This window comes from Ralstonia sp. R-29, from assembly GCF_049913345.1.
GTDB lineage: Bacteria > Pseudomonadota > Gammaproteobacteria > Burkholderiales > Burkholderiaceae > Ralstonia.
Genome location: NZ_CP184377.1, coordinates 3,353,345 through 3,408,042, shown reverse-complemented (window position 1 = coordinate 3,408,042; position 54,698 = coordinate 3,353,345). Strand labels below are relative to the sequence as shown.

57 protein-coding genes (2 of these 57 running past the window's edge) are annotated in these 54,698 nt (G+C 63.6%); 39 read left to right on the top strand and 18 right to left on the bottom strand.

The genetic code is table 11. The features are described from left to right. Positions 1-775 carry the 5' portion of a DUF2272 domain-containing protein gene (locus ACN9M1_RS16060; protein WP_426395916.1) on the bottom strand. The gene continues 164 nt to the left of window position 1, outside the view, so only the first 775 of its 939 coding nucleotides appear in the window; its start codon is at positions 773-775; its stop codon lies off the left edge, out of view. Positions 776-919: 144 nt separating this feature from the next. Next, entirely contained in the window at positions 920-1,198 is a 279-nt protein-coding gene (locus tag ACN9M1_RS16055) for an HU family DNA-binding protein (protein ID WP_004628548.1), read from the bottom strand. 648 nt (positions 1,199-1,846) lie between these two features. Between ACN9M1_RS16055 and ACN9M1_RS16050 the strand changes: the two genes are divergently transcribed. Continuing rightward, positions 1,847-2,392, top strand: coding sequence for an SET domain-containing protein (locus ACN9M1_RS16050; RefSeq protein ID WP_426395914.1), 546 nt, complete (start codon positions 1,847-1,849; stop codon positions 2,390-2,392). Between the two features lie 17 nt (positions 2,393-2,409). Here the strand turns inward: ACN9M1_RS16050 and ACN9M1_RS16045 are convergent, their stop codons facing one another. Both ACN9M1_RS16045 and ACN9M1_RS16040 read right to left on the bottom strand, forming a co-directional pair. Continuing rightward, positions 2,410-4,062, bottom strand: coding sequence for an ATP-binding protein (locus tag ACN9M1_RS16045; protein ID WP_426395912.1), 1,653 nt, complete (start codon positions 4,060-4,062; stop codon positions 2,410-2,412). Between the two features lie 13 nt (positions 4,063-4,075). Next, a complete protein-coding gene (locus ACN9M1_RS16040) occupies positions 4,076-4,786 on the bottom strand; it encodes a response regulator transcription factor (RefSeq protein WP_426395910.1) in 711 nt (236 codons plus the stop codon). A 67-nt stretch (positions 4,787-4,853) separates the two neighbouring features. Between ACN9M1_RS16040 and ACN9M1_RS16035 the strand changes: the two genes are divergently transcribed. Then, positions 4,854-5,081, top strand: coding sequence for a DUF3717 domain-containing protein (locus ACN9M1_RS16035; RefSeq protein ID WP_426395908.1), 228 nt, complete (start codon positions 4,854-4,856; stop codon positions 5,079-5,081). Positions 5,082-5,099: 18 nt separating this feature from the next. Here the strand turns inward: ACN9M1_RS16035 and ACN9M1_RS16030 are convergent, their stop codons facing one another. Both ACN9M1_RS16030 and phhA read right to left on the bottom strand, forming a co-directional pair. Beyond that, positions 5,100-5,405 (bottom strand): 4a-hydroxytetrahydrobiopterin dehydratase, encoded by a 306-nt coding sequence (locus tag ACN9M1_RS16030; RefSeq protein ID WP_311529918.1) that lies wholly within the window; start codon positions 5,403-5,405, stop codon positions 5,100-5,102. A 47-nt stretch (positions 5,406-5,452) separates the two neighbouring features. Further along, a complete protein-coding gene (gene phhA / locus ACN9M1_RS16025) occupies positions 5,453-6,397 on the bottom strand; it encodes a phenylalanine 4-monooxygenase (RefSeq protein ID WP_426395906.1) in 945 nt (314 codons plus the stop codon). A gap of 139 nt (positions 6,398-6,536) precedes the next feature. Between phhA and ACN9M1_RS16020 the strand changes: the two genes are divergently transcribed. The 4 genes from ACN9M1_RS16020 to ACN9M1_RS16005 all read left to right on the top strand — a co-directional run bounded on the left by ACN9M1_RS16020 (position 6,537) and on the right by ACN9M1_RS16005 (position 9,860). Next, the gene (locus ACN9M1_RS16020; protein WP_426395904.1) at positions 6,537-7,013 is read left to right on the top strand and encodes an Lrp/AsnC family transcriptional regulator; all 477 of its coding nucleotides are present in this window, start codon (positions 6,537-6,539) and stop codon (positions 7,011-7,013) included. A 96-nt stretch (positions 7,014-7,109) separates the two neighbouring features. Then, positions 7,110-7,883, top strand: coding sequence for a lysoplasmalogenase (locus tag ACN9M1_RS16015; protein ID WP_426395902.1), 774 nt, complete (start codon positions 7,110-7,112; stop codon positions 7,881-7,883). 42 nt (positions 7,884-7,925) lie between these two features. Further along, positions 7,926-8,927, top strand: coding sequence for a delta(1)-pyrroline-2-carboxylate reductase family protein (locus tag ACN9M1_RS16010; protein WP_426395901.1), 1,002 nt, complete (start codon positions 7,926-7,928; stop codon positions 8,925-8,927). Between the two features lie 204 nt (positions 8,928-9,131). After that, a complete protein-coding gene (locus ACN9M1_RS16005; protein WP_426395899.1) occupies positions 9,132-9,860 on the top strand; it encodes an OmpW/AlkL family protein in 729 nt (242 codons plus the stop codon). Positions 9,861-9,928: 68 nt separating this feature from the next. On the opposite strand, the gene ACN9M1_RS16000 is transcribed toward ACN9M1_RS16005, so the two are convergent. Then, positions 9,929-10,129 (bottom strand): heavy-metal-associated domain-containing protein, encoded by a 201-nt coding sequence (locus ACN9M1_RS16000; protein ID WP_426395897.1) that lies wholly within the window; start codon positions 10,127-10,129, stop codon positions 9,929-9,931. Between the two features lie 146 nt (positions 10,130-10,275). Between ACN9M1_RS16000 and ACN9M1_RS15995 the strand changes: the two genes are divergently transcribed. The 4 genes from ACN9M1_RS15995 to ACN9M1_RS15980 all read left to right on the top strand — a co-directional run bounded on the left by ACN9M1_RS15995 (position 10,276) and on the right by ACN9M1_RS15980 (position 15,536). Next, positions 10,276-12,480 (top strand): heavy metal translocating P-type ATPase, encoded by a 2,205-nt coding sequence (locus ACN9M1_RS15995; RefSeq protein WP_426395895.1) that lies wholly within the window; start codon positions 10,276-10,278, stop codon positions 12,478-12,480. Next, positions 12,477-12,908 (top strand): Cu(I)-responsive transcriptional regulator, encoded by a 432-nt coding sequence (gene cueR, locus ACN9M1_RS15990; RefSeq protein ID WP_426395893.1) that lies wholly within the window; start codon positions 12,477-12,479, stop codon positions 12,906-12,908. The genes ACN9M1_RS15995 and cueR overlap by 4 nt, the downstream gene beginning before the upstream one ends. A gap of 77 nt (positions 12,909-12,985) precedes the next feature. Further along, positions 12,986-13,855 (top strand): lysophospholipase, encoded by an 870-nt coding sequence (locus ACN9M1_RS15985; RefSeq protein ID WP_426395891.1) that lies wholly within the window; start codon positions 12,986-12,988, stop codon positions 13,853-13,855. A 67-nt stretch (positions 13,856-13,922) separates the two neighbouring features. Then, entirely contained in the window at positions 13,923-15,536 is a 1,614-nt protein-coding gene (locus ACN9M1_RS15980; RefSeq protein ID WP_426395890.1) for a GMC family oxidoreductase, read from the top strand. Between the two features lie 34 nt (positions 15,537-15,570). Here ACN9M1_RS15980 and ACN9M1_RS15975 read toward each other — a convergent pair whose 3' ends face one another. Both ACN9M1_RS15975 and ACN9M1_RS15970 read right to left on the bottom strand, forming a co-directional pair. Continuing rightward, on the bottom strand, positions 15,571-16,563 hold the full coding sequence (locus ACN9M1_RS15975; RefSeq protein WP_426395889.1) for a hypothetical protein: 993 nt from the start codon (positions 16,561-16,563) through the stop codon (positions 15,571-15,573). Beyond that, positions 16,560-19,238, bottom strand: coding sequence for a hypothetical protein (locus ACN9M1_RS15970; protein WP_426395888.1), 2,679 nt, complete (start codon positions 19,236-19,238; stop codon positions 16,560-16,562). Before ACN9M1_RS15970 ends, ACN9M1_RS15975 begins: the two co-directional genes overlap by 4 nt. 443 nt (positions 19,239-19,681) lie before the next feature. Between ACN9M1_RS15970 and ACN9M1_RS15965 the strand changes: the two genes are divergently transcribed. The 5 genes from ACN9M1_RS15965 to ACN9M1_RS15945 all read left to right on the top strand — a co-directional run bounded on the left by ACN9M1_RS15965 (position 19,682) and on the right by ACN9M1_RS15945 (position 24,528). Next, positions 19,682-20,452: an ABC transporter ATP-binding protein gene (locus tag ACN9M1_RS15965; protein ID WP_426395886.1), complete on the top strand. Its 771-nt coding sequence runs from the start codon at positions 19,682-19,684 to the stop codon at positions 20,450-20,452. Positions 20,453-20,536: 84 nt separating this feature from the next. After that, a complete protein-coding gene (locus ACN9M1_RS15960) occupies positions 20,537-21,277 on the top strand; it encodes an ABC transporter ATP-binding protein (RefSeq protein WP_426395884.1) in 741 nt (246 codons plus the stop codon). Between the two features lie 76 nt (positions 21,278-21,353). After that, positions 21,354-22,562 (top strand): ABC transporter substrate-binding protein, encoded by a 1,209-nt coding sequence (locus tag ACN9M1_RS15955; protein ID WP_064805768.1) that lies wholly within the window; start codon positions 21,354-21,356, stop codon positions 22,560-22,562. 80 nt (positions 22,563-22,642) lie between these two features. Continuing rightward, entirely contained in the window at positions 22,643-23,527 is an 885-nt protein-coding gene (locus ACN9M1_RS15950) for a branched-chain amino acid ABC transporter permease (protein ID WP_426395882.1), read from the top strand. Positions 23,528-23,535: 8 nt separating this feature from the next. Beyond that, positions 23,536-24,528: a branched-chain amino acid ABC transporter permease gene (locus tag ACN9M1_RS15945; protein WP_426395880.1), complete on the top strand. Its 993-nt coding sequence runs from the start codon at positions 23,536-23,538 to the stop codon at positions 24,526-24,528. 261 nt (positions 24,529-24,789) lie between these two features. Here ACN9M1_RS15945 and ACN9M1_RS15940 read toward each other — a convergent pair whose 3' ends face one another. Continuing rightward, positions 24,790-25,008: a hypothetical protein gene (locus ACN9M1_RS15940; protein WP_418064876.1), complete on the bottom strand. Its 219-nt coding sequence runs from the start codon at positions 25,006-25,008 to the stop codon at positions 24,790-24,792. Between the two features lie 137 nt (positions 25,009-25,145). Here ACN9M1_RS15940 and ACN9M1_RS15935 point away from each other — a divergent pair, with 137 nt between their 5' ends. Beyond that, a complete protein-coding gene (locus tag ACN9M1_RS15935; protein ID WP_426395878.1) occupies positions 25,146-25,583 on the top strand; it encodes a hypothetical protein in 438 nt (145 codons plus the stop codon). 35 nt (positions 25,584-25,618) lie between these two features. Next, the gene (locus tag ACN9M1_RS15930) at positions 25,619-26,377 is read left to right on the top strand and encodes a sulfite exporter TauE/SafE family protein (RefSeq protein WP_426395876.1); all 759 of its coding nucleotides are present in this window, start codon (positions 25,619-25,621) and stop codon (positions 26,375-26,377) included. Here ACN9M1_RS15930 and ACN9M1_RS15925 read toward each other — a convergent pair. Further along, positions 26,367-26,744 (bottom strand): cupin domain-containing protein, encoded by a 378-nt coding sequence (locus ACN9M1_RS15925; protein ID WP_426395874.1) that lies wholly within the window; start codon positions 26,742-26,744, stop codon positions 26,367-26,369. The two genes, ACN9M1_RS15930 and ACN9M1_RS15925, sit on opposite strands and share 11 nt — an antisense overlap. 170 nt (positions 26,745-26,914) lie before the next feature. Here ACN9M1_RS15925 and ACN9M1_RS15920 point away from each other — a divergent pair, with 170 nt between their 5' ends. Further along, the gene (locus ACN9M1_RS15920; protein ID WP_426395872.1) at positions 26,915-27,466 is read left to right on the top strand and encodes a phosphonate degradation HD-domain oxygenase; all 552 of its coding nucleotides are present in this window, start codon (positions 26,915-26,917) and stop codon (positions 27,464-27,466) included. Here ACN9M1_RS15920 and ACN9M1_RS15915 read toward each other — a convergent pair. Beyond that, entirely contained in the window at positions 27,452-28,408 is a 957-nt protein-coding gene (locus ACN9M1_RS15915; RefSeq protein WP_426395870.1) for an SDR family oxidoreductase, read from the bottom strand. The two genes, ACN9M1_RS15920 and ACN9M1_RS15915, sit on opposite strands and share 15 nt — an antisense overlap. A 103-nt stretch (positions 28,409-28,511) precedes the next feature. On the opposite strand from ACN9M1_RS15915, the gene ACN9M1_RS15910 reads away from it, so the two are divergent. Then, the gene (locus tag ACN9M1_RS15910) at positions 28,512-29,411 is read left to right on the top strand and encodes a LysR family transcriptional regulator (RefSeq protein WP_426395868.1); all 900 of its coding nucleotides are present in this window, start codon (positions 28,512-28,514) and stop codon (positions 29,409-29,411) included. Between the two features lie 12 nt (positions 29,412-29,423). Here the strand turns inward: ACN9M1_RS15910 and ACN9M1_RS15905 are convergent, their stop codons facing one another. Next, positions 29,424-29,639: a DUF3820 family protein gene (locus tag ACN9M1_RS15905; RefSeq protein ID WP_426395866.1), complete on the bottom strand. Its 216-nt coding sequence runs from the start codon at positions 29,637-29,639 to the stop codon at positions 29,424-29,426. Positions 29,640-29,644: 5 nt separating this feature from the next. After that, a complete protein-coding gene (gene crgA / locus ACN9M1_RS15900) occupies positions 29,645-30,553 on the bottom strand; it encodes a LysR family transcriptional regulator CrgA (protein ID WP_426395864.1) in 909 nt (302 codons plus the stop codon). A gap of 107 nt (positions 30,554-30,660) precedes the next feature. Between crgA and ACN9M1_RS15895 the strand changes: the two genes are divergently transcribed. Continuing rightward, positions 30,661-31,266, top strand: coding sequence for a short chain dehydrogenase (locus ACN9M1_RS15895; protein WP_426395862.1), 606 nt, complete (start codon positions 30,661-30,663; stop codon positions 31,264-31,266). Positions 31,267-31,417: 151 nt separating this feature from the next. Beyond that, the gene (locus ACN9M1_RS15890) at positions 31,418-32,566 is read left to right on the top strand and encodes an ABC transporter substrate-binding protein (RefSeq protein ID WP_426395861.1); all 1,149 of its coding nucleotides are present in this window, start codon (positions 31,418-31,420) and stop codon (positions 32,564-32,566) included. Between the two features lie 66 nt (positions 32,567-32,632). Here the strand turns inward: ACN9M1_RS15890 and ACN9M1_RS15885 are convergent, their stop codons facing one another. Then, positions 32,633-33,646 (bottom strand): aldo/keto reductase, encoded by a 1,014-nt coding sequence (locus ACN9M1_RS15885; protein WP_426395859.1) that lies wholly within the window; start codon positions 33,644-33,646, stop codon positions 32,633-32,635. Between the two features lie 85 nt (positions 33,647-33,731). Between ACN9M1_RS15885 and ACN9M1_RS15880 the strand changes: the two genes are divergently transcribed. From ACN9M1_RS15880 to ACN9M1_RS15815, 14 genes are all read left to right on the top strand, one after another. Beyond that, a complete protein-coding gene (locus tag ACN9M1_RS15880) occupies positions 33,732-34,670 on the top strand; it encodes a LysR substrate-binding domain-containing protein (RefSeq protein ID WP_426395857.1) in 939 nt (312 codons plus the stop codon). Between the two features lie 172 nt (positions 34,671-34,842). After that, on the top strand, positions 34,843-36,792 hold the full coding sequence (mnmG, locus tag ACN9M1_RS15875) for a tRNA uridine-5-carboxymethylaminomethyl(34) synthesis enzyme MnmG (protein WP_426395855.1): 1,950 nt from the start codon (positions 34,843-34,845) through the stop codon (positions 36,790-36,792). Further along, positions 36,792-37,460, top strand: a complete 669-nt coding sequence (gene rsmG / locus ACN9M1_RS15870) for a 16S rRNA (guanine(527)-N(7))-methyltransferase RsmG (protein ID WP_426395853.1) — start codon at positions 36,792-36,794, stop codon at positions 37,458-37,460. Before mnmG ends, rsmG begins: the two co-directional genes overlap by 1 nt. Before the next feature lie 37 nt (positions 37,461-37,497). Further along, positions 37,498-38,283: a ParA family protein gene (locus ACN9M1_RS15865; RefSeq protein WP_426395851.1), complete on the top strand. Its 786-nt coding sequence runs from the start codon at positions 37,498-37,500 to the stop codon at positions 38,281-38,283. A 17-nt stretch (positions 38,284-38,300) separates the two neighbouring features. Continuing rightward, positions 38,301-39,215 (top strand): ParB/RepB/Spo0J family partition protein, encoded by a 915-nt coding sequence (locus ACN9M1_RS15860; RefSeq protein ID WP_426395849.1) that lies wholly within the window; start codon positions 38,301-38,303, stop codon positions 39,213-39,215. A 334-nt stretch (positions 39,216-39,549) separates the two neighbouring features. Then, positions 39,550-40,134, top strand: coding sequence for an ATP synthase subunit I (locus tag ACN9M1_RS15855; RefSeq protein WP_426395847.1), 585 nt, complete (start codon positions 39,550-39,552; stop codon positions 40,132-40,134). A 235-nt stretch (positions 40,135-40,369) separates the two neighbouring features. After that, positions 40,370-41,251 carry a F0F1 ATP synthase subunit A gene (gene atpB, locus ACN9M1_RS15850; protein ID WP_426395845.1) on the top strand — a complete coding sequence of 294 codons (882 nt, stop codon included), beginning with the start codon at positions 40,370-40,372 and terminating at the stop codon, positions 41,249-41,251. Positions 41,252-41,334: 83 nt separating this feature from the next. Beyond that, positions 41,335-41,601 carry a F0F1 ATP synthase subunit C gene (gene atpE, locus ACN9M1_RS15845; RefSeq protein WP_013204713.1) on the top strand — a complete coding sequence of 89 codons (267 nt, stop codon included), beginning with the start codon at positions 41,335-41,337 and terminating at the stop codon, positions 41,599-41,601. A 107-nt stretch (positions 41,602-41,708) separates the two neighbouring features. Continuing rightward, a complete protein-coding gene (locus tag ACN9M1_RS15840) occupies positions 41,709-42,179 on the top strand; it encodes a F0F1 ATP synthase subunit B (RefSeq protein ID WP_048935665.1) in 471 nt (156 codons plus the stop codon). Between the two features lie 2 nt (positions 42,180-42,181). Beyond that, positions 42,182-42,718, top strand: coding sequence for a F0F1 ATP synthase subunit delta (locus ACN9M1_RS15835; RefSeq protein WP_252683590.1), 537 nt, complete (start codon positions 42,182-42,184; stop codon positions 42,716-42,718). A gap of 72 nt (positions 42,719-42,790) precedes the next feature. Beyond that, complete coding sequence (gene atpA / locus ACN9M1_RS15830) at positions 42,791-44,332, top strand: F0F1 ATP synthase subunit alpha (RefSeq protein ID WP_426395842.1); 1,542 nt, start codon at positions 42,791-42,793, stop codon at positions 44,330-44,332. 64 nt (positions 44,333-44,396) lie between these two features. Continuing rightward, positions 44,397-45,272: a F0F1 ATP synthase subunit gamma gene (atpG, locus tag ACN9M1_RS15825; RefSeq protein WP_426395840.1), complete on the top strand. Its 876-nt coding sequence runs from the start codon at positions 44,397-44,399 to the stop codon at positions 45,270-45,272. Positions 45,273-45,314: 42 nt separating this feature from the next. Then, entirely contained in the window at positions 45,315-46,718 is a 1,404-nt protein-coding gene (gene atpD / locus ACN9M1_RS15820) for a F0F1 ATP synthase subunit beta (protein ID WP_426398882.1), read from the top strand. Positions 46,719-46,807: 89 nt separating this feature from the next. After that, on the top strand, positions 46,808-47,224 hold the full coding sequence (locus ACN9M1_RS15815; RefSeq protein WP_426395838.1) for a F0F1 ATP synthase subunit epsilon: 417 nt from the start codon (positions 46,808-46,810) through the stop codon (positions 47,222-47,224). Positions 47,225-47,324: 100 nt separating this feature from the next. Here ACN9M1_RS15815 and ACN9M1_RS15810 read toward each other — a convergent pair whose 3' ends face one another. Continuing rightward, positions 47,325-49,769, bottom strand: coding sequence for a DUF6600 domain-containing protein (locus ACN9M1_RS15810; RefSeq protein WP_426395836.1), 2,445 nt, complete (start codon positions 49,767-49,769; stop codon positions 47,325-47,327). A 561-nt stretch (positions 49,770-50,330) separates the two neighbouring features. On the opposite strand from ACN9M1_RS15810, the gene ACN9M1_RS15805 reads away from it, so the two are divergent. From ACN9M1_RS15805 to ACN9M1_RS15790, 4 genes are read left to right on the top strand one after another with little or no spacing between them, the layout of a single operon-like run. After that, a complete protein-coding gene (locus ACN9M1_RS15805; protein ID WP_426395834.1) occupies positions 50,331-51,473 on the top strand; it encodes an RsiV family protein in 1,143 nt (380 codons plus the stop codon). A 14-nt stretch (positions 51,474-51,487) separates the two neighbouring features. Next, the gene (locus ACN9M1_RS15800) at positions 51,488-51,955 is read left to right on the top strand and encodes a CoA-binding protein (protein WP_426395832.1); all 468 of its coding nucleotides are present in this window, start codon (positions 51,488-51,490) and stop codon (positions 51,953-51,955) included. Positions 51,956-52,013: 58 nt separating this feature from the next. Continuing rightward, the gene (gene uraH, locus ACN9M1_RS15795) at positions 52,014-52,421 is read left to right on the top strand and encodes a hydroxyisourate hydrolase (RefSeq protein ID WP_426395830.1); all 408 of its coding nucleotides are present in this window, start codon (positions 52,014-52,016) and stop codon (positions 52,419-52,421) included. Positions 52,422-52,470: 49 nt separating this feature from the next. Then, entirely contained in the window at positions 52,471-53,418 is a 948-nt protein-coding gene (locus ACN9M1_RS15790) for an alpha/beta hydrolase (protein ID WP_426395828.1), read from the top strand. Positions 53,419-53,446: 28 nt separating this feature from the next. Here the strand turns inward: ACN9M1_RS15790 and ACN9M1_RS15785 are convergent, their stop codons facing one another. Further along, positions 53,447-53,650: a DUF3562 domain-containing protein gene (locus ACN9M1_RS15785; protein WP_426395826.1), complete on the bottom strand. Its 204-nt coding sequence runs from the start codon at positions 53,648-53,650 to the stop codon at positions 53,447-53,449. 172 nt (positions 53,651-53,822) lie between these two features. After that, positions 53,823-54,698, bottom strand: partial view of a phosphate ABC transporter substrate-binding protein PstS gene (pstS, locus tag ACN9M1_RS15780; RefSeq protein WP_426395824.1) — the 3' portion only. Its footprint extends 186 nt past the window's final position; the window shows 876 of its 1,062 coding nt (coding positions 187-1,062); the start codon falls outside the window, past its right edge; it ends in the stop codon at positions 53,823-53,825.

The window sequence follows — 54,698 nt, the reverse complement described above, 5'->3', positions numbered from 1 at the left end:
CCAGGTCACAGTGCATGGGCGTCATGCCAGAGCGAATCTCGGCGGGGTCGGACATGAAGCGATCCGCGCCGCGTGCGGTGCAGATGAGATCGCCAGGGCGGGGCACAGCGGGGGTGCGCTCGAGCACGAACGCCGGGTGCTTGAGCAGATGGTCACGCGCATCGGTCACGTATTCCGCGTGTGTGGCACCGGTGAGGAACTGGTCGTTCTGCAAACCGGCCTTGCGCATCACCCACGAAATGAACACCGCTGACCACGCCCAACCGCCGGTGGTCAATTGCTGGCAGGTCGGTGTCTTGCCGACGATGCCCCAGTAGCGCTTGGCCAGCCTGCAGCCGCGCGCCGTGGCCTCGCCACCGGTACCGTCGGGATAGCGTAGGCAGGGTGTTGCTGGGGGGGGCGATGCCGCAGGATTGGCTTTGGGCATCGACATGTCGCCGCCGGCTTCTTCATCGGAAGGGGCGGGGGTCGGATCATCGGCCGTCAACCAGCGGCCTTGCGGCTGATCCGGAAAACCACCGCCGGCCACGCAATACGTATCGTCGCGCGCCACGCGCACGGTCTGGCGTCCCCAGCGATCCCATTCGGTCAGTGCGATCTCGATCATCTTCTGGCGCGTCGTGGCGCCGGGCGTGGTCTGTACGACCTCGTTGTCGGGCAACGGCTCGGCCTGAGGGCGCGCAGGGGGCGTTGTACAGCCTGCAAACCAGAAGGCTGGTGCAATCAGAACAATCGGGAGAACCGTGCGCAGAACGCGCTGGAAGGGGCGGGACATGGGGGAAGAGGGGCGGGATGGCCTGACGGGGAGACAGGCCTTCCGACGTGGTACGCCAGCACAGCGGGCTGGTCACGCATGCAATGGCATGCCACGTCGTTGGCGCGGGCCGGGCAATCCGGTCACGCCAGGGTCGTCATCACCTTAGGCGTTGACAGCGTCCTTGAACTTCTGGCCGGCCTTGAACTTGACCGTCTTGGCCGCTTCGACCTTGATTTCTTCGCCGGTGCGCGGGTTGCGGGCCATGCGCTCGGCACGCTCACCTTGGCTGAAGGTACCAAAGCCGATGAGGCTGACCGCATCGCCTTTGCCAACGGATTCCATGATGGCTTGCAGCGTCACGTTCAGTGCCTGCTCGGCCTTGGCCTTGGTCAGACCGTCTACGCCGCTGGCGATGGCGTCGATCAGTTCGGTTTTCGTCATTGCTTGACTCCCTTCAAGAGTAGATAAAACACACAACAGAGCGTCCGGGGGATGGCTCCAAGGGCGACATGATACCGGCATGCGAACAGCGCCGGCGTGTGAGCTTTGTAACCGCGCATCGCGTGCGAGTTCCGCAAAGCCGCACGCAGCCTGGGGGGCGCGATGGCCGCATCACATCGATAGGGCATTTCTGGAGGGTGGCTTGGGTATGGCTGGTTCGCTCGTCGATAGGAACGACGCAAGTCGATCGATGGGTTTACCTTTTTCTTTATGTATACAGATAGTAGTAGTAGATAACGGTGGATATCTTCTGTGGATAACCACAAAAAGCGCTTTGGATTCAATGGTTTGCCGAAAGCAAAACCGATAGCACAGTGTGTGTCCCGACGTGGATAGCTTGCCGGTTTCGTTCCATCGTCTGTCGACCCTCGCCGCACTTGTGCCCACACCGTCGACAGGGCAGCCACAGACAGCCAACAGGCTTTGCTGGGGGTTATCCACAGCGGCAGGTCGAGTTATCCACAGAAACTATCCACAAAGGCTATCCACAGGCAGGGCGGAGGGCGTGCCGCACGTGTCGAGATGCCATGCTTTTGGTGTAGGCTCTCGGCTTCGCTGATCGACGTTCCTGTTTTGTTGCCGCCGCCCATGACACGCTTGCCTTCCGACGCCCAACCCGTTCAGGCCGACTTGTCGCCAATAAAGCAAGAGGCGCCGGCCAAACTGCGCCGCCGTGATCGTATCGAGGTGCGTGAGTCGGGCGTCCACGGGCGCGGTGTATATGCGGTGGCGCGCATTGCCAAGGGCAAGAAGATCATCGAATACAAGGGCGAGCACATCTCGTGGAAAGAGGCGCTGCGTCGCCATCCGCACGATCCGTCCGACCCGAACCACACGTTCTATTTCAGCCTGGAAGACGGCAGCGTGATTGATGCCAAGTTCGGCGGCAACCGCGCCCGCTGGATCAACCACGCCTGCAAGCCGAACTGCGAAGCGCGCGAAGCCGATGGCCGCGTGTTCATCCACGCGCTGCGTGACATCGAACCCGGTGAAGAGCTGTTCTACGACTACGGCCTCGTCATCGAGGGCCGCCAGACCAAGGCGTTGAAGGAACAGTTTGCGTGCCGCTGCGGCGCCAAGAAGTGCCGCGGCACCATGCTGGCGCCGCCGGAAAAGAAGACCAAGAAGAAGTAAGCTCGCCTGAGCCGCGCTTAAGCCGCGGCATCTGCCAGCGGCAGACGTAACACGAAGCGCATCACGCGGCTGCCGTCGCGTGCCTTCGCATCGTCAATGGCAACAGTGCCGCCATGCAGGCGCACGATGTCGTGCACGATAGCCAGGCCCAGGCCGCTGCCTTGTGGTTGGCCAGGCTGATGATCCGCATCCCCACGGAAGAAGCGCTCGAACACCTCGGCACGCCGTTCGGCCGGAATCCCCGGGCCGTTGTCTTCCACACTCACCACGCCCCACCAGCGCGCAGCATCGTCGGCTTCCATGCCGGCACGCAAGGTCACGCGTCCACCCGAGGGGACGTACTTGATGGCGTTGTCGAGCAGGTTGTTGATGGCCTCGCGCAGCAGCAGCGCGTTGGCCAGCACAGGGGCTTGCAAGGCACCCGGTGAGGTGGCACCTTGCGGCCAAGCCTCGAAACCCAGATCCAGTCCGCGTGCCAGTGCGCGTGGTACCCACTCCGCGCCGGTATCGAACGCCAGCGCAACGAGATCCACGCGCATTGGCGGACCGAGTTGATCGAGCGTCATGCCCGGCTCCGCACGGGCCAGCGTCAGCAATTGGTTGGACAGCCGCACGGCACGGTTGGCGCCGGATTGAAGCTCCAGCAGCGCGGGCCGGGCCTCTTCCAATGTGTTGGCTCCGACGGCGCGATCGGCGTGCAGCTTCAGTGCCGTGAGCGGCGTGCGCAGTTGATGCGCAGCATCGGCAATGAAGGTGCGCTGTGCTTCCAGTGCATCGCGCAGACGGGCCAGCAGCGCATTCATGGCGTTGATGAGGGGCTGCAATTCTGCCGGCACACGCTGTGCGGATTCAGCCGGCAATGGCGTCACCGATTGCGCGCTCTGCTTGTTGAGCGTGTCGGCCAGCGTCTGCAGTGGCTGCAGCTCTTCCTTGAGCACCAGCGAGAGAATCAAGCCGCCCACGGCCAGCAGCACGATCAACGGAATCGACACCGATAGAAGCACTTCCTTGGCTGCCAAATCGCGGTGGTCGAGCAGCTCCGCCACTTCCACGACCAGGCCGTCTTCGGGCGGCACGGCATCGGGCAAGGTCGGCGGGTTGACTGCGGGCGCGGTCTGCGCTTGCGTGGGTGCGAGGGCAGGGCGCGCGGTATCGCCCTGGGGCGGCGGCGGCACAGGCTGGCGCGGCGATTGCGGCCGCGGCATTTCGGCACGCATGCCAGGCAAGAGCAGATGCACGGCGCGCACCTGTTTGCCGTCGATCCAGCTATAGAACACGCGCGCCTCGCCAATGCGCACCTGGCCCGAGCCGTAGCCCAGTGGCACATCGCGCCCGATCAGCGTGCCGCTGGGGCCGGCAATGCGCCAATAGATGCGGTCTTCGCCGCTGTTCTGCACCAGCGTCTGCGCGGTGAGGGCAATGTCGTACAGCTTGGCCGCCGGCACGTTGGGGCCGGCCAGGCGTAATTGCTCGGCCAACGTATTGGCCACGCCCACCAGCGCACGGTCGAACACCTGCGCGGTGTAGTGCGCCGCCAGCCAATACGACAGCGCACCCGTACCCAGGATCAGGCCGAACAGCGGCGTGGCCAATGCGCGCAGCAGATGCAGGCGCAGGCTGACGGCGCCGGTGGCGGGCGCGGCGGTGGCGGGTCGGTGGCGCTTGAACATGAGGTAAGGCAGGCTACGCCGCGGCGCGGGCCTGCAGCAGATAACCAAAGCCGCGCACGGTGACGATCTCCGCGTCGGACTGCTCAATCTTGCGGCGCACGCGGTGCACATAGACTTCGATGGCCGTGTCGCCCACCACGTCGTGGCTGGCTTCACCGATGGCGTGGCCGAAACTGGCGAGGTGGTCCTGCAATTGCACCTTGCTGACCACGCGCCCCTGACGCAGCATCAGCAGCTCCAGCACGGCAAATTCGCGAGGCGACAATTCCAGCGGTGCTGCATCTACGAAGATGCGGCGCTCGACACCACTCATGCGCAGCCGGCCGACGAGGACGTCGGGGCGCGCAGCCGGTTCTGCCGAATCACTGCGTCGGCGCAGCAGGGCGCCCACGCGCGCGACGAGCTCCAGCATCTCAAATGGTTTGAGCAGGTAGTCATCGGCGCCGGCGTTCAGGCCGTTCACTTTGTCGAGCAGGCCATCGCGCGCGGTCAAGATCAACACAGGCGTAGCGCGATCACGCGCGCGGAACTGCGACAGCAGCGTCATGCCGTCGATGCCCGGCAAGCCTAGATCCAGGATGACCAGATCGTGCGTTTGCCGCGCCAACTGCTCTGTCGCGAAGACCCCGTCGTGCACGACATGCACGCGGTGTCCGGCCTGGGTGAGCCCGGCGTGGATGCCACTGGCGATGGCGCGGTCGTCTTCAATCAGCAGGATGCGCATGCGATGCGGTCCGGAATGCGGAGCAGAAAGGGGGATCGGTGCAGTTTGGCAGCGCTACAATGCCCCGATGACCGATGCCCTGCTCACCATCACCGACCTGGAGGCCGCCATCAATTACTGGCGCGCCCGTTCGCCTTCGGAAGGCGAGGAGTTGCGGCTGTGTGCCGAGGCGTCGGCGCTGGCCAAGCCGTATGCGCTGATGATTGTACAAGGCGCCACCCGCATCGCTCCTGAGCAACTGAGCGACACCGCGCGGGCGGCGTATGAGGCGTGGCGCGCAGCCGTTGGAGGCTGAGCGCCAGCATTGAGGTGGCTACTTCGCGCCGGTGGTCTTTGCGGCCTGCTCGATGAAGCGCGCGAGATCAGCATCCCGGTGCGTGAGCCCGTTCGCATCATGCGTGGACAAGGTGATGTCCACGCGATTCCACACGTTGAACCACTCGGGGTGGTGATTCATCTGCTCGGCTTTGATCGCCACGCGCGTCATGAAGCCGAACGCGGCGTTGAAATCGGCAAAGGTAAACGTCTTCTGGATGGCGTCGCGGTCGCTCTGCAGCGTCCAGCCGGGCACTTCGGCAAACAGGGCCTTGCGTTGGTCTTCGTTCAGGGTCGGCATCATGGTGTCAGGCAGCGGTTGGGTGTGAATGCGCGCAGTATAGTCAGCGCTCAAATATCCGCCGTATCTGCCCAACCCTCACGGTTGCCGACGTTCAGCACGAGGTCCCCTTCCACCACATCACCGGCACCGAACGTCGGCAACGCGGCGAGTTCTTCATACAGCGGCGTGAAATCCGGACGCGTGGCATCAAACAACTGCTCGAAGCTGTCGATGGTGAAGTAGGTTTTCTGGAAGGTGTCGATGCGATAGCGCGTGCGCATGATGCGGCGCACGTCAAAGCCGATGCGGTTAGGGCTGGCGGAATCCAGCGCGTACACCGATTCACTCTTGCTCGACACGATGCCCGCACCGTAGATGCGCAGACCGGCCGGCGTGCGGATCAATCCAAATTCCACTGTGTACCAGTACAAGCGCGCCAGCATGTCGAGCTGGCCCAGCTTGGCTGCCTTCAGGCCGCCCTTGCCGTAGGCTTCCATGTAGTCGGCAAAGATCGGGTTAATCAGCAGCGGCACGTGGCCGAAGATGTCGTGAAAGCAGTCCGGCTCTTGCAGGTAATCGAGCTGATCCGGGTGGCGCATCCACCAGCTGGCGGGAAAGCGACGATTGGCCAAGTGCTCGAAGAACACCTCATCCGGCACCAAACCCGGCACGGCAACGATCTGCCAGCCGGTCGCGCGCATCAGCGTTTCGTTCAGTTCAGCAAACGAGGGCACGCGGTCTCGGCTCATGCCCAGCGTCGACAGGCCTTGCAGGAATTCATCGCACACGCGGCCCGGCAGCAACGCTTCCTGGCGGTCGTACAGCGTGCGCCAGGTGGCATGGTCGGCTGCGGTGTAGCGGTGCACCGGCTGTTCAATGGTGAAATCCGGGCGCAGCGTCTGGCCATCGAGGCCTTCTGCAAATTGCTCGCGCAGTTTGTCCGTCAGGGTGCCGGTAAAGCCGGCGGGCGCAGCGTTTGCGGGGGCAGCGGGGGCGTTGGTTGCGATGGCCATGGTCAGGTTGGGCTCGAGTGCAATCAGAATCCGCCTAGTGTATGGACGTGCCTCTGCGGATTGGCCGCAAAACCGTCGCCCAATCTACGACGTGTGCGGAATTCATGCAAAATGTTACGGATCAACGCAGGAGTTTTGCATGATTTCCTTGGATACCTTCGATCTGGCCTTGCTGGAGGCGCTACAGCGCGATGGCCGCGCGACCCATCAGCAGCTTTCGGAGCAGGTGCACCTGTCGGCCAGCCAAGTGGGGCGGCGCCTCGCGAGGCTGGAATCGGAGGGGGTGATCGAGGGCTACCGGGTGATGCTCTCGCCGACCGGGTTGGGGCTGGGCGTGACGGTGTTCGCCAGCGTCAAGCTCGCCCACCACGGCGATGCCATCGTCGAGCGCTTTCGCGAAGAGATCCTGCTGCTGGACGCCGTGCAGGAATGTTTTTCCGTGGCAGGTGATGCGGACTACATGCTGCGCGTGGTGGTGCCGGATCTGCCGGCGCTGTCTGAATTCGTCATGCGTAAGCTGATGCGTGTGCCAGGTGTGGACAATGTGCGCTCCAATATCGTCCTTACGGCGCTCAAGCGCGACGGCGCGCTACCGCTATCCCACCTTGGTGGGTAAGCCAGCGCCTTGCGCCAGGGTGCGCGGCGTGTCACGCTGCACACCGATATGACTTTGTTGCACACACCCTCTACCCCTCTTGGGCGGGAGACCACCATGGTTGAAGGACACCCCACGCACCCGGTGCACGCGCCGGCGCATCGTACTGGCGGCTACGGCATGCCGGCACGGGTTCGCGCGTGGTGGGTGGCCGCTGCGGTGGCGGGTGTCACCTACGGCGGCATGCTGACCATGGTGGCCGTGGATGTGCCGCCTGGCACACCGCTGGCTGGGCGCATCGTGGCGCAGCCGCTATGGAAGATGCTGATGGCGCTGTTGCTGGCGCGCGCCGCGTCCTTGCATGAAGTGCCGAGTGAACGCCGCTGGCTGATCGGCGCCATGGTGTTCTCCGCGCTGGGCGATCTGTGGCTGGCGCTGCCGTGGCTGTCGTTCTCGTTCATTGCCGGCCTGGGCTGCTTCCTGCTTGCCCACGTGTGCTACCTGCGAGTGCTGGTGAGCCTGCGTGGCGCGTCGTCGCCCATCCGCATGCTTGGCGTGGGGGCGATGATGGGGGTGTCGATCGGTATGTTGATCTGGTACTGGCCGGGGCTGGGCGAGTTGAAGGGACCCGTCATCGCCTACATGATCGTGCTGTCGTCGATGGTGTGCGCGGCCTTCATGGCGCGCCTGCCGGGGCCGTTGACCGCATGGGGCGCGCTGGCGTTTGCCGCGTCTGACGCCATGATCGGCATCAGCGTGTTCGTCTTTCCGTTTACTGACCACGAGCTGGCCATCTGGTGGAGTTATGCCGCGGCCCAACTGCTCATCAGCGCCGGGCTGCTGACGCGCCGTGTCGCACCGCCGCCGCGCCGCATCGTTTCGGCAGCATAAGCGGCTTCCATCCCCATCTCCCCTTCGCTGCAGGAGCCCCCGATGCTGCAGACCCTCGACGCCGCAAGCACGGCGGCCCGCCTGCCATACGCCGCGCTGGCCGATGCCATTGCCCAGGTGCTGCGTGATGCACGTGCTGGGCGTGCGCAGGCCCCGGCCCGCCTGGTCATGCCCGTGCCAAGCGGAGGCAGTCTGCTACTGATGCCGGCGTCCAATGCCGACATCGCCATCACCAAGATGATTACCGTGCATCCGCATAACCCCGGGCGCGGTCTGCAAGCGATTCACGGTGAAGTCGTGGTGATGGATGCGCACACTGGCGTGCGCAGTCTGCTGCTGGATGGACCGACCGTGACCGCGCACCGCACGGCCGCAGTATCGCTCTTGGCCGCGCGCTTGCTGGCACCGGAGCCCGCCGGGGATCTGTTGCTGATTGGCGCCGGTGCGCAGGCACGGGCGCATCTCGAGGCTTTCCGCGCTGGGCTTGGCACACGGCGTGTGACGATCATCGCGCGCACGGCTGACAGTGCCGAGGGGTTGGCGGCTCACGCCCGCGCGCTGGGCATGGAAGCCACCGCGCTGGCTGGCGGGGATGCAGCTGGCGTTGCGCAAGCGGCCCGTGCAGTCCTGCCGCACGCATCGCTGGTCATTACCGCTACGCCTTCGGCACAACCCGTGTTGCCGGACCACACCGAGCCGGGTCACCCCAGCGGCGAGGTCTGGCGCCCCCATCATTTCGTCGCGGCGGTGGGTGCCTTCCGCCCTGACATGGCGGAACTGCCGGCACGTCTGTGTGTACACGCCGCAACAGCCGATCGGCTCTATGCCGATACCTTGGTCGATCTGGAAGCCGAAGCTGGCGACCTGCTGCAGGCCGGCATTCCGTGGTCACGTGTGCGGCCGTTGCAACAGTGCGTCGATGCGGCGCCCGACACGCTCACGCAGGCGCCACCGGCCTCGCCGGTGGTGTTCAAGAGTGTCGGCAGCGCATTGTGGGATCTGGCTGCATGCGCGCTGGCCCTGTCGAAGCAGCCCGCCGTTTAAAAAACCGCATCGTGCTCAAAACGCGCCTGCTGAGCGCGTTTGTATTGCCGCTTGTAACAGGAAACCTCTAGAAAAGGGGTACTAGCCACAGCAATCACACGGGATAATGGCCATCCCTTCCGCCTGGGAGGAGACTGAGAACGCACCGCAAACGATCCAACCCCGTTTGCTTCGGATGCGTCTGACACAGGAGCACATACACAGATGGCCTATAAGAAAGCACTGGCGGCTGCCGCCGGGATGATCCTCGCCACCGCCGCGCACGCACAGGCTGCCGGCAGCAACGTCGTCAGCCTCGGCTGGTTCCGCGTGATGCCGAACAGCTCGAGCGATCCGCTGTTCGTCAAGAGCATTGGCGGCGCGCCCGTCAATCAATCGGTGCCGAACACCGGCGCGAAGATCCAGGAAGCCGACACCGTTGGCCTGGCCTTCACGCACTTCTTCACCGACAACATCGCCGTGGAACTGGTCGGTGGTATTCCGCCGCGCCACAAGATTGAAGGCACGGGTTCGTTTTCGGGCTACGGCGAGATTGGTTCGGCCAAGCAATGGAGCCCGGCCGTGCTGGCCAAGTGGTACTTCTTCAGCGCAGACACCAAGTTCCGTCCGTATGTGGGTGCTGGTCTGAACTACACCTGGTTCTCCGACGAGAAGATCACCAACAGCGCGTTCCAGAACCAAGTTCTGGGCCGCGGTACGCCGGGCAGCACCAGCAATGTGACCACCGACAGCTCGCTCAACCCGGTGCTGAACGTAGGCGCGACCTACGCCATCACCAAGGATTGGTTCGTTGGCCTGTCGGTGTCCTACCTGCCGCTGAAGACCACTGCCAAGATCGACACCACGCTGATCAACGGCGTGCACATCCAGAGCGAAGCGAAGATCAAGATCAACCCGGTCGTGACCTACCTGAACGTCGGCTATCGTTTCTAAGCCACGTTTGCGCAAACAAAAAGGCGTGCCATTGCGGCACGCCTTTTTTCTTTGGTGCGATTGACGCCCTATGCGACTGCCTTGACCGGGTAGCCAGCCTGTTCGATGGCCGCCTTCACGGTATCGGTCGGGGCGCCAGTCGTGACCGCCACGGTTTGCTTGGACAGATCGACCTGCACATGGGCAGCGGCATCGACCTGCTGCACGGCGCGCGTGACAGCCGATACGCAATGGCCGCAGCTCATGCCTTCAACGGAAAACGTCGTCATGGTGTGCTCCTGAAAGAGGGAAGAGAGAATCACCACAACAGTATGAACCTTCCCACCGTGGGAATCGCAAGCGTAAGATGAGCGCTTGACCTTGCCAAGATGGGAAGGTCTACGCTGATGTCATCTTCTCCAGAGCGAATGCTTTCATGACTGCAGCACCACTTGATCTCGAAATCAGCGGAATGACGTGTGCGGCCTGCGCTGGCCGTGTTGAACGCGCCTTGCGGGCCGTACCCGGCGTGACGGAAGCCAGCGTCAACCTGGCCACGGAGCGCGCGCGCGTGCAGGGCGAGGCAACGGGCGACGTACTGGTCGCTGCCGTGACGGCGGCAGGCTATGAGGCGTATGTCGCTTCCGATGAAACCATGGCGCCTCCCGCCGCGGCCCCCGATTTCTGGGAGGGCCCCGGACCGGTGTGGATTGCCGCCGCGTTGTCCGTGCCGCTGGTGCTACCAATGATCGCCGGTTGGTTGGGTGCCGAATGGATGCTGCCCGCGTGGGTGCAGTGGCTGCTGGCGACGCCAGTGCAGTTCGTGATCGGGGCGCGTTTCTACAAGGCGGGCTGGAAGGCGCTGCGCGCGGGCGCCGGCAATATGGATCTGCTGGTCGCGCTGGGGACGTCGGCGGCGTATGGCCTGTCGTTGTGGCTGTGGTGGCGCGCAGGGGCGGATGGAATGCACCATGCGCCACACCTCTACTTTGAGAGCGCCGCTGTGGTCATCACGCTGGTGCGCTTGGGCAAGTGGCTGGAGGTGCGCGCCAAGCGCCAGACCGCCCAGGCCATTCGCGCGCTGCAGGCGCTGCGTCCCGATACGGCCCGCGTGCGCACCGCCGATGGCACGCTGCGCGATACGCCCATCGCGCGCGTACGGGTGGGCGACGTGGTGTCCGTGCGGGCGGGTGAGCGCATCCCCGTGGATGCACTCGTGCTGGAAGGCGCCAGTCATGTCGATGAATCCATGCTGACTGGCGAGAGCCTGCCCGTGCCCAAGCGAGAAGGTGACCGCGTGACTGCCGGCGCCATCGCCACCGACGGCGTGCTGCTGGTGCGCACCACGGCCATTGGCGCGGACACGATGCTCTCGCGCATCATCCGACTCGTTGAAGACGCCCAGGCCGCCAAGCCGCCGATCCAGCAACTTGTGGATCAGGTGAGCGCGATTTTTGTACCGGCGGTACTGGTGGCGGCACTGCTGACGCTGGTCGGCTGGGCGCTTGCCGGAGCGGAATGGGAAACGGCCATCGTCAACGCCGTGGCGGTGCTGGTGATTGCGTGTCCGTGCGCGCTGGGGCTGGCCACGCCGTCCGCCATCATGGCCGGCACTGGCGCGGGCGCGCGGCGCGGCATTTTGATTGCGGATGCGCAGGCGCTGGAGCGTGCGCAGCAGGTGGATTTCGTCGTGTTCGACAAGACCGGCACGTTGACGGTTGGCCAGCCACGCGTGACGGCGGTGGAGGCTGCGCCCGGTGTCGATGCTGATGCGCTGCTCAATCAACTCGCCGCGCTGCAGGCCGAGAACACGCACCCGCTGGCGCATGCCACGCGCGAATACGCCACCGAGCAGGGCTGCACGGCTTCGCCCGCGCAATCGCCGGAAGTGCTGGCCGGACGCGGCACGCGCGGCATGGTGGATGGCGTATCGCTGCAACTGGGCAATGCGCGTTGGATGGACGAACTGGGGCTGGATCGCCATGCGCTCCAGGCACGCGCCGATGCACTGGAAGCGCAAGGCAACACCGTTTCGTGGCTGGCGCAAAGCGGGGAGGGTGGTGCGCAGTTGCGCGGCCTCATCGCCTTTGGTGATGCGCTCAAGCCCGGCGCCAAGGACGCGGTGGCTGAACTGCGCCGACGCGGTATCCGTACGGCATTGGTCACGGGCGACAACGCGGGCGCCGCGCGCGGCGTGGCCGAAGCCCTTGGCATCGACGAGGTGGCCGCGCAGGTGTTGCCGCAAGACAAGGCCACACGCGTGACAGCCTGGCAGCAGAGCGGCCATGTAGTGGCGATGGTGGGCGATGGCATCAACGATGCGCCTGCGCTGGCTGCGGCCGACGTTGGCATCGCCATGGCTACCGGCACCGATGTCGCCATGCAGGCCGCCGGCATCACCCTCATGCGCGGCGAGCCGCGCTTGGTGAGCGATGCGCTGGATCTCTCGCGCCGCACTGTCGCCAAGATCCGGCAGAACCTGTTCTGGGCGTTTATCTACAACGTGGTGGGCATTCCGCTGGCCGCATTCGGTTTGCTGAACCCGACCTTTGCCGGCGCAGCGATGGCGTTCTCCAGCGTGAGCGTCGTCACCAATGCGCTGATGCTGCGCCGCTGGCGCGCGACTGGAGAGCAAGCATGACGCAAGGCCCGGTCAATATCGGCGAGGCAGCGAAGGCGAGCGGCGTGTCGGCCAAGATGATCCGCTACTACGAGAGCATCGGCCTGCTGCCACCCAGCCCTCGTACGGAAGGCAACTACCGCATGTACGACGCGCGCGCGGTGCATGTGCTGCGCTTTATCCACAGGTCGCGCTCGCTGGGGTTCGCGCTGGAGGAGATCCGCACACTGCTCTCGCTGTGGAATGACCGCGAACGCGCCAGCGCCGATGTGAAAGCCATCACGCTGCGCCATGTGGCTGATCTCGACGCGCGCATCCGCGAACTGCAGGGCATGCGCGACACGCTGATGTCGCTGGCCAATGCGTGCCATGGGGATGACCGGCCCGACTGTCCGATCCTCGAAGGTGTGGCCGGCGAGGGCAGCGACAAGGGTGCCTGCTGTCACTGACGGGACACGCGATTGCCCTGACTTACGGCAGGCGGCGTCTATGCCACAATCTGTGGCAATTCAAGGAGGAGACGCCGATGACGCAAGCCCCCGCCCAGTCCGTACCTGTTCAAGCGCTGGAAACCCGCCAGCGCATGAAAGACGGCACGGAATTGCTGGTCCGCACGTGGTTGCCCGCACCTGATGCCGGGGAGCCACGCGGCAGCGTCATCCTCGTGCATGGCATGGCCGAGCACTGCGGGCGTTATCACCACGTCGCCAACGTGCTCACTGATCTGGGCTTGCGCGTGCGCGCGTTTGACCTGCGCGGCCACGGCAAGAGCGGCGGCCCCCGCATGGCGCTCGACGCGCCAGACAACTACCTCACCGATCTCGCAGAAATTGTCGATGCCGCTGTCGCCGAGTGGCACGAGATGCCGTTCGTGCTGGGGCACAGCATGGGCGGGCTGATCGTCGCGCGGTTCACGACTGCACGCATCCGGCCGGTACGCGGCGTGCTGTTGTCATCGCCCGCGCTGCGCGTGAAGCTGCCGCCGGGGGCGGGGATCGTGCGCGGGATTCTGTCTGCTGTTGCGCCGCGTTTGCCGGTGCCCAATCCTGTGGATCCTTCCAAGCTGTCGCATGACCCGAGCGTTGCGGCAGCGTATCGCTCGGATGCGCTGGTGCAGAGCACGATCAGTGCGTCGGTGCTGGAATTCATGCTCAACGCGATTACGCAGGCGCAGCAGGATGCACCGCGACTGGAAGCGCCCATGCTGCTGATGGCGGGGGGATCCGATTCGATCGTCGACCCTTCAGGCAGCCGCGATTTTTATGCGAACGCGCCGGAAGACCTGCGGACGCTGGCGTGGTTTGAGTCTGGGTATCACGAGATCTTCAATGAAGCCGAACCGCTGCGCAGCGAGGTGTTTGGGAAGATGAGGGAGTGGCTTTCCTCGCGGATTTGATTTGAAGTGAATGGGTTGGACCACAAGAATAAAAACCAATAACACCAAGGCAGAGAAGCACGGAGACATGGAAACCTACGACTACATCATCATCGGCGCAGGCTCCGCCGGGTGCGTCCTGGCGAACCGTCTGACGCAAGACCCCGACGTGTCTGTTCTGCTGCTGGAGGCTGGCGGCAAAGACGACTACCACTGGATCCACATCCCCGTCGGTTATCTGTACTGCATCGGCAACCCGCGCACCGACTGGCTGTATCGCACGCGTGAAGAGCCGGGGCTCAACGGCCGTTCGCTGGGTTACCCGCGCGGCCGCGTGCTGGGTGGCTGCTCGTCCATCAACGGGATGATCTACATGCGCGGCCAGCGTGAGGACTACGACGGCTGGGCCAACATCACCGGCGATGATTCGTGGGGGTGGGATGCCGTGCTGCCGCTCTTCAAGGCCAGTGAGAACCACCACGGCGGCGCGAACGAATGGCACGGCGCGAACGGCGAGTGGCGCGTGGAGCCACAGCGCCTGCACTGGCAAGTGCTGGAAACCTTCATCGAAGCCGCAGTGCAGGCCGGCATCCCGCGCACGAGCGACTTCAACCGTGGGGATAACTTTGGCGTTGGCTACTTCGAGGTCAACCAGAAACGCGGCATCCGCTGGAACACGGCCAAGGGTTTTCTGCGGCCGGCATCGCGGCGGCCGAATCTGACCATCATCACCGGCGCGCAGGTGCGTGCGCTGACCTTTGACGGCAAGCGTTGCGCGGGCGTGACGTATCGCGGGGCAGGGCAGGATTACACCGTGGCGGCGCGCGAAGAGGTGATCCTCTCGGCGGGCGCCATCAATTCACCGCAGTTGCTGGAGCTGGCGGGCATCGGCCAGCCGGAGCGGCTGCAGGCGCTGGGCATTCCCGTGCGCCAGGCGCTGCCGGGCGTGGGCGAGAACCTGCAAGACCATCTGCAACTGCGCAGCGTGGTCAAGGTGAACGGCGTGCCGACACTCAATACGCGCGCGGCAAACTGGTGGGGCAAGGCGCTCATCGGCATGCAGTACGCCTTGAACCAGAGTGGGCCGATGAGCATGGCGCCGTCGCAGCTGGGTGTGTTCGCGCGCTCGAACCCGCAAGTGGCGCGGCCGGATGTGGAGTACCACGTGCAGCCGCTGTCGCTCGACAAGTTTGGCGATCCGCTGCACGCGTTCAATGCGTTTACCGCGAGTGTGTGCAACCTGCGGCCGACCTCGCGCGGCACGGTGCATGCCACGTCGGCCGACCCGTTTGCCGCGCCGACCATCGCTCCGAATTACCTATCGACAGAGGAAGACCGCAAGGTCGCGGCCGATTCGTTGCGCCTCACGCGCCGCATCGTCGCGCAGCCGGCGTTGGCGCAATACAAGCCCGAGGAGTACCTGCCGGGCGCCGCCTTCCAAACCGATGAAGAACTCGCCCGCGCCGCTGGCGAGATCGGCACGACCATCTTCCACCCGGTCGGCACTTGCCGCATGGGGCTGGCGGACGATGCGAACGCTGTAGTCGATGCACAACTGCGTGTGCGCGGCATCGAGGGCCTGCGCGTGGTCGATGCCTCCGTCATGCCGACCATCACGTCGGGCAACACCAACTCGCCGACGATCATGATCGCGGAGAAGGCGAGCGAGATGATTCGGGCGGCGCGCAAAGTGCGGGCGTGACGCGTCTTAGGGTGGCCCTGATTTGACGGGCCAGTCAGGGCGATGAACTCGTTTCATCTGGAGACCTGACACTCGTCTCGTTAATCCACTTTCGTACAACTTGGCCATTACTTTTCAAATAATCTACTTCAAGCCACCCGGTTTGAGATCGGTTTACTACCGTAACGAAATCCCCTCTAATTAGATACATTTTTGTCTTTGCTTTCAGACTCGGGGAGTCGTAAAGCCATGCTCGATTTTGGTTAACCATGAGTCGCGTGCCATTTGCACCAGGTTCCTCTGCATGCGCGGAAAATTTGGATTTGATGTATACGGCTTCAGAAACCATTTTCTTATCTTCAAGCTGCCGCGCAATCGCCAAGTAACTGTGGCGATTGGTATCGCTGGGGGGGTCGCATGCCACCATATTAGATACTCCCATGCTGCTAATGATGACATCTCGGAGATTCAGGCGGACCGTAGAATTGGAAAAATTCCTCCATAAATCATCCGCACTCGGAATGGTTTTTTCTGTCATTTCATTTGTGCGATCGATATTTCCAACCAGCCATTTGTCTTCTTTGGGCGACCATTCTCCGCCGCATATTTCTCCTGTCGGCATGGAGAGAATGCACCCTGTTGTTGTTTCGATCGTCGGGCAATACTCCCTTCCCTCGATGTGTGGTTTTCTTCCTGCTATCTCTAGTATTCCTTGCCGAACTAACGGTAAAACAACATAGCGCCCACTGGGGGACACGCCTCTTTGGTCAAAATTTTCGAATACGATCCCGCCGTTCCTGGTCAATTCTTCATCGGGAAACAACCGAAGTCGGTGACCATCCTTGGCTACAAAAAATGCGCGAGACCAGCCATTCCCAAATTGAGATTTCATATCGCCAGTTAAAGGGTCACTCAATTCGATTGATTGACCACCGGGAAGGGCTGTTTGCGATCCTAGAGCTATGTCGGGTGCGACTGAGAAAAGAAGGCATGACGACGCAAATATAATGGCAGAATTTTTTATTCCTAATAAACAGATGTTTTTCATGACAATTGATTCCTTAGGTGCGCGAATCTAGGATGACGGTCGTTCATGCTCCTGTTTTCCCCATAGAAGGCAAGTATCTCTGACTCGTATGCTGCATGAGATGCCCCCCACAGTGAAGGGTTTCTTGGCACGGATGGATGAGTGTGAAAGAAATTGTCCAATGCTTTCCCGACGTCTCTCACGACATTGTTGGGACGATTAACATGTTGATCGAGTGCGGTCGCATGGCCAAGATCGCTTAAAAAGTACTCTGCAATTGAATGGGTATAGCCAACAGGGATGAGGGTGCGTACCAGCCGCAGACGAACCACAAAGTCCTTCACCTGTTTTTCCTGAAAAGCATTATCCACTATTGCGTTTGCAATAACGGCTAGCGGCTTTTGTCTAACGCTTTGACCAAATGTTGCTGCATTGCAACCCTCCCGCAATTTCGCATGTAACTGGCTACCGGTTATTTTCTCCCCAGAAGTGATTTCTGGATCTTGGTAGTACATTTTTGTACTTCCGTCCGTTTCAACAGTCCAACCACATTGTGCAAAGAGACGTTGGTATGCTTCTTCGTTGCCGGCTCTGAACTGAGCAACTTGAATCGGAAATTCACCTGAACCTGTGGGACTAACGGTCTTTTGACAGGCTCCTGCGGTAAAGATCTCACTGTCGTATGCTTGGACATCATCAATATTCCCTTCGTTTTGAGACATAGCGGAAAGTATGCGATGTTCCCGGTCTGTCATTTGGCCGCTATCAAGGAATCGTTGCATGGCAGGTGAGTTTTTCAATGACAAAGCACCTCTATATAGAGGGCCATAGTGAACTACCTGCCCATTCCAGCGCGTCACCTTGAACTTATTTTCTAAGCAGCACCCGCATTCGCAAACGTGCGTGCTACCTGAATTTTGAAAATTCCCCGCCAGAGCAATCGGGTGAATATGAAACACCTCCGGACTGTTTGGAAACGGCTGCCCTACCTTCGCGCTCACCTCATCCCACCACACAAGCTTCTTGAGCCGCTCAATCTCCGCGTCGTGATACGGCTCCTCGTCAATGCGCTTCAACACCGTCTCGAAGAAGCTTTCATACTCGCGCTGGCTGGCCCATTCACTGCGATGCTTCGGCATCAACCGTGACGCCCGGAACTGCAGCCATTTGTTGGCCTTCAGTGCACGCAGTTCATCCGCGGCCCGTGCTTCGTTGCGCATGGGCGATAGCGCACGGTAGAAGTTGCAGGCCAGCGGCTTGAGATTGTTGATATTGCCCGTCGCCGGTTTGTCCTCATCCAGCGCGTAATCCAGATGACCGTCCACGGTGCGGCATATGGTGGGGTTGCCTCCGTCGTCACCTATGACGGTTTCAAAGTTGATCCAGGCATGCGGAGATTGCCGCATGACACCACCATTGGGTGGCATCTGCCGGTTGCGAACCCAACCGCTGATATCTTCGTGGCGGCTATTGGCGCTGGTCACGTACCACCACGGTTGTCCAGGGCCTGGGCCGTTGTCCTTCGGTCCCTTGTGTTCAGCAGGGAACGCATCGAGCGCGGCTTGGCTGTAGATTTGAACGACGGCTGTTTGCGGAGCGTCGGCGCCTTCTTCGTAAACGGGATGACCTTGAGCGTCCGCCTTCTTGACCTGGAAGAGCTTGACGCCCTTGTCGATGTGCAGGAGAGGGCGTTTGCTTAGATCGATGACGTCCTTGGCAGCCGCGCGAGTCTTGGCGAGGAAGTCAGGCAGATCACTTCCACAGAACACCTCGATATGCACCATCCGGTGTTCCTGCTCGGGGTGAGCTTGCAGCCAGTATTGCCCCAGGTGCCCGATCAGGTCGTTCGCGTTGATGCGGATGGGTGTGGCGGCCACGATGACTTCACCGCTTTGCGCTTGCGAGATGATGGGCTTGAGCAACTGGTGCCCATATTCCTTGCCGAGGAATACCCAACCCTTGTCTGCGCCCTCGGGGACGAGACTTGCTACTTGGGGCGGCAGGATGGTGCCGGATTCGATGGCTTCGATTTTTCCCCAGAGGCCTTTCTTGCGCGTTTCTCCAATACGCACCTGCGCGCCACGGGGCAGGATGCCCAGCATCGTGGGACTTCCCGGTTCGGTGTGGATGTTCAGGCCGATGTGTTCGTCTGGGATAGGGGTGTTTGCGCTGGCTTTGGGCTTGTCCGAGGCATGTTCGGTGACCTCGTAGGCGCGTGCCCAATAGGCCGGAGGTTGCATGCTCTTCTGCTCGTACTCGGCAACGCTTTGCAGGTGCATGTACAGGCTGAAGAATGCCAGCCGATTGCCCGCCGGATATTCCAGCGTGTGCCGTACAAGGGTGAAGGCAGAACTGTAGTGGCCGGTCAGAGTCGTGCCGGGCTGATCGTCTCCCGCTGCGATCTCGCTGATGAGCGGGGCGCGGTTTATGCGGTAAGCGATGATTTCGCCTGCTGCGATGCAGCGTACGCCGTGCACTAGATCAAGATGCCGCCCCGCGCCATCCGCTGAGACATGAATGCCGCCGTGCCACATGCCCGAGCTGCTGACCGCGAAGTTGCCGGTGTTCTCGTCGGCAAGCCACTGATAGAAGATGTGTTCGTCGACAAGGGCTTTGCCATCCTTGGTACGGAAGGGAAAGGCGAAGGTTGGGAGGGGAGGCTCGGGAGCCACTGGAGGATTGGGCGGGTTCGGCATGAAAGCGCTGTCTGAATACTGCGAATTAAACAACACCATTCAGTTAAACGGCGCTTTAAATCATCACCGGAACTCAGCATCGATCGCTGTCAAATTATGTTGATGCCGGATCGTGCCGAAGCATTCACGGGATAACGCGAAAAGGTGCGGATCCCTGTAAGAAAAGGGGGTTTCCCGTGATTTCGGGAGTCACGTAAGGGAGTGTGGTCGAGGCATTGACACCGCCCGACACACCACCCGTGTCATATCGATACGCAATCCGCATCACCCCCATACGTAACTCTACGTAACCCCTTCTTGGTGCGCCGAAAAACCAATACCGGTGCGGGTTTCCGGGCGGTAAGGGCATTGTCATCCTCTCGGTAAAAACCCCGATGTTTTGCAACGCAACAGCCGTTGACAATCATCCGCACCATAAAAAGGGCGGGAGACCAGAGGGAATCATGGCGCAGGACATCATTCTCGAAACGCGCGGACTGACGAAAGCCTTCAAGGGCTTTACCGCCGTGTCCGACGTCAACCTGCGCGTGCAGCGCGGGTCGATCCATGCGCTCATTGGCCCGAACGGCGCCGGCAAGACGACCTGCTTCAACCTGCTGACCAAATTCCTGGTGCCCACGCGCGGCACCATTCTGTTCAACGGCCTCGACATCACCGCGGAAAAGCCGGCGCAGATTGCACGCCGCGGCGTGATCCGCTCGTTCCAGATCTCCGCTGTGTTTCCGCATCTGACGGTGATGGAAAACGTTCGCGTTGGCCTGCAGCGCCAACTCGGCACGGCGTACGCGTTCTGGCAAAGCGAGCAATCGCTCAATGTCTTGAATGACCGCGCGATGGAGCTGCTCGAACAGGTGGGCCTGACACAGTTCGCGCACACCGTGACGGTGGAGCTGCCGTACGGCCGCAAGCGCGCGCTGGAAATTGCCACCACGCTGGCGATGGAGCCCGAGCTGATGCTGCTCGACGAGCCCACGCAGGGCATGGGCCACGAAGATGTAGACCGCGTGACGGAGCTGATCAAGCGCGTCGCGCAGGGCCGCACCATTCTGATGGTCGAACACAACATGAACGTGGTCTCGTCCATCGCCGACAAGATCACGGTGCTGCAGCGCGGCCAGATCCTGGCGGAAGGCCCGTACGAAGAAGTGTCGAAGAACCCGCAGGTGATGGAAGCCTATATGGGCACCGCCGATGCGGCGCTGGAAGGCCACTGATCGACGCTGATCGATCATGCGACGCGGCTGTAAGACGATCAGCCGTGTCACCGAACGCTTGACCCGAACACACGAGAACACTGCATGAGCACGCCCGCGCTCCAGATCACGGACCTGCACGCCTGGTACGGTGAATCGCACATCCTGCATGGTGTCGACCTGACCGTGAACCGCGGCGAGGTCGTCACGCTCCTCGGCCGCAACGGCGCGGGCCGCACCACCACGCTGCGCGCCATCATGGGCCTGGTGGGCTCGCGCAAGGGCTCGATCGTCGTGCATGACACGAGCGGCCAGGGCGTGGAGACCATCGACCTGCCCACGCACAAGATCGCCCACTGCGGCATCGGCTATTGCCCGGAAGAGCGCGGCATCTTCTCGAGCCTGTCGTGCGAAGAGAACCTGATGCTGCCGCCGGTGCTCAAGGGCCAGGTGGCCAAGTCCGGCAATGTCGGCATGAGCATCGACGAGATCTACGAGATGTTTCCCAACCTGAAGGAGCGCCGCCAGAGCCAGGGCACGCGCCTCTCAGGTGGTGAGCAGCAGATGCTGGCGGTCGGGCGCATTCTGCGTACGGGTGCGAACCTGCTGTTGCTCGATGAGATTTCCGAAGGGTTGGCCCCGGTGATCGTGCAGGCGCTGGCCCGCATGATCCTGATGCTCAAGAAGCGCGGCTACACGGTGGTGATGGTGGAGCAGAACTTCCGTTTTGCCGCGCCGCTGGCCGATCGCTTTTATGTGATGGAGCACGGCCGCATCGTCGAGCGTTTCGAGGCGGCGCAGTTGCAGGACAAGATGCCGGTGCTGCACGAACTGCTTGGCGTTTAAGACGATTTCCCCAATCGATTTGCAAGACCCTTGCGCCAGCGCGATCCGCGGCGCGCACGACACAGGAGACAAGACCATGACACTCAAGAAGCTGGCTGGTGCATTGATGGCGGCAGGGCTGGGCGTTGCAGCGTTCGGCGCGCATGCGCAGGTGAGCGGCGACAAGGTGAAGATCGGCTACATCACCGATCTGTCCGGCCTGTATGCCGACATTGACGGGCAGGGCGGCGTCGAGGCCGTGAAGATGGCGATCGAAGATGCGGGTGGCAAGGTGCTCGGCAAGCCGATCGAACTCGTGACGGCCGACCACCAGAACAAGGCTGACATCGCGGCTTCCAAGGCGCGTGAGTGGATGGACCAGCAGGGCATCGACATGCTGCTGGGCGGCACCAACTCCGCCACGTCGCTGGCAATGAGCAAGGTGGCGGCCGAGAAGAAGAAGGTGTTCATCGGCATCGGCGCCGGCACGGCCCGGCTGACCAACGAGGAATGCACGCCGTACACGATCCACTATGCGTATGACACGGTGGCCCTGGCCAAGGGCACCGGCAGCGCGGTGGTCAAGCAGGGCGGCAAGTCGTGGTTCTTCCTGACCGCCGACTACGCATTCGGCCACTCGCTGGAGAACGACACCGCGGCCGTGGTGAAGGCCAACGGCGGCACGGTGGTGGGCTCGGTCAAGCATCCGCTGTCGGCGTCGGACTTCTCGTCGTACCTGCTGCAGGCGCAGTCGTCCAAGGCGCAGATCCTGGGCCTGGCCAACGCCGGTGGCGACACGATCAACTCGATCAAGGCGGCCAAGGAGTTCGGCATCACCAAGTCGATGAAGATTGCGGGCCTGCTGATGTTCATCAACGATGTCCACAGCCTGGGCCTGCAAACCGCCGAAGGTCTGCTGATGACCGACAGCTGGTACTGGGACATGAACGACGCCACGCGCAAGTTCGCCAACCGCTACTTCATGAAGATGAAGAAGATGCCGAGCAGCTTGCAGGCCGCCGACTACTCGGCCGTGTCGAACTACATCAAGGCGGTGGCCGCCGCCGGCACGGATGATCCGGACAAGGTGATTGCGCAGCTCAAGAAGACGAAGATCGACGACTTCTACACCAAGGGCTACATCCGCCAGGACGGCCGTGGCATCCACGACATGTACCTGCTGCAGGTGAAGACGCCGGCGGAATCGAAGAAGCCGTGGGATTACCTGAAGGTGGTTGCGACGATTCCGGGCGAGCAGGCCTTTGCCACGCAGGCGGAATCGAAGTGCGCGCTGTGGAAGAAGTAAGCGTGTAAGCACCGGCGCCGCTGTCCAATGGAAGGCGGCGCCGTCAATCGTGTTGGTGTGGTGTTCTCTTTCTGACCGCGATGGAAATCTTCGGCGTTCCGCTACCGGCCATGCTCAGCCAGCTGCTGCTGGGTCTGGTCAACGGTTCCTTTTATGCGATGTTGAGCCTGGGCCTTGCGGTCATCTTCGGGCTGCTCAATGTCATCAACTTTGCGCACGGTGCGCTGTTCATGCTGGGCGCGGTGCTCACGTGGATGGGCTTCTCGTACCTGGGCGTGCCGTATTGGGCGATGCTGGTGCTCTCGCCGCTGGTGATCGGCCTGCTCGGCGTGGTGATCGAGCGTACGCTGCTGCGCTTCATCTACAAGCTCGACCATCTGTACGGTTTGCTGCTGACCTTGGGCGTGACGCTCGTGATCGAAGGCGTGTTCCGCGCCATTTACGGTGTGTCAGGCCTGCCGTACAACACGCCGGAACTGCTGCAGGGCGCGACCGACCTCGGCTTCATGATGCTGCCCAACTATCGCGCGTGGGTGGTGGTGGCCTCGTTGGCGGTGTGCTTCGCCACGTGGTTCATGATCGAGAAGACCAAGCTGGGCGCGTATCTGCGCGCCGGCACCGAGAACCCGAAGCTCGTCGAAGCCTTTGGCGTGAACGTGCCGTTGATGGTCACGCTCACCTACGGCTTTGGCGTGGCACTGGCGGCGTTTGCTGGCGTGCTGGCCGCACCGGTCATCCAGATCTCGCCGCTGATGGGGCAGAGCATGATCATCACCGTCTTTGCTGTGGTGGTGATCGGCGGGATGGGGTCGATCCTCGGTTCCATCGTCACCGGCCTCGGTCTGGGCGTGATCGAGGGGCTGACCAAGGTGTTTTATCCACAGGGCTCGTCCACGGTGGTGTTCGTGATCATGGTGCTGGTGCTGCTGGTGCGCCCGGCGGGCCTGTTCGGTAAAGAGAAATAAGCGGCACTATGCAAAACACCTCTTCCTCTTCCCTCAAATACGCTCTGTACGGCCTGCTGCTGGTGGCGCTGATTGCCGCGCCGCTGGTGGGCGCGTATCCGGTGTTCGTCGCCAAGCTGCTGTGCTTTGCGCTGTTTGCGTCGGCCTTCAACCTGCTGCTGGGCTATACGGGGCTGCTGTCGTTCGGGCATGCGGCGTTCTTTGGCGGCGCGGGCTACGTGGCCGGCTACATGATGCGCGACCTGAACGTCACGCCGGAGCTCGGCCTGTTGGCGGGCACGGCAGCGGGCGCGTTCATCGGCCTGGTGGTGGGCCTGCTGGCCATCCGCCGCCAGGGCATCTACTTCGCGATGATCACGCTGGCGCTGGCGCAGATGCTGTACTTCTTCTGCCTGCAGGCGCCGTTCACCGGCGGTGAAGATGGCTTGCAAGGTGTGCCGCGCGGCAAGCTGTTCGGCGTGCTCGATCTGTCGTCGGACATGACGCTGTACTACGTGGTGCTGGCGGTGGTGGCGCTGGCCTTCCTGCTGATCGTGCGCACGATCCACTCGCCGTTCGGGCAGATCCTCAAGGCCATCAAGGAGAACGAGCCGCGCGCCATCTCCCTTGGCTACGATACCGACCGCTTCAAACTGCAGGCCTTCGTGCTGTCGGCGGCGCTCACGGGCCTGGCCGGTTCACTCAAGACGCTGGTGCTCGGCTTCGAGACGCTGACGGACGTGCATTGGTCGATGTCCGGCTCGGTGATCCTGATGACGCTGGTGGGCGGTCTGGGGATCCTGTCGGGCCCGTTGCTGGGCGCGGCGCTGGTGATTGCGCTGGAAAACAAGCTCGGTGACATCGGCACCTTCCTGGCGGGCGCAACCGGCATCGACGGCTTCAACGTGCTGGGCGAATCGGTAACCACGGTCACGGGCGCGATCTTCGTGATCTGTGTGCTGACCTTCCGGCGCGGCATCATGGGTGAGATTGCCGCGCGCGTGCCGTGGCTGCGGCGTTGACGCCACAATGGCCGAAGATGCCGGCAAGTTTCGGTCGAACGGCTGATCTTGGTGCTTAATGCACCGTAAGGGTTTGCTCTAGTTGCTGCATTGCGGTGCATCTTTTACAGTCTCGTTACGGTTTTCGCACGAGATAAATGAGGCGGGAGCGAGGAGACGACAGCACACACCGCACGAAACGGTGGAGATGCTAAATAGAACAGAGGCCCTGCTGGGTGATCCCCGGCAGGGCCTTTTTGTTTGTGGCGTTCGCCAGCGCAGTCAGGCGCCAGCCGCCAGCAGGGTCCGGCCGCGGGCGCTGACGGTCACCAAATGTGTATCGGGCGCGCAGTCCACCAGCCCATCAATGCACGCATCTTCCCAGATCGACAAGCGTGGACACGACGTCCGCCACGTCTCCAAGACCTCCGCATAGGGCCTGGGCCGCTCGGCCAGTGACTGCAGCAATTGCAGGGTGAGAGCGCGGGTCGGGTCGGCCATGGCGGGCTCCGTTTTCGGGTTATCCACATATCCACATATTCACAGTCTCGTCGGCGCTGGCCCACAAGAGAAATGCATTCGGAGTCGACGTCTATGCGGCCAGTGCATGACAATGGCGCCTTCGCTTCGAGCCGCCCATGACCCTGTCCACCCGCCTTGCCACGCCGGAAGACCGGCCGCGCCTGTTGGCCGCCATCGCATCGAGCGCCTCGCCGCTGCAATTGGCACATGCCGTCGATACGCTGCTGGCTCACCCGAGCGTGCATCCGTGCTTTCTCGTCGAGGAGGAGGGGGCATTGCTTGGCGTCACGCCGATCACGCTGGTGCCGCACTTGGCGCTCGGTGGGTTGGTGGCGTGGCTGCCGGTCGGTGTGATGCTGTTTTCCGATGACGTAGCCACGCGTGATGCCGCCTTGGCCGCCGTCCATGAGTACGCCCGCGCACATGGCATACTCCACGTCCTGATGCCGCCCGCGGCGCTTGCCGCGTATGACGCCACCGCGCTCGGCTTTGCGCCGGATGCGTCCGGCTGCTGGCGCCGCAGCGCGCGGCCGTCGCCCAAATCGCTGGGCTAGTCCTTCCCGCTCACCCGCCTGTTTCTGTTTCCCTGATGGAATTCGCTTTGCTCGCCGTGGCCGGCTTTCTGGCTGGCCTGATCGATGCCGTGGCCGGTGGCGGCGGCCTGGTGCAGATTCCCGCGCTGTTTTCGGCGTACCCGAACATCGCACCCGCCACGCTGATCGGCACCAACAAGGTTGCATCAATGTCGGGCACGGCCACCGCGGCGGCGCGCTATGGCCGCACGGTGCGCATCTATTGGGGTGCGACGGCGCCGGCGGTGGTCACCGCATTTGCCTTTTCGTTGCTGGGCGCGTGGGCCCTCACGCATATCCCGGCTGAGCCGTTACGCCGCGCGCTGCCGTTTGTGCTGGCGGTACTGCTGATCTACACGGTGGCCAAGAAGAACCTGGGCGCCGATCACGCCCCCAGCCTCACCGGCTGGCGCGAGCGTGCGGCGGCATTGCTAGCCGGCGCGGCCATCGGTTTCTACGACGGTGTGTTCGGCCCGGGCACCGGCAGCTTTCTGATGATCGTGTTCGTGCGCGTGTTCGGCTACGACTTCCTGCACGCCTCCGCGTCGACCAAGATCGTGAATCTGGCGACCAACGTGGCGGCCTTGCTACTGCTGGCATCGAAAGGGCACGTGTGGTGGCAACTCGGCCTCGTGATGGCGGTGGCCAACGTGGCCGGCAATCAAGTCGGCAGCCACCTCGCGCTGCGGCACGGCAGCCGCTTCGTGCGCAAGGTGTTCATCGTGGTGGTGCTGGCGCTGATCTTGAAGACGGCTTACGACGCGTTTATCCGTTGAGCTGGGTTTCGAGCGCCACCGTGCGCTCGGTGACGACATCGCCCGTGTGCTGCGTGGTCACGGTCTCGATCAGCATGATTCCGCATTCTTCCTCCGCCACCGGAAAATGCCGCACGCCGCGCGGCACCACGCAGAATGCGCCGGGGCCGAGGTGCACGTCGGCGCGGTCTTCGAAGGCGATCTTCAGGTGGCCGTAGACGACGAAGAACAGCTCGTCTTCATTCGGGTGGTCGTGCCAGACGAATTCGCCCTTGAGCTTGGCGACCTTGATGTACTGGTCGTTGACCTGGCCGACGATGCGCGGTGACCAGTAGTCCGTTACCTGTTCCAGCGCCTGTGTGACCTGTACGGTGTGTCCTGCGAGCATGATGCGCTCCGATGTGTGGGGAGGCTCCGAAGATAAGGGCGCGCACCGCGCATGCCCAACCAAACTTTCTAATCGGGCCGATCACGCACGCTAATGCGCGAGGCGTTGTCACTGGTTTGACGTACTGCGGGCCTACGCTGCAAGGTTTCGCTGCCCCTGTCCGCAGACCTATGGCGCTGAGCCTCGACGACATCCGCTCGCTATTCGAGCGCCACGGCGATATTGCCTACAGCGGCGAGCCGGTCACCCAGCTCGACCATGCGCTGCAGACAGCGGCGCTGGCGGAGGCGGCCGGGGCGTCGGATGCACTCATCACCGCAGCGCTGCTGCACGATCTCGGCCACCTGCTGAACCTGCAGGGTGATACCCCGACCGCTCATGGCATCGACGATCAGCATCAGTATTTCGCGCTGCCGTTCCTGCGCGCGGTGTTTCCGGATGCGGTGCTGGAGCCGATCCGCCTGCACGTGGATGCCAAGCGCTGCCTGTGCGCGATGGACGCGCATTACTACGCGCGCCTGTCCGCCGATTCCGTGCGCAGTCTTGCGCTGCAGGGCGGCGTGTTTTCGGCGGAGGAGGCCGAGGCCTTCATGCAACGCCCCTACGCAACGGACGCGCTGCAACTGCGCCGCTGGGATGACCTCGCCAAAGTGGCCGGCCAGTCAACGCCCGATCTTGCGCACTTCCTCGCCACGGCGGCGCGGGTGTCAGTGGCAGCCTAGGCTACGCAGCGTCGCGCCCACGGCTTCGTCCCACGGCGTGTGCGGCTCGGCGCCCAGCGCTTGCACGAGCTTGGCGTTGTCCATGCGCACCGGGTGCTGCCACAGGTAACGCATCTCGCGCATCTCACGCAGCATTTCGGAAAACGGTGACAGCACCGGCAGCGCCCACCACGGGAATGCGCGCGTCTTGACCGGCCGGCCCACGGCACGCCCGATCGATGCGGCCATCTGTGTGCCGTCGGCATCCCAGTGGCCGCGCATGTGGTAGACCGCGAAGTCGGGCAGGCGGTCGCCCAATCCAATCAGGCGCAGCATCGTCTCGGCCACATCCGGCAGATAGGCCCACTGGTGGCCGACGCCCGCCGCGCCCGGGTGCGTGACGGTGTGGACGGGCTTGCCCGGCTTCACCAGTGCGCCGGCAAACCAGGTGTTACCGGTCTGCGGCCCGAAGAAATCGCCCGCCCGCACAATCAGGCTGCGCACGCCGTCTGCGCTAGCGGCCTGCATGCGGCGCTCCAGTTCCACGCGGATCTTGCCCTTGCGGGTGAGCGGCGCTTGCGCGGTGGTTTCACGCAGTACGGGAAAGGTCTCCGGCCCGAAGTTGTACACCGTGCCCGGCAGCACGATGCGCGCGCCCGAAGCCCGGGCCGCAGCGATGGTGTTGTCGATCATCGGCAGCACCAGCCCGGCCCAGTTCTTGTAGCCCGGCGGGTTGACGGCGTGGACGATCAGTTCCGCGCCCTGCGCCGCGCGGACCACGTCTTCGCGCACCATGGCGTCGCCGCGCACCCATTCGAATGCCGCGTTGCGGTTGGCGAGCGCATCGGGATTGCGCTGCAGCGCGCGCACATGCCAGCCGCGGGCCACCAACCGGCGTGCTACCTCGCCACCGATGCCGCCCGTGGCGCCCAGTACCAATGCGATGCGTTTTGCCTGTTCCATGTTCGTGCTCCTAGCTGTGTGAGCGTTGCGATGGAAGGCATTCTGGCGGCGACTGTGCTTCAATGGAATTGTTGATGATGAGCGTGCAGCTATACGAATTTGTATGACCGTGAAACCAGAACCGGGCTGGGAACTGTATCGGACCTTTCTTGCCGTCGTGCGAGAAGGATCGCTGTCGGGTGCCGCCCGCGCGCTGGGGTTGACGCAGCCCACGGCGGGGCGCCACGTCGATGCGCTGGAACAGGCGCTGAGCATGTCGCTGTTCATCCGTACGCAGCAGGGCTTGAGCCCGACCGAGGCCGCGCTGTCGCTACGGCCGTTCGCGGAGTCGCTGGAGGCCACCAGTGCCGCCTTGCTGCGCGCTGCCTCCAGCCAGGGCGAGGGCGTGCGCGGCACCGTGCGCATCACCGCCAGCGAGGTGGTGGCGGTGGAAGTGCTGCCCCCCATCCTCGCCGATCTGCACGTCGCCTATCCGGAGCTGACGCTCGAATTGGTGCCGTCGAATCGCATGGAAGACTTGCTGCGCCGCGAGGCCGATATCGCCGTGCGCATGCAGCCGCCGAGCCAGGGCGTGCTCGTCGCGCGGCACCTCGGTGGCATCGAGCTGGGGGTGTTTGCGCACAAGCGCTATCTGGCGCAGCGCGGCGAGCCCTCCACGCTGGAAGACCTCGCCGCCCACACGCTCATCGGTTACGACAAGGAGAACGCTTTCCTGCGCAGCATGCGTGCGCAGTTGCCGTGGCTTCAGTGCAGCCGCTTCGCGTTGCGTACCGATAGTGACCTGGCCGCGATTGCCGCGTTGCGGGCGGGCTTTGGCATCGGCTTCTGCCAGGTCGGTTTGGCGCGGCACAATCCCGATCTCGTGCGCCTATTTGCGGGCCAGGTGTCGATCACGCTCGATACGTGGCTCGCCATGCACGAAGACTTGCGTGATAGCCCGCGCTGCCGCGTTGTGTTCGACGCGTTGGCGACGGGGCTGCTGCGCTACATCAATGGTAAGTGATCGCGTGTGCGGCTAGCGGTTCTGGCGCAGCGGGTCGAGCAGGCCCTTTAGGCCGTTGTGATCCAACTCTTGCATCAGCGCCAGCAAGCGGCCGATCTGTCCCGGCGGAAAGCCCTCGCGCGCGAACCAGTTCAGATAGTGGCCCGGCAGGTCGGCAATGAGCCGCCCCTTGTATTTGCCGAAGGGCATTTGCGTGGTGACGAGGCGTTGGAGGTCTTCGGGTTGCATGGGCGCTATTGTGCCGCCGATGCCGGCACCCGCGCACCAACATGCTCCAGCAAATGCGCCACAAAACTGGAGAGCTTCGGCAACGGACTGCGATCCTGCCGATACACGATATGAATCGGCCGCGGCTCGGGCGCATAGGCTTGCAGCACGCGCACGAGCCGGCCATTCGCCAAGTCTTCCGCGACGAGCACTTCCGGCTGCAACAGCAGGCCAGCCCCTGCAATCGCTGCCATGCGCAAGCCATGTCCGTCGTTGCACGTGAAGGCCGGATCATCGCGCCATGGCGTGCTGCCATCCCAACCCGCAAGCTGCCAGGCGTTGCGGTTGTTCCACACCATGTGCGAGAGACAGCGATGCTGCGGCAGGTCAGCCGGTGTCTCAGGGCGCCCGTGCCGTGCGAGGTAATCCGGCGATGCGCAGATGACCATCCGATACACGCACAACGGCTTGGCGACCAGATCCGCGTCGCCCAGCGGCCCGATGCGGATGGCGAGGTCGAATCCTTCGTCGACGAGGTCGACCATGCTGTTGCTCAGGTTCAGCTCGACGCGCACTTGCGGATGGGCTTGCTGGAATGTCGCCGCCAATGGCGCGACGACGCATGCGCCAAAGGTGGTTGGCGCACTCACCTTGAGCGTGCCCGACGGCGACGCGCGTAACCGCTCGACAGAGGTCTCCGCCCAGCGGACTTGTTCGAGCACGCGCTTGGCCTCTTCGTAGAACACGCGGCCGGCATCGGTGAGGCTCTGGCGGCGCGTGCTGCGTTGGAGCAGGCGTGCGCCGAGTTGCGCTTCCAGCGCGTTCACGTACTTGCCGACCATCACCGCCGACATCTCCAGCCGCGCCGCCGCCTCGGTGAAGTTGCCGCCTTCGACCACGGCGACGAAGGTTTCCATGCTGCGCAGCTTATCCATATTCCGAACTTCTGATTAGGAATGGTTGAATCTATCACGGCTTTATCGCACGGTGGGTTCGGCGAAGAATGCACACCATTCCAACCGAATCAGCAAAGGAGTTCAGCATGAAGATCGTCGTGATTGGCGCCAGCGGCACGCTTGGCCGCGCCGTGGTGGCGGAACTGGAGCAGGGCGGGGCGCACGAAATCATTCGCGTCGGGCGCACGCAGGGTCAGCATCAGGTCGACATCACCAATGCAGATAGCGTGGCCGCGCTGTTCGACAAGCTGGGCCGTGTGGATGCCATTGTCTCCACCACAGGCAACCTGTTCTTCGGCAAGCTGACCGAGATGACCGCCGCAGACTTCAATGTAGGCCTGCAAGACAAGCTGCTGGGGCAGGTGCGCCTGGCGCTGGTTGGTCAGCACTATCTGAACGACGGCGGCTCAATCACGCTCACCACCGGCATCGTCGGCCAGGAGCCCATCGCGCAGGGCGCCAACGCAACTGCAGTGAACTCGGCGGTGGAAGGGTTCGTACGCGCCGCCGCCTGCGAGCTGCCGCGCGGTATCCGCATCAACGCCGTGAGCCCGACGGTGCTGACCGAATCGATGGATGTGTTTGGGCCATTCTTCCCCGGCTTTGAGCCCGTGCCGGCGGCGCGTGCGGCGCTGGCGTACCGACGCAGCGTGGAAGGCGTGCAGAGCGGCCGGGTGTATCGGGTGGGCTAACCCGGGCGCAGATTCCGCGCAGAGCAAGGTTCGGGGAATGTCCCCCTTGCTCGCGCCGCGTGACTCCTTCTAGACTCCTTCATCCCCGACCCGACGGTCGGTCAATCTCAGACGCGGGCGGGCGCAGACCCGCTGCACTCTAGGAGACGGCATGAAGGTTTCGCGCGCTACCCGCATTGCACTCGCCGTGATGGCGCTGTTGGCCGGCACAGCATTCGCCCAGGTCAAGGTCGGCATCACGGTGTCGGCCACGGGGCCGGCAGCATCGCTGGGGATTCCTGAAAAGAACACCGTGGCGCTGCTGCCCAAAGAGATCGCGGGCAAGAAGATCGAGTACATCGTGCTCGACGATGCGACGGATTCCACCACCGCCGTCAAGAACACGCGCAAGCTCATCACCGAAGACAAGGTCGACCTGGTGATCGGCTCCACCGTCACGCCCAACTCGCTGGCGATGGTGGATGTGGCAGCCGAGAACGAGACGCCGATGATTGCGCTGGCCGCCTCCGCGCGCATTGTCGAGCCGGTGGATGCCAAGCGTGCGTGGGTCTTCAAGACGCCGCAGAACGATTCGCACATGGCCACCGCCATTGCCGAACACATGGCCAACCACGGCGTGAAGACCGTCGCGCTGATCGGCTTTGCCGATGCCTACGGCGAATCGTGGGCGCAGGAGTTCGACAAGGTGGCGACGCTGCGCAAGCTGAAGATCGTTGCCAACGAGCGCTTTGCACGCACCGATACGTCGGTGACGGGGCAGGTGCTGAAGATCGTGTCGGCCAATCCGGATGCCGTGCTGATCGCAGGCTCGGGTACGCCGGCCGCGCTGCCGGAACGCGCGCTGAAGGAGCGCGGCTACAAGGGCAAGCTCTACCAGACGCACGGTGTGGCCAATGCGGATTTTCTGCGCGTGTGCGGCAAGGACTGCGAAGGCACGTTCCTGCCGGCCGGCCCCATCCTCGTGGCCGAGCAATTGCCCGACAGCAACCCGGTGAAGAAGCCGGCGCTGGCCTATAAGACCGCCTATGAGAAGACGTATGGCGGACAGGTTTCCACCTTCGGTGGTCACATGTGGGACGCAGGTCTGTTGCTCGCCAACGCGATGCCGGCCGCGCTGAAGAAGGGGCAGCCGGGAACGCCGGCTTTCCGCAAAGGCCTGCGGGACGCGCTGGAAGCGACGACCAATCTGGCAATTTCGCATGGCGTGATGAACATGAATCCGAAGGACCACCTCGGCCTGGACCAACGCTCGCGCGTGATGGTGGAGATCAAAGACGGTAAGTGGAAGCTGCAGAACTGATCGCGCTGCGCCTTCATCGTCCCACGCAAAACGCACGGTTCGCGCCGTGCGTTTTGCTTTTGGGGCTCAGGCTTCGACCACGCTTTGCGGTACAGGCGCCGCGTTGCCTTCGGGCAGGGCGGCTTGAATCTCGGCGAGATCGGCGTCGCTCAGCTTCAGGTCTGCCGCCCCGAGCAGGCCATCGAGCTGATCCGGCCGCCGTACACCGACGATGGCGCCCGTGACCACCGGCTTGCGCAGCGTCCACGCGATGGCGACTTCCGCCGGCGTCTTGCCGTACCGTGCGCCCACGCCACGCAGCACTTCCACCAGCGCCAAATTGCGTGTCAGGTTGGGCTCCTGGAATTCGGGGCTGCGCTGTGCGCGCCAGTCGTTGGCTGGCAGCGCGGCAATGCGCTCGCGCGTCATGCGGCCCGACAGCAGCCCCGATTGCAGTGGCGAATACACGATGTTGCCGATGCCATGGGCCGCCGTGTACGGCAGGATCGACGCTTCAATGCCGCGCATCAGCAGCGAGTAGGGCGGCTGCAGGGACGCAATCGGCGCCACCGAGCGTGCGCGTTCCAGCTGTGCCGCATCAAAGTTCGACACGCCGATGTGGCGAATCTTGCCCGCCTTGCGCGCCGCGTCCAGCGCCGCGATGGCAGCTTCGATCGATTGCGCCGGCGCACCCGGCGGGAAGGCCGGCCAGTGGATCTGGTACATGTCGATCGCGTCCACGTTCAGGCGGCGCAGGCTCTCGTCGATTTCACGTGAAAGCGATGCGGGGTCGAGCGAATGCGAAATCCGACCCTGCGCGTCCCACACCAGCGAACCCTTGGTGAACACGTACGGGCGCAGGTCTGCGGGCAGTTCGCGCAGCGCGCGCCCGACCACCGCTTCTGCGTGGCCCAGCCCATAGGCGGCAGCCGTGTCGATCCAGTTGATGCCGGCATGCGCGGCGGCTGCGATGGCGCGGAGGGTGTCGCCGTCATCCTGCCCGCCCCAGCCGTATTCCCAGTTGCCGCCGCCCGAGGCCCACGTGCCGAAACCCAAAGGGGAGATGTGCAGATCGGATTGGCCAAGTTGTCGTGTTTGCATGGCGATGTCCTTGTGAGGTGAGGAGAGGAGTCGCCAGTCTAGGCAGCGTCGCCGGGCGGATTAAGTGGATAGAATCGCAAGCACTATGAAGGCCACATTCACAATCGATCCGGACCTGTTGCCAGCGCTCGACGCGCTGCGGCGCGTGGCCGAGGCCGGCAGCTTTACGCATGCCGCGGCAGCGTTGGACGTGTCGACATCGGCGTTGTCGCAGACGATCCGGCGGTTGGAATCGGCACTGGGGGCGCAGCTACTTGCGCGCACCACGCGACAGGTGAGCGTGACAGAGGCGGGGGAGGCGTTGCTCGCGGTGGCGCGGCCGAGTCTCGATGCGCTGTACGGCGCCATGGCGGAAGTGAGCGAACGCGCCACCGAGCCGCGCGGCACCTTGCGCGTGACGGCGTCGCGGGTGGCGTACCAAGCCGTGCTGGAGCCGGCGCTGGCGGCGTTTCTGTCGCGTTATCCGCGTATCGAGCTCGAAGTGTCGGTCGACGATGGTCTGTCCGCCCTCGTTGCAGACCGGTTCGATGTCGGCATCCGCTTTGGTGAGCGTGTGGAGCGCGACATGGTCAGTGTGCCGATCGGGCCGGCGCGGCGCATTGCGGTGGTCGGCAGCCCGGCGTATCTCCAGTCGCACGGCACACCGGAATCGCCCGACGCGCTGCGTGAGCATCGCTGTATCCGCTACCGCTTTCCGAGCAGCGGCGCGCTATACGCGTGGGAGTTCGGCGAGCCTGGGCCGGGCGGGGCGATCCAGACCGTGGATGTGGCGGGCGGCCTCGTGACCAACGACGTGCTGGCGATGGTCGGCGCAGCGCGGCAGGGCATTGGCCTGGCGCATGTGCTGGAAGACCTCGTCGCCGAGGATTTGGCGACCGGACGCCTCGTCCGTGTGCTCGAAGCGTGGTGCCCGACCATGTACCGCTTTCATCTCTATTTCCCGCGCACGCCGCAGATGCCGGGCAAGCTGCGCAGCTTCATCGACTTCCTCCGCACCCGCGCTGGCGATCCGCCAGCACTTTGATGTGTTTCACGTGAAACACAAACACTGCGGAACGAGCGCTGCATGTTTCACGTGAAACACGAAATGCGGCTGAATTTCGCCTCGATTGCCGCATCGTCGAACTGTGGGGTAGCTGCGCGACTTATAATTCCGCTTCTCCAAATTTCCGATGCCTCCACGCGAGGAGGAAGCCATGCTGTATCCAATTGAATTCGATGTGATCGTGGTGGGCGGCGGACACGCCGGCACCGAGGCCGCCCTAGCGGCGGCGCGCATGGGTTGTCAGGCCCTGCTGCTGACGCACAACATCGAGACGCTGGGGCAGATGAGCTGCAACCCGTCGATCGGGGGCATTGGCAAGGGCCATCTGGTCAAGGAAGTGGATGCGCTGGGCGGGGCCATGGCCATCGCCACGGACGAGGGCGGGATCCAGTTCCGCATCCTCAATTCCAGCAAGGGGCCGGCCGTGCGCGCCACCCGTGCTCAGGCGGACCGTGTGCTGTACAAGGCGGCGATCCGCCATCGCCTGGAAAACCAACCGAATCTGATGCTGTTCCAGCAGGCCGTCGAAGACTTGCTGGTGGAAGGCGATCGCGTGGTTGGGGCAGTGACGCAGGTGGGTGTGCAGTTCCGTGCACGCGCCGTGGTGCTGACGGCCGGGACGTTCCTCGACGGCAAGATCCACGTGGGCCTCAACAACTACACCGGTGGCCGCGCGGGCGACCCGGCGGCGGTGTCGCTGTCGGCGCGCCTGAAGGAATTGAAGCTGCCGCAAGGGCGCTTGAAGACCGGTACGCCCCCCCGGATTGATGGCCGGACCATCGATTTCTCGGTGCTGGAAGAACAGCCGGGTGACCTCGATCCGGTGCCGGTGTTCTCGTTCATGGGCCGTGCGGACATGCATCCGCGCCAAGTACCGTGCTGGGTCACGCACACGAATGAGCGTACGCACGACATCATCCGCGCCGGGCTGGACCGCTCGCCGATGTACACGGGCGTGATCGAAGGGGTGGGGCCGCGCTACTGCCCGAGCATCGAAGACAAGATCCACCGCTTCGCCAGCAAGGACAGCCACCAGATTTTCCTGGAGCCGGAAGGCCTGGCGACCAACGAGTTCTACCCGAACGGGGTGTCGACCAGCTTGCCGTTTGACGTGCAGCTGGACCTGATCCACTCGATGCGCGGCCTGGAAAATGCGCACATCCTGCGCCCCGGCTACGCCATCGAATATGACTACTTCGACCCGCGCGGGCTGAAGGCCTCGCTGGAATCCAAGGCGATTTCCGGTCTGTTCTTCGCCGGCCAGATCAACGGCACGACCGGCTACGAAGAGGCCGCTGCCCAAGGTCTGCTTGCCGGTATCAACGCCGGTCTGCAAGTGCAGGGCAAGGATGCCTGGACGCCGCGCCGCGACCAAGCCTATCTGGGCGTGCTCGTCGACGACCTCATCACCCGTGGCGTGACCGAGCCGTACCGCATGTTCACCAGCCGCGCCGAATTCCGCCTGAGCCTGCGCGAAGACAACGCCGACATGCGCCTGACCGAAGCCGGCCGCCAGCTTGGTGTGGTCGACGATGCACGTTGGGACGCATTCAACCGCAAGCGCGACGCTGTTTCACGTGAAACAGAGCGGCTGAAGTCGACCTGGGTGAATCCGGCAACGTTGCCGTTGGCGGACGCCGAGCCAGTACTGGGGAAGGGCATCGAGCGCGAATATGCGCTGGCCGATCTGCTGCGCCGCCCGAACGTGACGTACGAATCGCTGATGGACATGCAGGGCGGTAAGTACGCGCCCGAAGCACCATTGGCCGAAGACCCGCTTGAGGCCGAGTTGGTCCGCGAACAAGTCGAGATCGGCATCAAATACCACGGCTACATCGCCCGCCAAGCGGACGAGGTGGAGCGCCTGGGCGCGAACGAGAACACTCGTTTGCCAGCCGATTTTGACTACTCGCAGGTGCGCGGCTTGTCGATCGAAGTGCAGCAGAAGCTGGCCAAGCACAAGCCCGAGACCATCGGGCAGGCGTCGCGTATCTCTGGCATCACGCCGGCGGCGGTGTCGCTGCTGCTGGTGCACCTGAAGAAGGGTGTGCTGCGCGGCCAAGTCGGCCCGCGTACGACGGAAGAAGGCGAGGCCGCTTGATGGCGAATGCACTGACCGACGCCCGATTGGAACTGGAAGCCGGCGCCCGCGCACTTGGCCTGTCGCTCGACGATGTGCAGCTGGATCGGCTGTTGGCGTACCAGGGGCTGCTGGCCAAGTGGAACCGCGTCTATAACCTGACGGCCATCCGCGATGCGGGCGACATGCTCACGCATCACCTGCTGGATTCGCTGTCGGCCGTGTCGCGCATTGCTGAACTGGCGCGCCGCGCGCAGCCCGATGCGCCGCGCGTGCTGGACGTCGGCTCCGGTGGCGGCCTGCCCGGTATCCCGCTCGCCATCGCCTTCCCGGATGTGAGCGTCACGATGGTCGACATCGTTCAGAAGAAGACCGCCTTCCTGACGCAATGCCGGGCCGAACTCGGTCTGACGAATGCCCAATCGCATTGGGGCCACGTGGAAAAGCTGGCCGATGCGACTGGCTACGGCGTGATCACGTCGCGCGCCTTTGCCGAGCTGGTCGATTTCGTCAATCTGGCCGGCCATTTGTTGGCCGCGGGCGGCCGCATGGTCGCCATGAAGGGCGTGCGCCCGGATGCTGAAATCGAACGTCTGCCCGCCAGCTGGACCGTCGAAGCCATCGAACGCCTGACCGTGCCGGGGCTGCCGGCCGAGCGTCACCTGATCATCCTCGCGCCGTCGGCGTGAGTGAACGTTGTAGCGAGTCATTCACCGCAGAGGAGTCATGTCGAATATTTTCGTGATCGCCAACCAGAAGGGTGGGGTCGGCAAGACCACCACCACGGTGAACCTCGCCGCAGGCCTGGCTGCGCAAGGCCAGCGCGTGCTGCTGGTCGACCTCGACCCGCAGGGCAATGCCTCGATGGGCTCGGGCATCGACAAGCACACGCTGGAATTCAGCGTCTATCAGGTGCTGGTTGGCTTGGCGACCATCCCGCAGGCGCGTCAACGCTCGGAAGCGGGCCGCTACGATGTCCTGCCGGCTAACCGTGATCTCGCCGGCGCCGAAGTCGAACTGGTCGACCTGGAGCATCGCGAAAACCGCCTCAAGCTTGCGCTGGCCGAGGTGGATGCCGAATACGACTTCGTCCTCATCGATTGCCCGCCATCACTGTCGCTGCTGACGCTGAACGGCTTGTGCGCGGCGCACGGTGTGGTCGTACCGATGCAATGTGAGTACTTCGCGCTCGAAGGGCTGTCGGATCTGGTCAACACGATCAAGCAGGTGCACGCCAACCTGAACCGCGATCTCAAGGTGATCGGCCTGTTGCGTGTGATGTTCGACCCGCGCGTGACGCTGCAGCAGCAGGTGTCGGCGCAGCTCGAGTCGCACTTTGGGGACAAGGTCTTCAAGACGATGATCCCGCGCAACGTACGCCTGGCCGAGGCGCCGTCGTATGGCATGCCGGGCGTGGCGTTCGACCCTGCGTCGAAGGGCGCCAAGGCCTACCTGGATTTCGGCGCCGAGATGATCGCGCGCGTGCGGCACATGGCCGAGCAGCCAGCCTGAGCGCAAGAGGAACAACAATGAGCACGATGAAGAAAAAGGGATTGGGCCGCGGCCTCGAAGCGCTGCTGGGCAGTCCCGCTGAGATTGTCGAAACCCTCAAGCAAGAGGGCACGCCGACCGTGCTGAAGCTCGAGCAGATGCAGCCGGGCAAGTACCAGCCACGCACCCGCATGGACGAGGGCGCGTTGCAGGAGCTGGCCGCGAGCATCCGCGCACAGGGCCTCATGCAGCCGATCCTGGTGCGCAAGATTGAGTCCGACGGCCCCAAGCCCAAGTACGAAATCATTGCGGGTGAGCGCCGCTTCCGCGCTTCGCGCCTCGCCGGTCTGACCGAAGTGCCGGTGCTGGTGAAGGACGTGCCGGACGAGTCGGCCGCTGCCATGGCGCTGATCGAAAACATTCAGCGCGAAGACCTCAACCCGCTGGAAGAAGCGCAGGGCATTGCGCGCCTGGTGCGTGAATTCCAGTTCACGCATGAGCAGGCGGCGGAATCGGTGGGGCGTTCGCGCAGTGCCGTGTCGAATCTGCTGCGGCTGCTCAACCTCGCCCAGCCCGTGCAGACTATGCTGATGGCCGGCGATATCGATATGGGTCACGCCCGTGCGCTGCTTGCCGTGGATAGCGCGACGCAAATCCTGTTGGCCAACCAGATCGTCAACAAGCGCCTGTCGGTGCGCGAAACGGAGAAGCTCGTCGCACTGACGCTCAAGCCGTTCGAGCTGAAATCGCTCAAGCAGAAGGGCGGCCATCAGGCTGGCCGAGATGTCGCCCGCTTGGAAGAAGAGTTGGCAGACACGCTCGGCTTGGGCGTGCAGATCAAGCTGGCGGCCAAAGGGCGCGGCCAGTTGACCGTGCAGTTCGCCAGCCTCGATGAGTTCGATGGTCTGCTCGCGCGTTTGCGCCCGGACGGCGACGACGAAGCGGCAGCTTGAACCTGCGCGGCCTGCGACAGTTTGCCGCAGGGGAGCTAAGCCGCCTAGCTACGCCATCTCCAAGCACTGAGCCGCACCAACTTGGTGCGATTACCTTCTACGTCATCGACGCTGTGCGCGGTCGACGCCATCATGGAATCGACGGGGTACCGCCGTAATCAGGCGGATTCGGTGCCCCGCCAACAGCACGTCATTGCAGTCCGAGCGAAGAACGCAACGACTGAAAGTGCTGTCGAAGGCGCCCGCACGACCGTTCGCTTGCGCGTTGACTGGCGAACACCATGTCCCGTAAAATCGTGCGGTTTTAAATCCGCCTGACCCAAAGCGGTGCGGCATGATGAAAGACCATTCTTCCATGCAGCCAGCCAACCGTCGACGGTCCGATTCTTACGCTTCGTTAGAAGCCGCCCGACCTCAGTCGGCGCAGGCTCCGAAGCCTGCTGATTGGGACGACGACGCAGAGAAGGCGGAACCGCCGGTGCATGTGCTTTCGCATGACGAAGCGGTGGCCATGTTCGGCGAACAGGCACTGCGGGCTTCGCGCATCACGCCGCTTTCCATCGTGCTCGGCCAGTTGGCCATCACACTGTTGTGCGCGCTCGGTTGGTATGTCGGCAGTTGGTTCGCAGGCACGGGCGCTGCGTCAGCCGCGAAGGATGCAAATGAGGCTGCGCTGTCGGCCCTGTTGGGTGGCGGCGTGTGCGTAGTGCCTTCGGCATGGTTCGCGATGCGGCTGTCGACGGCCAAGGGGTTCGAATCTATCGCCCGGCTGGTGGTGGGCGAAGCGATCAAGGTGCTCGGCACGGTCGCGTTGCTGGTGATCGTGGTGGTGATGTTCAAGGGGCTGCATTGGCCGCCCTTGCTGATCACACTGATCCTGGCGCTCAAGATGTACTGGGTTGGTCTCGCATTGCGCTGACGGCGTGATGATGGGCCCCAAACCTGCCGCCATGCAGCAGGTGCGAGCGAGGTGTCGGAAGATGGCAAGACCGAGCGGCAGGAGAGGCCCCGGTTCATTGCGCTGACACTCCGCAAGAATAAGGTGGCATGTTCAGGCCGCGTGCAGTCCGCGATCTCCGGGGCAACCTGTGGAGCATCGGGCGCGAGTTGGAACAGGTCACGAAGAATGTTTCGCAATATTGGACTGAATCATCATGGCAACTGAAGTCGCAGAAGCCGCCGGCCACGCCGCCGAGCACGCTCTCACGCCTTCCGCGTATATCGCGGAGCATTTGCAGAATTTCAATAGCATCGGTGGCAAGCAAGCCTCCGTCGTCGACTTCTCCGTCATCAACTGGGACACGATGTTCTGGTCCGTGTTGATGGGCGCCATCGGCATCATCTTCCTCGCCATGGCCGCGCGCCGTGTCACCTCTGGCGTTCCCGGTCGTTTCCAAGCCTTCGTTGAACTCGTCGTCGAGATGGTCGACGACCAGGCCAAGGGCATCATCCACGGCGATCGTTCCTGGATTGCTCCGCTGGCGCTGATGGTCTTCGTGTGGGTCACGCTGATGAACGCGGTCGACTTGATCCCGGTGGACTGGGTCACGGGCGTCAACCACCTTCTCGGCACCTTCGGTATGCACGTGCCGCACCACCGCGCGGTGGCCACGGCCGACCTGAACGGCACCTTCGGCATGTCGTTCGCTGTGCTGATCCTGATGATCTACTACAGCTTCAAGATCAAGGGTGCGGGCGGCTTCGCACACGAGCTGCTCTCCGCCCCGTTTGGCGCCAAGTGGTACCTCGCGCCGTTCAACCTGATCCTCAACATCATTGAATTCCTCGCCAAGGCTGTGTCGCTGGGCATGCGGTTGTTCGGCAACATGTACGCGGGCGAACTGGTGTTCCTGCTGATCGCGCTGCTTGGCTCGGTCTGGACGTTCGGTGCTGACACGTCGGCGCTGGGTTTCGTGGGTCACGTGGTGGCTGGTGCAGTGTGGGCGATCTTCCACATCCTGATCGTGCTGCTGCAAGCCTTCATCTTCATGATGCTGACGCTGGTGTATATCGGCCAGGCACATGAACACCACTAAGTAGTTGCGGTTCAGGTTCTCCGGTTCCGTTTGATTTTTTCAAGTTCTCAAGTTCTTAGTCTTTCACGTAAAAGGGAGTCATCATGCAAGCATTTCTCGCCAACATCCAAGGTCTGACCGCCATCGGTATCGGCATCATCATCGGCCTGGGTGCCATCGGCGCCTGCCTCGGCATCGCACTGATGGGTGGCAAGTACATCGAAGCCTGCGCACGTCAGCCTGAACTGATGAACCCGCTGCAAACCAAGATGTTCCTGCTGGCTGGCCTGATCGACGCGGCATTCCTGATCGGCGTTGGTGTGGCCATGCTGTTCGCGTTCGCCAACCCGCTGCTGTCGGTCATCCGCTAAGTCTTTTCGGTCTGCATGATGCCGGAGGCGGCCAGGGTGAAACGCAACGCGTGACCCTCGCCGCTTCGTGCATTGATCCGTAGTCTCAATACCGAAAGGAACACACCATGAACCTGAACGCCACACTCGTCGCGCAGATGGTCGTGTTCTTCATCCTGTGGTGGGTTGTTGCCAAATTCATTTGGCCGCCCCTGGTGAAGGCGCTCGACGAACGCGCGAAGAAAATTGCCGATGGCCTGGCCGCTGCCGATAAGGGCAAGGCTGAGCTGGAGCTGGCCAACAAGCGGGTCGAGCAGGCACTGACCGAAGCGCGCAATGAAGGCGCGCAGCGCATCGCGGACGCTGAAAAGCGTGCCCAGATGAGCGCCGACGAGATCAAGCAAAACGCCCAAGCCGAAGCCGCGCGCATCATCGCGCAAGCCAAGGCAGAAGCCGAGCAGCAAACCGTGCGCGCGCGTGAATCGCTGCGTGACCAGGTTGCCACGCTGGCCGTCAAGGGCGCCGAGCAGATCCTCAAGCGTGAAGTCAATGCGCAGGTCCATGCCGATCTGCTCAATCAACTCAAGGCTGAGCTGTAATCATGGCAGAACTCGCAACCGTTGCCCGTCCGTACGCAGAGGCGCTGTTCCGCGTGGCGAAGGCCGGCAATCTGGGTGCATGGTCTGAGCTCGTGTCGGAAATGGGGCAAATTGCCGCCGTGCCCGACATGAAGGCAGTCGCCGATGATCCGAAGCTCTCCAAAGCCGATGTGGCGGGGATCTTCCTGTCGGCGTTGAAATCTCCGGCATCGCATGAGGCGAAGGAACTGGTTGGCCTGCTGGTGGCCAACAAGCGCCTGTCGCTGCTGCCGGAAATTGCCGCGCAATTCCATGTGCTGCGGAATGCCAGCGAAGGCGCCGCCGACGTCGAGATCACCAGTGCGTTCCCGCTTGAGGGCGCGCCTCTGACCGAACTGGTCGCCACGCTCGAACGCAAGTTCGGCAAGAAGCTGCAGGCTCACGTGAGCGTCGATCCTTCGTTGATCGGCGGCGTGCGTGTGCAGATTGGCGACGAAGTGCTCGACACCTCGGTGCGCGCGCGCCTGACGCAGATGCAGTCTGCGCTGACCGCCGCGTAATGCTGTTTCGTGTGGCCGGCTAAATCGACGAGACGCCGCCCGCGAACCAGATTGAAGAATTAGGAGCATTCGATGCAACTGAACCCCTCCGAGATCAGCGACCTGATCAAGACCCGTATCGAGGGCTTGAAGGCTGGCGCTGACGCAAAGAACACCGGCACGGTCATCTCCGTGACGGACGGTATCTGCCGCATTCATGGCCTGTCGGGCGTGATGCAAGGCGAAATGCTGGAATTCCCGGGCAACACGTTCGGCCTCGCGCTGAACCTCGAGCGCGACTCCGTCGGCGCCGTGATCCTGGGTGACTACGAGCACATTTCCGAAGGCCAGGAAGTCAAGTGCACGGGCCGCATTCTGGAAGTGCCGGTTGGCCCGGAACTGCTGGGCCGCGTGGTCAACGCGCTGGGCCAGCCGATCGACGGCAAGGGCCCGATCAACGCCAAGAAGACGGACGTGATCGAGAAGGTCGCCCCTGGCGTGATCGCACGTCAGTCGGTGAGCCAGCCGGTGCAGACCGGTCTGAAGTCGATCGACGCAATGGTGCCGATCGGCCGCGGCCAGCGTGAGCTGATCATTGGCGACCGCCAGACCGGCAAGACCGCCGTGGCCGTCGACGCCATCATCAACCAGAAGGGCAAGGGCATCTTCTGCGTGTACGTGGCAATCGGCCAGAAGGCTTCGACGATCGCCAACGTGGTGCGCAAGCTGGAAGAGCACGGCGCGCTGGAATACACGATCGTGGTGGCTGCTGCCGCTTCCGACTCCGCTGCCATGCAGTACCTGTCGGCCTACGCCGGCTGCACGATGGGCGAATACTTCCGCGACCGCGGTGAAGACGCCCTGATCGTGTATGACGATCTGACCAAGCAAGCTTGGGCGTACCGTCAGGTTTCGCTGCTGCTGCGCCGTCCGCCGGGCCGTGAAGCCTACCCGGGCGACGTGTTCTACCTGCACTCGCGTCTGCTGGAGCGTGCTGCCCGTGTGAACGCTGACCACATCGAAAAGATCACCAACGGTGAAGTCAAGGGCAAGACCGGTTCGCTGACCGCACTGCCCGTGATCGAAACGCAGGCCGGCGACGTGTCCGCGTTCGTGCCGACCAACGTGATCTCGATTACCGACGGCCAGATCTTCCTGGAAACCGACCTGTTCAACGCTGGTGTTCGCCCCGCTATCAACGCCGGTATCTCGGTGTCGCGTGTGGGTGGTGCTGCGCAGACCAAGGTCGTCAAGAAGCTGTCCGGTGGTATCCGTACCGACCTGGCCCAGTACCGTGAACTGGCTGCGTTCGCGCAGTTTGCTTCCGACCTGGACGAAGCGACCCGCAAGCAGCTCGAGCGCGGCCGCCGCGTGACCGAACTGCTCAAGCAGCCGCAATACCAGCCGCTGCAAGTGTGGCAGCTGGCCGCGTCGCTGTACGCAGCCAACAACGGCTTCCTCGACAACGTGGACGTGAAGGACATCCTGGCTTTCGAAAAGGGCCTGCACGACACGCTGAAGACGAAGTACGCCGATCTCATCAACCGCATCGAAGATACGAAGGATCTGTCGAAGGACGATGAGGCCGCTCTGCGTGCCGCGATCGAGGATTTCAAGAAGTCCGCCGCGTTCTAACCGCGTCATTCCTGGAGCTGACCGTGCTTAGCCTGCGCGGTCAGATCTGAACGGAGAGAGTGAAATGGCCGGAACAAAAGAAATCCGCACCAAGATCAAGAGCGTGCAAAACACGCGCAAGATCACCAAGGCGATGGAAATGGTCGCCGCATCCAAGATGCGCAAGGCGCAGGAACGGATGCGTGCTGCCCGCCCGTATGCCGAGAAGATTCGCAATGTGGCTGCGCACATGGCGCAGGCCAATCCGGAGTACAAGCACCCGTTCATGGTGGAGCGCGAAGTCAAGCGTGCCGGCCTGATCGTGGTGACGACGGACAAGGGCCTGTGCGGTGGCTTGAACACCAACGTGCTGCGCGCCGTGACCAACCAGTTGCGCGACCTGCAGAACAAGGGCGTTGAGACACAAGCGACCGCCATCGGTACCAAGGGCACGCAGTTCCTGGGCCGCATCGGTGCAAAGGTTGTGTCCAACGTCATGCATCTGGGCGACACGCCGCATCTGGAAAAGCTGATCGGCGCGATCAAGGTCCAGCTCGACGCGTTCAACGCTGGTGAGATCGACGCTGTGTATCTCGCATACACCCGCTTCATCAACACGATGAAGCAGGAGCCGGTGGTTGAGCAGCTGCTGCCGCTGACCGCTGACAAGCTGACGCAGAGCGACGCCGAGAAGCAGGCCTACTCGTGGGATTACATCTACGAGCCGGACGCGCAGACGGTGGTCGACGAGCTGCTGATCCGCTACGTCGAGGCGCTGGTGTACCAGGCGGTGGCCGAGAACATGGCCTCCGAGCAATCGGCCCGGATGGTGGCAATGAAGGCGGCTTCGGACAACGCGAAGAACGTGATCGGCGAACTGCAACTGGTCTACAACAAGACCCGTCAGGCAGCGATCACGAAGGAACTGTCCGAAATCGTCAGCGGCGCGGCAGCGGTCTGACGCCCACGGCAAAGCATTAAGTTATTGGAGATACAAATGAGTATCGCAAACGGAAATATCGTGCAGTGCATCGGCGCCGTGGTGGACATTCAGTTCCCGCGCGACGCGATGCCGAAGGTCTATGACGCTCTCGTGCTGGACGACAGCAACGATACGTCGTTCGCCGAGAAGGGCCTGACCTTCGAAGTGCAACAACAGCTGGGCGACGGCGTGGTGCGTACCATTGCGCTGGGTTCGTCCGACGGTCTGCGCCGCGGCATGCGCGTGAGCAACTCTGGCGCGCCGATCTCGGTGCCGGTGGGTCACGGCACGCTGGGCCGCATCATGGACGTGCTGGGTCGTCCGATCGACGAAGCCGGCCCGATCGCCTGCGACGAAAAGCGCGCGATTCACCAGAAGGCCCCGAAGTTCGACGAACTGTCGCCGTCGGTGGACCTGCTGGAAACCGGCATCAAGGTGATCGACTTGGTCTGCCCGTTCGCCAAGGGCGGTAAGGTGGGTCTGTTCGGTGGCGCCGGCGTCGGCAAGACCGTGAACATGATGGAGCTGATCAACAACATCGCCAAGCAGCACTCGGGCTTGTCGGTGTTTGCTGGCGTGGGCGAGCGTACCCGTGAGGGCAACGACTTCTACCACGAAATGAAGGACTCCAACGTGCTCGACAAGGTGGCCATGGTGTTCGGCCAGATGAACGAGCCGCCGGGCAACCGTCTGCGCGTGGCGCTGACCGGCCTGACGATGGCCGAGCGCTTCCGCGACGAAGGCCGTGACATCCTGTTCTTCGTCGACAACATCTACCGCTACACGCTGGCCGGTACCGAAGTGTCGGCACTGCTGGGCCGTATGCCTTCGGCCGTGGGCTATCAGCCGACGCTGGCTGAAGAAATGGGCAAGCTGCAGGAACGTATTACGTCGACCAAGACTGGCTCGATCACGTCGATTCAGGCCGTGTACGTGCCTGCCGATGACTTGACCGACCCGTCGCCGGCTACGACCTTCCTGCACCTGGACTCGACCGTTGTGTTGTCGCGTGACATCGCTGCACTGGGTATCTACCCCGCAGTGGACCCGCTCGACTCGACGTCGCGCCAGCTCGACCCGCAAGTCGTGGGCCAAGAGCACTACGAAGTCGCCGACCGCGTGAAGAAGACGCTGCAGCGCTACAAGGAACTGCGCGACATCATCGCGATTCTGGGCATGGACGAACTGTCGCCGGAAGACAAGCTGGCTGTGGGCCGCGCCCGTAAGATCCAGCGTTTCCTGTCGCAGCCGTTCCACGTGGCCGAAGTGTTCACGGGTTCGCCGGGCAAGTACGTGCCGCTGAAGGAAACCATCCGCGGCTTCAAGATGCTGGTGGACGGCGAGTGCGATCACCTGCCGGAACAAGCGTTCTACATGGTCGGCTCGATCGACGAAGCCTTCGAAAAGGCCAAGAAGCTCCAGTAAGAGCAACGTCTGGCCTTGTGCGTAAGCCGGGGCCAGTACTGGCTTTCTGACATTCTCGGAGAGCCGCTTTTCTGAGCAAAGGAATCGAGATGGCAACCATTCATGTAGACGTCGTCAGCGCTGAGCACGAGATCTTCTCCGGCAATGCCAAGTTCGTGGCACTCCCGGGTGAATCCGGCGAGCTGGGCATTCTGCCCGGCCACACGCCGCTGATCACGCGCATCAAGCCGGGCGCCGTGCGCATCGAGAAGGAAGATGGCGGCGAAGAGTTCGTGTTCGTTGCCGGTGGCATTCTCGAAGTGCAGCCGAAGAAGGTGACCGTGCTGGCCGATACCGCAATCCGCGGTCACGACCTGGACGAAGCCAAGGCGAACGAAGCCAAGCGTGCGGCCGAAGAGGCGCTGCAGAATCAAAGCAGCGACATCGATCTGGCCCGTGCACAAGGTGAACTGGCCGTGGCCGCTGCGCAGTTGGCAGCAATCGCCCGCCTGCGTCGCAAGCGCTAAGGCAGTGTGTACCGGTTGGTGTCATCGACCGGTCCAGACGAAAAAGCAGCCCCGAAGGGCTGCTTTTTTTTTCGCCCGTCCATGGTGGCGGGCGGGTGTGTCAACGGTGCTCGCCTTCGCGTTTCTCTTCACCGCGATTGCCGCCCTGCGGATGCGGTTGGCCCTCGTGGTGCTCCTGCCGCGGCGGTTGCGCCTGGGGTTGCGGTTGGGGCGGCCGGGCTTCTGGCGGACGCTGTTGAGGCTGCGGTTGCGGCGGGTGGAATTCCGGCGCGCGCGGCTGGGGTTGCGATGGGCGCATCTCCACAACGTGTGGCTGCGGCGCCGGACGCGGGGCTTCCATGCGCGGCTCGGGCGGACGCTGCTCGGGCTGGGGGCGCGCGTGCATCTGCGGCGGCTCGTTGCGCGGGCGCTCTTGCATCGTCGGGGCTGGATTGCCGGTGAAGCGATTCAGCTCCTGGCCTCCGCGCTGCGGTTGCGGTTGAGTTTGGGGTGCCGGCGTGGTGGCCTGCGGCGGTTGCAGGCGTGGCTCGAAGGCACGGCGTTCGTCACGCGGTGTACCCGGTGCGCCCTCGTGTTGCGGTGGGCGCGTCGTCATCCCGGCCGGACCTTGCGGTGCCTGTCCGGCTTGCGGTTGCCCGGGGCGCTCCTGCGGTGCGGCTGCGCCGGGCAGCGGGCGTGGGCGATTGATCTCGCCGGGCGCCATCAGCGCCTGCGGAGCGGTGCCCGGCTGAGCGCCGTGCGGTGCCTGCGCACCTTGCGGGTTCGGCGAACCCATCAGCCCCTGCGGACCATTCGGACTATTCCCACCGTTCGGACCGTGTTGCTCCGGTGGACGACCCGGTTCGTTGCCGGCGCGTGCCGGCCCATTGGGCACAGCACGCGTCAAGCGTAGACCCGCTGCCTGGGCAGCTGCTGGCGCGGGCAGCGTTGCTTCGTTGGGCTGGCCGCGCACCGGTGCAACGCGCGCGCCTGCGTTACCGCCGGTCCACGCTGGGCCGGCGCCCGGCAGCGCTCCGCCTTGCGAGTGGAAACGCTCGGCCAACGCGTCATGCGCGCCCGCAGGCGCTTGCGGTGCGCGCACGGCTATGGCCTGACGCGAGAACACCTGTGCCGGTGGCAGCGGATGTGCACCATTGGCGGCGGCCGCGCCCACCAGGCTTGCCTTCACCGGTGCCAGCGCGGGTGTTGACACAATCTGCGCGTGCGCAAGTTGCGCGCGCATCTGCTCGGGGCGCAGCGTCGTCATCGCGGGGCCGACCGGCTGGCCGCTCACGAACGCCTTGGCGGGTACGGCCGTTAGCGCGGCGGGGTTGTTGGCATTGACGTACGTGACGCGGTTCACATTGGTGACGTTGGTCACGTTGTTGTTGATGATGGTCTTGTTGACCGTGACATTGTTCACCACCACCGTCTTGTTGATGTTGGTGACGTAGGTCGGGCTGGCGGCATACACGGGGCGATACGCCTCGCCCGGCGCCAGCGGGAACCACGCAACGCCCGGTGAACCGATCGAGATGTGGATCCCCCAGCTGACCCCGCCGCCACCGCCGCCGCCCACAAAACCGACCAGCGCGGGTGCATACACCGGGCGCGGTACTACGGGCCCCGGTACCCAGCACCACGTTGCGCCGACATAGGCCCAGCGGCCATAGTGGAACGGCGCGAAACCCCACGGTTGATCGTCAACCCACGTCCAGCCCCACGGTGCAACCCACGCCCAATGGCCCGTGCGATAGGGCGCCCAGCCGGTTGGCACCGCGCTCGGCACCCATACGGCGCCGTAGCCGTCTTCCTCGCGCCACGAGCCGTAGCCGTCCAGGGCTTCGTAGCCGGTCATTTCGCGGCCGACGTAGCGGGCCGAGATGGAGGCATCTTCGCGAGCGTCGCGCGATTCGGCCCAGCGATCGAAGCCATCGCGGCCCGGGTTGTCCATGCCGCCCGCCTCGGCCAGGTCGGTGCCGCCAAAGCGGATCTGCTGGCCAGCGCCCAGCGGGGTCGAGCGATCGTCGCCGTAGGCCGTGCCCTGACCGTGCCAGATGGTCACGGTGGTGCTGGAACCGTCGGGTGCCACGTCGAGGCGGTACTCGCCCGGCGCCTGCGGTCTGAACGCGAGGTTGGGCGTATCGATCTCGATGGTCTGGTCGGGCGGCAGTGCCCGCACGCGTACCGACAACGCACCTTGCGTCAGCTTGACCTGCGTGTTGCGATCATCCAGGTCGACCAGCGTGGCGCCGGTGTTTTGCCCCAGGCGCAGCGCGGTGGAGCCAACGTGCAGCTCGCTGCGGCTGCCCTGATCGGACCACAGGCGGTCGCCGGTCGTAAAGGGACGATTCAGCGTGGCGCCGGCCCAGTCGTCGGAGCCGGCAGGCGCGAAACTGACCGCGCCAGAGAAATCGGACAGCCGCGCCACGCGCGAAGCCGGATCGGCCGCCAGCGCGGCCTGCGAGCCGCAGACCAACAACACGGCAGCAACGCCAACAGCACGCAAGACATGCGGCAATCGCACGCCGGCCAGACGCACAGCACTACGGGAAGCAGCGGACATGATGAGCCCTCGTTTTTTATGGCGGCATGCGCCGCGTGGATGTCTCCATTAAACGCAGCAGCGGGCGTCATGCCGACTTGGCTTTGTAAGAGCGTGTTTCGGGGAGGCCGCGGTAGAAAGCGCCGCAGACAGAACGTCGGGCGCGCAAATTGCGCAGGCAAAAAAAAGCGCGCGGGCCGGGGAGCGCCGCGCGGACGGGAAATCCCTTCGAGGGGTCAATTCGAAAGGAGGGGTAACTTGGCATTGCCGTCGTGCCCGTGCGCGAATGTCGGGTGGGATGCCCGTCTGGCGCACAACAATTGGACACAACTGCAAGGTGCGAAGGCATTGTGGGCGACGAGGTAGGCCGCGGACGTAACAAAGTGTGTCGGATTGCAATCGAATGCAAGTGTTGCAAACGGTCTCTTGGCGTGACGCAAAAGACGCTTAACGAGACATCTGCGGGAACGTCTGCTGCACCTGCTCAGTCCCACCACTTTGCCCTGAAGGCCGGCAAACCGCATGGAGAGCGGGGCTCGGGGGCATGACATAGGCTAGGGTGTTGGTTTCTAGGAGGGAGGCATGCAGCAGCATGCGGCGGGTCAGGCCGGGCTGGCGTCGATGGGCGCTGGCGTTTTTGTTACCTTGATGGCGACAGTTGGCGGGGCGGGTGCTGCACATGCGGCCACGGAAGCGCCTTCGACAGCGCCTCAGGCGCCAGCAAGTGCACCCGGCGCCTCCACACCTGTTGCGTCTGCGCCAACGGCGGCGCTTGCCAAATCCAAGATGCCACGCGAACGCCACGCCGGCACGTTCTGGCAAGGCGCGATCGGCAATGGGGCCGAAAGCCCACGCTGGAACGTCTGGCTGAACGTGTATGACCCCGCGCCCGCCGACCAGGACAAAGATAAGGACCCCATCGCCGACACGCTCACTGGCGAGGCCTACGATGATCGCCCCCAAGGCCGCACCCTGTGGGCCATCGAGGGTCGCAATGTGCCGGAGCACCGCTTCATCTGGCGCGAACGCGCGGACGCCATGGACGGCAGCGGCCGACCCGTCGCACGCGAGGGCGGCACGCTCTCCGGTGCCTTCTCGGCGGATGGCACCAGCGCCACCGGCACGTGGAGCGACGGTGGCCGCAGCCAACCCTTCACGCTCAAGCGCATGGCGCACTATCGCGAAGTCACCGGCACGGCAGGGCAGGCCACCCTCACTGAGCGCTATCCGGTGACGGGCGATGCGGCCATCGACGCGTTGGTGCAATCGTTACGCATCAACCGCTGCGATCAATACGACACCGAATGCGTTGTCCGCATCAGCGCCATCGGCGTGGGTGACACCGTCAGCCTGTTGCGCATGGTGTGGGCCTATAGCGGGGGCGCACACGGCAACTACAGCTTCACCGCCGGCAACTGGCGACGCGCTGCGCAGGGCTTTCAGCCCATCACCCTGGCAGACGTGCTGAACCCGACGCCAACGTGCCTGCAAAGCTTCAACGCGCAGATCGTCGATGCGCTCAAGCGCGAAGGCGCACCCGATGCCGCACGCGGCGCACTCAAGGAGAAGGACCTGCGCAACGCCACGTTTCCGTTTACGCTGCAAGGCAACCGCATCGTCGTGCACTACGGGCCGTATGAGGTGGGCCCGTATGCGTCGGGCGCATTTCGCGCGGCGGTGCGTCTGGATGATCTCGGGGCCGTGTGCAAGCGGCCCACTACCTGAATCGACTGCTGACCATGTCCGCCAATCCTTCCTACGTCGACGAACAAGCCACCATGCGCCGGCTGCTGTCGGGCAAGACCATCGCCGTGGTTGGGCTGTCGCCGCGCCCCACGCGGCCGAGCTATGACGTGGCGCGCTATCTGCAACAGGCCGGCTATCGCATCGTGCCCGTCAACCCGCAACACGCCGGCGAAGATGTGCTCGGCGAGCCGTGCTATGCGACTTTGACCGAAGCCGCCACCACGCTCGCTACCGCCGGCCATCGCATCGACCTGGTCGACATCTTCCGCCGTGCCGAACACGTGTTGCCCGTCGTGCAGGAAGCCGTGACGCTGGGCGTGGGCGGCATCTGGGTGCAACTCGGTATCGTCAATGACGAGGCAATGGTCGTGGCGCGCAACGCCGGCATCCCGGCCGTGCAGGACCGCTGTACCAAGATCGAGCACTGGCGCCTCGGCATCGGCCAGCCCAACGGAACGTGACGATTGCCGGCGCGGTTTGCACTAGGCTTTTTGGTTTCGGTCTTTTCTGGAGCTTCCTATGCAATTCCGCCGCTGGATTTCCGCCGCCGCGCTGGCCGCTGCCTCCTCGCTTGCCGGTGCCGCTGAAGCCGATCTAAGTGTTCACGTGCTCGATCAGCAGACTGGTAAGCCGGCTACGGCAGTACGCGTCACCCTTGATGCCCGCGCGAACGGCGTCTGGCGCACCATCGCGCAAGGCACGACGGACGATGATGGCCGCATCAAGGCGCTGTTGCCTCGCGGTCAAGCGCTCGCCACCGGCGACTACCGCGTGACGTTCGACACGGGTGCCTACTTCAGCAAGCACAACACCCCCACGTTCTTCCCCGAAGTGCCGGTGGTCTTTCACGTGCAGGACGCCGCGCAGCACTATCACATTCCACTGCTGCTCAGTCCGTTCGGGTTTTCGACGTATCGCGGTAGCTGACGCGCGCTACACTTCGGCGGTCATTGAATCTCGCACACCTCTCCGCATCATGGCCGTCGATCCGCACATCCTGCAGTTCTATCAACGTATTGCCGAGCGCTTTGGGGCCTTGCCCCCGCCGGAAGATCCGGCGGCGCAGCGTGCGCGCTTCGAGGCCATTGCCGCGCTATCGAACCATCCTGATCCCGAGGGCGTGGAAGCCTCCGACCTGAGCTTGCCTTTGCCGGGTCGCACGCTCGATGCGATCGTCTTCCGGCCCAAGCACGTGGTGAAGCCGCGCCTGCTGGTGTGGTTTCACGGGGGAGGGTGGGTGGTCGGCGCGCCGCGTACCACGCATCGCCTGCTGGCCGCATTGCTTGCGCAGGACACGGGTTGCGCGGTCGTCAGCGTGGATTACCGCCTCGCGCCGGAGCACCCGTTTCCGATTCCGGCCGATGATGCGCGCGATGCGTTGGCCTATCTCGCAGAACAGCGCGAGCAGCTTGGCTTCGATCCAGCATTCCTTGCCGTGGGTGGCGATAGCGCGGGCGGTCATCTTGCTGCGCAGGCTACGCAGGTGGTGCGGCCCGGGCTCGTCAGCGCGCAGTTGCTCGTCTATCCCGTCACCACGCCGGCATTCGGCAGCGAAAGCTATAACGCCTTCGCGCAGGGTCCGGGCCTCACGCGCGACGAGATGCGCTGGTATTGGACGCAGTTCATCGGCGCCGAAGCGCTGGCCAAGCTGCCGTCCGAGCACGATGCGCGCATCGATCTGATGGCGCAGCCGCCGGCGCACACGCCGCCCGATACGGTCGTTATCGTGGCGGCGCACGACGTGCTGCGCGATGACGGTCTGCGCTACGCCGGCTACCTCGTCGAGCACGGCGCACAAGTCGTCACCATCGAGGCCTCAGGCATGACGCACGGCTTTGCGCGCATGCAATTCGAGGCCGAACGCGCACGCGAATGGATGCGCCGCGCGGCGCACGCTTTCGTGGGGATGACCAGCGAGGAGTAGGCGAGAGCGGCGCGAACTGCGCCGAGACTCAGCGCGGCGGTGTGCGGCGCGGGCGGAACGCTGCCATTACGCGCCGTGTGACGAACAGCGAGAGGTAGTCCTGCACGCGAGCATCGGCGGCCAGCATGCGGAGCGTTTCCTGATATTGAGCACGGACGAGATCGGCAGGTGCACCGGTGTCGTGTGCGATTTTGTCGATCTGCTCGTCCTGGTCTGCGATGGCGGCGGCCATGATTGCTTCCCGTTGTTGCGTTGGCAGTGACACGCACGGCTGGCTTGCGCGGCGCGTGACCACTATAGGTAACGGGTCGAAACAATCCAGCCTTGTTGCAAAGCTTTCAGCAGACCACTTGCCTCGCATCAAAACGGTGCGACTGCCTGTGCAGAGACTGCGCCGGCAACCATCATTTGCCCCAGTTTGCGGGCATGCTCTGCAAGCCGATGGCGGCACCGGATGTATCCGTCACGCGCGCCAGTTCACGATACGCAATGGCCTGCACGCGCTCGGGCAGCGGCACAAACTTTGCGCGCGCGGCCAGTTCGTCACCGTGGAAATAGCCCCACGTCAGAAACTTCAGCGCGGCCAGCGTGCGTGGGCCCGACGGGCTCACGGCCGGCACCAGGATGAAGGTGCCCATGGTGATCGGCCAGGTATCCGCACCGGGCAGGTTGATGAGCGGTGCGGTGAAGTCGCCCTTGCGATTCCACGCGCTCTGGACCACGGCTTCGCGGAAGCCGCTCACCTGCGCGCCGACGAAGCGGCCTGCCGCGTTGCGCAACTGCACGGCGTTGAGGTCGTTGTCGAGCACGTAGTTGTAGTCGACATAGCCGATGGCGCCGGGCGTGGCCTGCACGGTCTTGACGACGTCGCCGCTGCCCTTGGCGGCAAGCGTATCCGCTGGCCAGGCGATGGTCGATTTGGTGCCGTAGGCGGTCTTCCACTCGGGGCTGACGGCGCTCAGGTAATCGGTGAAGTGGTACGTGGTACCTGAACCGTCCGCACGCACCACGGGGCGGATCTTCAGCTTGGGCAGCGTCACGCCGGGGTTAAGTGCGCGCACTTCCGGGGCGTCCCAGCTTTCCACCTTGCCGAGGAAGATGTGCGTGAGCACTTCACCCGTCAGCTTGAGCTGGCCGCGCGCCACGCCCGGCACGTTGATGAACGGCACCGCGCCCGTCACCACCGACGGCACACATACCAAGCCCGCCTTGGCGGCATCGGCGCTCGACAGCGGCACGTCAGACGCACCGAAATCCACCGACCCGGCCCGGATACGCTT

Excerpts from the sequence above, each read along its gene's own strand:
- ACN9M1_RS16055 (WP_004628548.1), bottom strand. The coding sequence starts at position 1,198 with ATGACGAAAACCGAACTGATCGACGCCATCGCCAGCGGCGTAGACGGT.
- ACN9M1_RS16050 (WP_426395914.1), top strand. The coding sequence starts at position 1,847 with ATGACACGCTTGCCTTCCGACGCCCAACCCGTTCAGGCCGACTTGTCG.
- ACN9M1_RS16045 (WP_426395912.1), bottom strand. The coding sequence starts at position 4,062 with ATGTTCAAGCGCCACCGACCCGCCACCGCCGCGCCCGCCACCGGCGCC.
- ACN9M1_RS16040 (WP_426395910.1), bottom strand. The coding sequence starts at position 4,786 with ATGCGCATCCTGCTGATTGAAGACGACCGCGCCATCGCCAGTGGCATC.
- ACN9M1_RS16035 (WP_426395908.1), top strand. The coding sequence starts at position 4,854 with ATGACCGATGCCCTGCTCACCATCACCGACCTGGAGGCCGCCATCAAT.
- ACN9M1_RS16030 (WP_311529918.1), bottom strand. The coding sequence starts at position 5,405 with ATGATGCCGACCCTGAACGAAGACCAACGCAAGGCCCTGTTTGCCGAA.
- phhA (WP_426395906.1), bottom strand. The coding sequence starts at position 6,397 with ATGGCCATCGCAACCAACGCCCCCGCTGCCCCCGCAAACGCTGCGCCC.
- ACN9M1_RS16020 (WP_426395904.1), top strand. The coding sequence starts at position 6,537 with ATGATTTCCTTGGATACCTTCGATCTGGCCTTGCTGGAGGCGCTACAG.
- ACN9M1_RS16015 (WP_426395902.1), top strand. The coding sequence starts at position 7,110 with ATGGTTGAAGGACACCCCACGCACCCGGTGCACGCGCCGGCGCATCGT.
- ACN9M1_RS16010 (WP_426395901.1), top strand. The coding sequence starts at position 7,926 with ATGCTGCAGACCCTCGACGCCGCAAGCACGGCGGCCCGCCTGCCATAC.
- ACN9M1_RS16005 (WP_426395899.1), top strand. The coding sequence starts at position 9,132 with ATGGCCTATAAGAAAGCACTGGCGGCTGCCGCCGGGATGATCCTCGCC.
- ACN9M1_RS16000 (WP_426395897.1), bottom strand. The coding sequence starts at position 10,129 with ATGACGACGTTTTCCGTTGAAGGCATGAGCTGCGGCCATTGCGTATCG.
- ACN9M1_RS15995 (WP_426395895.1), top strand. The coding sequence starts at position 10,276 with ATGACTGCAGCACCACTTGATCTCGAAATCAGCGGAATGACGTGTGCG.
- cueR (WP_426395893.1), top strand. The coding sequence starts at position 12,477 with ATGACGCAAGGCCCGGTCAATATCGGCGAGGCAGCGAAGGCGAGCGGC.
- ACN9M1_RS15985 (WP_426395891.1), top strand. The coding sequence starts at position 12,986 with ATGACGCAAGCCCCCGCCCAGTCCGTACCTGTTCAAGCGCTGGAAACC.
- ACN9M1_RS15980 (WP_426395890.1), top strand. The coding sequence starts at position 13,923 with ATGGAAACCTACGACTACATCATCATCGGCGCAGGCTCCGCCGGGTGC.
- ACN9M1_RS15975 (WP_426395889.1), bottom strand. The coding sequence starts at position 16,563 with ATGAAAAACATCTGTTTATTAGGAATAAAAAATTCTGCCATTATATTT.
- ACN9M1_RS15970 (WP_426395888.1), bottom strand. The coding sequence starts at position 19,238 with ATGCCGAACCCGCCCAATCCTCCAGTGGCTCCCGAGCCTCCCCTCCCA.
- ACN9M1_RS15965 (WP_426395886.1), top strand. The coding sequence starts at position 19,682 with ATGGCGCAGGACATCATTCTCGAAACGCGCGGACTGACGAAAGCCTTC.
- ACN9M1_RS15960 (WP_426395884.1), top strand. The coding sequence starts at position 20,537 with ATGAGCACGCCCGCGCTCCAGATCACGGACCTGCACGCCTGGTACGGT.
- ACN9M1_RS15955 (WP_064805768.1), top strand. The coding sequence starts at position 21,354 with ATGACACTCAAGAAGCTGGCTGGTGCATTGATGGCGGCAGGGCTGGGC.
- ACN9M1_RS15950 (WP_426395882.1), top strand. The coding sequence starts at position 22,643 with ATGGAAATCTTCGGCGTTCCGCTACCGGCCATGCTCAGCCAGCTGCTG.
- ACN9M1_RS15945 (WP_426395880.1), top strand. The coding sequence starts at position 23,536 with ATGCAAAACACCTCTTCCTCTTCCCTCAAATACGCTCTGTACGGCCTG.
- ACN9M1_RS15940 (WP_418064876.1), bottom strand. The coding sequence starts at position 25,008 with ATGGCCGACCCGACCCGCGCTCTCACCCTGCAATTGCTGCAGTCACTG.
- ACN9M1_RS15935 (WP_426395878.1), top strand. The coding sequence starts at position 25,146 with ATGACCCTGTCCACCCGCCTTGCCACGCCGGAAGACCGGCCGCGCCTG.
- ACN9M1_RS15930 (WP_426395876.1), top strand. The coding sequence starts at position 25,619 with ATGGAATTCGCTTTGCTCGCCGTGGCCGGCTTTCTGGCTGGCCTGATC.
- ACN9M1_RS15925 (WP_426395874.1), bottom strand. The coding sequence starts at position 26,744 with ATGCTCGCAGGACACACCGTACAGGTCACACAGGCGCTGGAACAGGTA.
- ACN9M1_RS15920 (WP_426395872.1), top strand. The coding sequence starts at position 26,915 with ATGGCGCTGAGCCTCGACGACATCCGCTCGCTATTCGAGCGCCACGGC.
- ACN9M1_RS15915 (WP_426395870.1), bottom strand. The coding sequence starts at position 28,408 with ATGGAACAGGCAAAACGCATCGCATTGGTACTGGGCGCCACGGGCGGC.
- ACN9M1_RS15910 (WP_426395868.1), top strand. The coding sequence starts at position 28,512 with ATGACCGTGAAACCAGAACCGGGCTGGGAACTGTATCGGACCTTTCTT.
- ACN9M1_RS15905 (WP_426395866.1), bottom strand. The coding sequence starts at position 29,639 with ATGCAACCCGAAGACCTCCAACGCCTCGTCACCACGCAAATGCCCTTC.
- crgA (WP_426395864.1), bottom strand. The coding sequence starts at position 30,553 with ATGGATAAGCTGCGCAGCATGGAAACCTTCGTCGCCGTGGTCGAAGGC.
- ACN9M1_RS15895 (WP_426395862.1), top strand. The coding sequence starts at position 30,661 with ATGAAGATCGTCGTGATTGGCGCCAGCGGCACGCTTGGCCGCGCCGTG.
- ACN9M1_RS15890 (WP_426395861.1), top strand. The coding sequence starts at position 31,418 with ATGAAGGTTTCGCGCGCTACCCGCATTGCACTCGCCGTGATGGCGCTG.
- ACN9M1_RS15885 (WP_426395859.1), bottom strand. The coding sequence starts at position 33,646 with ATGCAAACACGACAACTTGGCCAATCCGATCTGCACATCTCCCCTTTG.
- ACN9M1_RS15880 (WP_426395857.1), top strand. The coding sequence starts at position 33,732 with ATGAAGGCCACATTCACAATCGATCCGGACCTGTTGCCAGCGCTCGAC.
- mnmG (WP_426395855.1), top strand. The coding sequence starts at position 34,843 with ATGCTGTATCCAATTGAATTCGATGTGATCGTGGTGGGCGGCGGACAC.
- rsmG (WP_426395853.1), top strand. The coding sequence starts at position 36,792 with ATGGCGAATGCACTGACCGACGCCCGATTGGAACTGGAAGCCGGCGCC.
- ACN9M1_RS15865 (WP_426395851.1), top strand. The coding sequence starts at position 37,498 with ATGTCGAATATTTTCGTGATCGCCAACCAGAAGGGTGGGGTCGGCAAG.
- ACN9M1_RS15860 (WP_426395849.1), top strand. The coding sequence starts at position 38,301 with ATGAGCACGATGAAGAAAAAGGGATTGGGCCGCGGCCTCGAAGCGCTG.
- ACN9M1_RS15855 (WP_426395847.1), top strand. The coding sequence starts at position 39,550 with ATGATGAAAGACCATTCTTCCATGCAGCCAGCCAACCGTCGACGGTCC.
- atpB (WP_426395845.1), top strand. The coding sequence starts at position 40,370 with ATGGCAACTGAAGTCGCAGAAGCCGCCGGCCACGCCGCCGAGCACGCT.
- atpE (WP_013204713.1), top strand. The coding sequence starts at position 41,335 with ATGCAAGCATTTCTCGCCAACATCCAAGGTCTGACCGCCATCGGTATC.
- ACN9M1_RS15840 (WP_048935665.1), top strand. The coding sequence starts at position 41,709 with ATGAACCTGAACGCCACACTCGTCGCGCAGATGGTCGTGTTCTTCATC.
- ACN9M1_RS15835 (WP_252683590.1), top strand. The coding sequence starts at position 42,182 with ATGGCAGAACTCGCAACCGTTGCCCGTCCGTACGCAGAGGCGCTGTTC.
- atpA (WP_426395842.1), top strand. The coding sequence starts at position 42,791 with ATGCAACTGAACCCCTCCGAGATCAGCGACCTGATCAAGACCCGTATC.
- atpG (WP_426395840.1), top strand. The coding sequence starts at position 44,397 with ATGGCCGGAACAAAAGAAATCCGCACCAAGATCAAGAGCGTGCAAAAC.
- ACN9M1_RS15815 (WP_426395838.1), top strand. The coding sequence starts at position 46,808 with ATGGCAACCATTCATGTAGACGTCGTCAGCGCTGAGCACGAGATCTTC.
- ACN9M1_RS15810 (WP_426395836.1), bottom strand. The coding sequence starts at position 49,769 with ATGTCCGCTGCTTCCCGTAGTGCTGTGCGTCTGGCCGGCGTGCGATTG.
- ACN9M1_RS15805 (WP_426395834.1), top strand. The coding sequence starts at position 50,331 with ATGCAGCAGCATGCGGCGGGTCAGGCCGGGCTGGCGTCGATGGGCGCT.
- ACN9M1_RS15800 (WP_426395832.1), top strand. The coding sequence starts at position 51,488 with ATGTCCGCCAATCCTTCCTACGTCGACGAACAAGCCACCATGCGCCGG.
- uraH (WP_426395830.1), top strand. The coding sequence starts at position 52,014 with ATGCAATTCCGCCGCTGGATTTCCGCCGCCGCGCTGGCCGCTGCCTCC.
- ACN9M1_RS15790 (WP_426395828.1), top strand. The coding sequence starts at position 52,471 with ATGGCCGTCGATCCGCACATCCTGCAGTTCTATCAACGTATTGCCGAG.
- ACN9M1_RS15785 (WP_426395826.1), bottom strand. The coding sequence starts at position 53,650 with ATGGCCGCCGCCATCGCAGACCAGGACGAGCAGATCGACAAAATCGCA.